The following is a 57,671-nucleotide window of genomic DNA, read 5'->3' as shown; positions in this document are numbered from 1 at the left end:
TATACGTGAAGTACGAGAACGATCCTTCAATCAAGAAAGAAACGGTTAAAGCGATTGAAATGTTCACTCTGCTAATGCAAGAGCGTGCATCAACGGGTCGTATCTACATCCAGAACGTGGACCACTGTAATACTCACAGCCCATTTGATTCTGAAGTTGCTCCAGTTCGTCAGTCGAACCTATGTTTAGAAATCGCACTACCAACGAAACCATTAACTAACGTTGAAGATGACTCAGGCGAGATCGCACTGTGTACGCTTTCTGCATTCAACTTAGGTGCTATCAAGTCTCTAGATGATTTCGAAGAGCTATCCGATCTTGTTGTTCGTGCGTTAGATGCACTGCTTGATTACCAAGATTACCCTCTACCAGCGGCATACAAATCGACTATGAACCGTCGTACGCTAGGTGTTGGTGTGATTAACTTTGCTTACTACTTAGCGAAGAATGGCGTGAAATACTCTGACGGTAGCGCGAACGGCCTAACTCACCGTACGTTCGAAGCAATGCAGTACTACCTATTGAAAGCATCTGTAGCACTGGCGAAAGAACAAGGTAAGTGCCCTTCATTCGACGAGACGAACTACGCGAAAGGCTTACTGCCGATTGATACGTATAAGAAAGATATCGACCTAATTTGTGACGAAGCGCTGCACTACGACTGGGACAGCCTACGTAAAGAAATTATGGAGCACGGCCTACGTAACTCAACACTGACTGCGCTAATGCCTTCTGAGACTTCTTCTCAGATTTCAAACGCAACTAACGGTATTGAGCCACCACGTGGTTACGTTTCAGTAAAAGCTTCGAAAGACGGTATCCTGAAGCAAGTTGTACCAGAGTTCACAGAACTTAAAGACAGCTATGAACTGCTTTGGAATATCGGTTCGAACGACGGTTATCTACACCTTGTGGGTATTATGCAGAAGTTTGTTGACCAAGCTATCTCTGCTAATACTAACTACGACCCGTCACGTTACGAGACTGGCAAGGTTCCAATGAAGAAACTACTTCAAGACCTGCTAACAGCGTATAAGTTTGGTGTGAAAACGCTTTACTACCACAACACTCGTGATGGCGCGAAAGATGAACAGAAAGACGCTGTTCAACCACAAGATGACGATTGTGCTGGCGGCGGTTGTAAGATTTAATCTTCCCGTACCTAGCGAACCCGTAAAGACAGACTATCGATAACCTCCCCCTTACGGGGAGGTTTAAAAGGAATTGAGGCATTATGGCTTACAGTACTTTTAACCAAAAAAAGAATGACCAATTGAAGGAACCAATGTTCCTAGGTCAATCAGTAAACGTTGCACGTTACGACCAACAAAAGTTTGAGATTTTCGAAAAACTTATCGAGAAACAACTTTCTTTCTTCTGGCGTCCAGAAGAAGTAGACGTATCTAGCGACCGTATCGATTACAACAAACTGCCAGATCACGAGAAGCACATCTTCATCTCTAACTTGAAGTACCAAACGCTTCTTGACTCTATCCAAGGCCGCAGCCCTAACGTGGCACTGCTGCCGCTTGTGTCTCTACCAGAACTAGAGACTTGGATTGAGACTTGGTCTTTCTCTGAAACGATTCACTCTCGTTCTTACACACACATTATTCGTAACATCGTGAACGATCCTGCTGTAGTGTTTGATGATATCGTTGAGAACGAGCACATTCTGAAGCGTGCAAAAGACATCGCGCACTACTACGACGATTTGATTCAAGCGACGAATGATTACCATCGCTACGGTGAAGGTGAGCATGTCCTTAACGGTGAAACGGTTAAGGTTAGTCTGTACGATCTTAAGAAGAAGCTGTACATCTGTTTGATGTCTGTTAACGCACTAGAAGCTATTCGTTTTTACGTCAGTTTCGCATGTTCTTTCGCTTTCGCAGAACGCGAACTAATGGAAGGTAACGCGAAAATCATCAAGCTGATCGCTCGTGACGAAGCACTTCACTTAAACGGCACGCAGCACATGATCAACCTGCTACGTAACGGTCAAGATGACTTCACTTTCATGCAAATCGCAGAAGAGGCAAAACAGGACTGTTTTGACCTATTCAAAGAAGCGGCTGAGCAAGAAAAAGAGTGGGCAGAGTATCTATTCAAAGATGGCTCTATGATCGGTCTAAACAAAGACATCCTAAGCCAATACGTTGAATACATCACAAATATTCGTATGCAAGCGGTAGGTCTACCAGCAGCGTATCCAAAAGCAACAACCAACCCAATTCCATGGATTAACGCTTGGTTGTCTTCAGATAACGTTCAAGTTGCGCCTCAAGAAGCAGAAATCTCTTCTTACCTTGTGGGTCAAATTGACAATGAAGTTCGCGCAGATGACTTCGAAGGATTCGAGCTGTAATGGCAACACTCAAAATCAACAAACTGATCAGCATTGAATCCAACCCTTCCAATACGATTTTGGAAACAATGGAGCAAGCTGGCCTATTACCAGAATACAACTGCCGTGATGGGCACTGCGGCGCCTGTCGCTGCAAATTGGAGTCTGGTGAAGTGGAGTATGTTGGTTTTGCCATGGCTTACACACAAAGTGATGAAATATTACCTTGTATCTGTAAAGCAAAATCAGATTTGTCACTTAGCGGCGTTAACTACGCGATGAAAGAAAAGCAGCGCGCATAACGTTGACTCGACGGTATAAAATGCAAAAGCCAAGGTAATCACCTTGGCTTTTTTGTCTCTGTTTTTTGTCTCTCAGACTACTGTAGAGAGCTTTGGTTATAAAGCACTGCTCGGGAGGTGCATCTCTTTAACTTTCTCTAAAAATGCATAATGCGCAAACATCGGTTTACGTTCTAGGTAGCGACGCAACAAGTCTAGTGCTGCCGTGCTGATCACTTTAACTTGATCACTGCGCTGATACTTTTTCGAGAGTTTATATAACGCTCCCCACTCGCCTGACGGTGTCGATAAAGCGACGGAAAAAACGCCCTCTTCAATATGGCCAGTGACGAGTGATAAATCCGTCCCACACTTCTCTCGCGTAGCACCAGCCAGAGCAAACGTTTCTGCTAATGGATCTCCGCTGTTGCCCATCGCCTGAGTCAGGCTCGGTAGTACCCAACCATGCCCTAGTTGCTTTTCAGCGTTTTCATCACTGTTTAGCCAGTACGTTAAGTATCCCCTGCTACTTTTTTCGGAGGTCGACACTGTTAGTCCTTTATCGACCAACAACTGGCCGACATTTTCAACCATAGGTAAGTCAATACTAACGGTATTACTCTCAAGGTGTTTATTAATTATCTGTACTAGTTTCAAACGCTGTTCAAGCTGATCTGAAGGACCAAAAAGTTTCACTTCAATAAAAGGCAAGTAAGAGCGATACCCTAGCTCATAGCCTTGAGGAAGTTTTAGCTGATCTAGCTTATCTGAAATACCGGATTCAGACAGACCAAACGTGTAGATTCGGCTACAACATGAACCTTGCACATCGGGAAACACTCTTCTCAGATCGGGAAGAATTTGCGTCTCTGCCATGAGCTTAAATTCACTTGGTACACCCGGTGTGAAATAAAAAATGGCATCATTAATCAGCATTTTGAAACCGCAAGCAGTGCCTATCGGGTTGTCCAATATCTCTGCCGTTTCTGGCAGCATTGCTTGCTTTAAATTACTGTCCGGCATAGGGATGCCACGTCGAGCATACAAACTTTCTAGATGCTGCAACCACTCTTTGAATAGCACCAGTTTACAATCGGCGGCTCTCGCGGCGGCGGCGGCACTCATGTCATCCGTTGTAGGGCCTAAACCACCATTAACAATAACCACATCGTTGTTAAAGCTGAGCATTAAAAACTCTTCAACCAAACTCGATAGGCTATCACCAACCGTTGAGCGCTTTGTTAAGCCAAATCCATGTTGATAAAACAGGCTAGACAACCATGCCGCATTAGTATCAACAATATCACCGTGGAGGACTTCCTCACCAGTACTAAGCATTGCTATTTTCACAACTGACTCCTGAACGTAAGCACAATCCTATTTTCGTTATAGCGCTTATTTTTCTTTTTATTTGGACAAATCTCGCCGAGGTTTGTTGGGACTAAATAAGGGTCAAGTGTTTAAATGATTGATGTTTTGAGGGATAATTACGAGCCCGAACATACACCATTAACTCGGAGACCTTTGTGTCAAAATCATCCATGTTCAAGACGACTCTAACAGGCCTTTGCTTGGCTTCGTCAGCGCTTGCGCAAGCAAGTCACTATGACCTAAGCCGTCATACAGAGTTTTCTTACACACCTGATTGCTTGTCAGGTTACTGCGAAACGACGACTCTGTACACCTTCGAGGCTCAAAATCGCGGTGTTATGTATGAACAGAATAATGATGATTCGCTAAACCTTGACGCAGGGCTTCAGCCTAAACATCTCATCATCCCTCAAGATAAAGACTGGGATTATCTGATGGGTCAAACCTACACCATTCTAGGTCTCAGTATCGCGACCGTAGGCATGATGACTTTTCTTCCAGAAAGTATCACCAAATGGGACGAAGAAGACCGAGACATGAGTAAGTTGGGGCAAAAGTGGAAAGATAATGTCTCTGACGGCCCCGTTTGGGATCGCGATGAACATGTCCTCAACTACATCATGCACCCATATTTTGGCGGCGTTTACTACACGGCAGCACGTCACGCTGGCTATAATGAATTTCAGTCGTTTTTGTACTCCGCAACGATGTCGACGTTCTTTTGGGAGTATGGCGTGGAGGCGTTCGCAGAAGTACCATCTTGGCAGGATATTTTTATCACACCATTCTTTGGTGCTGTTGTTGGTGAAATGATGTTAACGGCTGAGCAAGACATTATTGCAAACGGCGGCGAAGTTATGGGCTCTGAAACCGCAGGTGATGTTTCGCTCTTCTTCTTAAACCCTGTTGGACATATTCATTATTGGGTAACTGATGCATGGGGCGGTAGTGCAGAACTACAATTCAATTCATCACCTTGGTTTGGAAACCAAGATGTTGCAAAATTCGCCATGGACGCAGGCGCAAACTATGACAGTCAATTTTATGGTGTCGAGTTAAAAGTAACCTTCTAATCCTAAGTTGATACTCGGTAAAAAGCAGCCTTACGATGGCTGCTTTTTTGTGCTCTGAACATTGTTTTAATTATTTGCATCACGAATTAGTGTTAAAAATTGACTTTCATCAAACATTACCCGCCCTTAGCACCTACACTAAATAAAAGGATTTATTCCAATAACTTAAGTAGCACGTTTATTCGTACTGCGTCCAAACCTTGATTCCAGGAGGGGACATTATGAACACCGTATTTATTGTTAATTTTGTCGGACAAGCGTCACCCGCCACGATTAAAGAGCTCGCTGCAATCACACACGAAAACGGCGGGAAATGGCTGATCAGCAAAGTAAACTTTATCGAAGACCAAGTTGCAGGTGTCATCAAAGTAGAGCTTCCAAGAGAAAATGCCGACATCGTTAAACAGGCGTTCTCTTCTTGTCAGACTCTTGTTGTTAGGTTCGTCGACTCTGAACCTCATTCATATCGTGAAGACACTATCTTCCAACTTCGTTTAGATGCCAACGATAGAGCGGGTATTGTGAATGAAATTACTCACGTTCTCGATAATCAAGGTATCTCAATTTTAGATATGGATTGTCAGCGTGTATTCATTGCTGGAGGCGGAGGGGTAAGCTCTAGCTTATTCAGCGCTAAAATGGCGATAAAACTACCTAGCGAGCTAGAAATTGAAGACATAGCCAATGAGTTAGAATCTCTGAGTGAAGACACTCGTGTAATTGTAGAAAGCTAACTGCATACCTTTAACGCTTCCCCAATAAAAAGAGCAGCAATTCAGCTGCTCTTTGTCGTTCTAATACTCAATACGTTTTATTTCACTGACCACTGAGACAGTGAACGTTTGAAATCAGAGTAGTCAAATTCATTCAGTTTTTGAATGTCACCATTCGAGCGTTCACAGTAGACCGACGGCATACGTAGACCGTTAAACCAGTTTAGTTTCACCATGGTGTAACCGGCACTATCTAGAATATGCAGACGCTGTCCTATCTCTAGAGGCTGTTCGAAGTTCGCCACGCAGAACTGGTCACCAGCCAAACAAGAGCACGAGCCGATCACATACTCATGTTCACCATTTTCAGATGCTTCAAGGATTGACGCTGGCTCATTGTAGATCAACGTATCTAAGCGGTGAGCTTCTGTGGCCGAATCGACAATCGCCGTCTTCTTTACGTTCTCTACAATATCAACCACTGTTACAACGAGATCAGTGGTCTTAGTAATTATCGCTTCACCCGGCTCTAAATACATTTGTACGCCGTGTTTCTCTGAGAACGCTTTAAGTGCTAACCCCAACTTCTCGATATCGTACCCCGGCCATGTGAAGAACACGCCGCCACCCATGCTTACCCAGTCCAGCTTATCTAGGTACTCGCCAAACTGAGCTGAAATAGCATCGAGTAAGCCGATAAACGCATCCACGTCTTTGTTCTCACAGTTCATGTGGAACATTACGCCATCAATACCATCAAAAATTTCCGGTTTGATGTGATCAGCCTGAACCCCAAGACGAGAGAATTGACGCGCTGGGTTTGCTAAGTCTTGCCCTGCATAGCTCACACCTGGGTTTAGGCGCAAGCCAATCGATGCTTTACCTTCGACAATATGACGATAAGCCGCTAGCTGTGACTGAGAGTTAAAGATCATCTTGTCACAGATGTCCGCCACATCGCGAACGTCATCTTCGCTGTAACCCACACTGTATGCGTGTGTCTCACCACCGAACGTTTCGTAGCCAAGCTTCACTTCAAACGGGCCAGAACTTGTTGTTCCGTCTAGGTAAGGCTTGATGATGTCGAATACACCCCATGTTGAGAAGCACTTCAGTGCTAATACAAGCTTCACACCAGAGATGTCTTTTAGCTGTTTTGCTTTCTCTAGATTCTCAATCAGCTTGTCTTCATTGATCATGAAGTATGGCGTTTTTAGTTCGTTTTGTTGCATTTTGATACCTTACGTCCCTTCGCCTTAGCAAAGACACTATAAAATCGAACAAAGCCGACGCAAGTGCATCGGCTTAAACGTACAAATAAGAGTCGCTAAATTCTTACTTCAATTTATGGATAACAGGTTGTCCTGGCTCCAGTTCTTGAACATGCCAATCTAGACCAATAGATGGCATGGTTTCTAGGAATGGGTCAGGATCTAGCTGCTCCATGTTGAACACGCCTTTGTCTGCCCATTTGCCACGGAAGAACTGCAAAGCAGCAGTGATCGCAGGTACGCCAGTGGTGTATGAGATAGCTTGGTGTTCAACATCTTCGTATGCGACTTCGTGATCAGCGTTGTTGTAAATAAATACACTGCGCTCTTTACCATCTTTCTTACCTTGAACCCAAGTACCGATACACGTTAGGCCAGTGTAGCCTGGCGCGAGTGATGTTGGATCTGGTAGTAGTGCTTTTAGCACGTGCAAAGGTTGAACAACCGTACCGTCGTGAAGCGTTAGTGGATCTGGGCTGAGTAGACCGATGTCGCGCATCACATTGAAGTAGTTTAGGTAACGGTCACCAAAGCCCATCCAGAATTCGATGCGTTTCGCCGGGATGAACTCTTGCATAGATCGAACTTCGTCGTGCGCCATTGAGTACACTTTGTGTGAACCACAATTCGGGAATTCAAACTCAAGCATACGTGAGTGACAAGGTACTTGTTTCCACTCGCCGTTTTCCCAGTAGAACGAATCGCCTTGAATCTCAAGCATGTTCGTTTCTGGATCAAAGTTAGTTGCGAACTTCTTACCGTGGTCGCCTGCGTTTACATCCATTACGTCGATAGTATCGATTTCATCGAACAGATGCTTCACTGCGTATGCGGCAAACACCGATACTACGCCCGGATCGAAACCAGCACCAAGAATACCTGTAATGCCCGCTTCTTCAAACTTCTCACGGTAACCCCACTGCCAATCGTAAGCTTGAGGTACTTGTTGGCCTTCAGAGCACAAATCAACCGCAACAGATGTATCAAGGTATGACACTTTAGCTTGGTAACATGCTTCCATAATAGACATGTTCACCCAAGGAGGACCTGCGTTGATCACTAAGTCAGGTTGTACTTCTTTAATTAAAGCAACTAAAGAATCTACGTCGTCCGCGTTTACCGCTCGCGCTTCTAATTTCTTAGTTGAATCTTTCAGATTGTTTTTCTTCTGAATCGATTCGATGATTTTCTCACACTTACCTACGGTACGTGATGCGATTGTGATATCACCCAGAACGTCGTTGTTTTGTGCTGCTTTATGTGCAACTACCCAGCCAACGCCGCCTGCACCAATCTGTAGAATTGCCATAGTTTTCCGTTACCTTTGTTAAACTAGCTCTGCCGCTAGCGTATTGATTTTTGAGAGCAAAGATTCAAAGTCCGCCGTCGTCAGACACGGGTTCAAAATCGTAAATTTCAATGCAGTTTTATCGTCGACAATGGTTTCACCCAATACCGCGATACCGCGTGTTAACGCTTCTAAGCGCAACGTTTTGTTCAGTTCATCAAGATCCGCTGATTCATGTGTCGCTCGGAACAGAACCGTAGATAGTGATGGTTCAGCCAACAACTCAAAGTGTTTGTTATCTCGAATCATGTCCGCCACTTCAAGCGTCTGTTCAAGCAAATGATCATACATATCGCCTAGTGCTTTTGGCCCTACGCTTTGCATCGTCATAAACACTTTGAGCGCATCAAAACGCTTAGTTGTCGCAATAGACTTATCCACCAAGTTCGGTAGTTCGTCGTGTTCGCGGTTCAAGTAGTCTGCATGGTGAAGCAGGAATTTAAAGTTAGACTTGTCGTTTACCAATAGCGCACCACAACTGATGGTTTGGTAAAACAGCTTATGGAAGTCTACGCTGATGGAATGTGCACGCTCACAACCTTTCAGACGTGTTTTTTGGCTACTTAGAATCAGAGCTCCACCGTATGCACCGTCGACGTGCATCCACATGTCATGTTTCGCTGCCATATCGGCGATAAAGTCTAAGTCATCAATAGCACCGTGATCCGTTGTACCCGCTGTGCCAACAATGGCAAATGGGATTAAACCTTCTGCTTTGGCCTGATTGAGAACTTCGTCTAACTTAGTGACATCCATCGTTCCATCGGCATTAGCATCGACGGTCATGACCGCTTTTTCACCCAATCCCATCCAAGACGCTGATTTTTGAACCGTGAAGTGGGATTTTTTCGAACATACAATACGTAGCTTGTCTGCGTATTCAGGAAGGCCAAGCTTTTGAATTGAGTGTGCACTGAGTTTGTCAGCAATCCAATCTCGCGCAAGCATCAAACCCATTTGGTTACTTTGCGTGCCGCCGCTCGTGAAGATACCGTCCGCTTTTTCACCTAACTCATATTTATCGCATAGCCAGTTCACAACTTTCTGTTCAACATAAGTCGCTGATGAAGCTTGATCCCATGAGTCCATCGACTGGTTCAAAGCCGCAATCATTGCCTCTGCCGCAATCGCTGGCATCAACGGTGGAGTATGCAGGTGAGCAATACAATCTGGATGTTGAGTAAAAATTGCGTTTTTCGCGACCAGATCAGCAGCATCGTCGATAACGGATTTAAGAGGCGCATTTCCATTATCAAGATCAACGTCGTGAATCGCTGCTTCCAATGCTTTTGGATCCACACCTGAATACGGTGCAGTCACTTGTTCAAACACTGACTTCATTGCCGTAGTAGTGTGATTCATCACCGAAGCAAATTCATTGCTGCCCATCTCTCCAGTGTGGATGAAATGCTTCTTCCATTCATCTTGTGGCTGAGTTTCGATGTGACTACCGCCAGCGGCTAAAATCGCGTCTTCAAATACACGTAAAGCAAAGTCGATTTGCTCAAACGAGATGATAAGAGGAGGAAGGAAACGAATTACTGCGCCTTCGCGTCCACCTTTCTCAACGATCAAGCCACGCTCGAGTGCTGCGCGTTGAATAGAAAGTGTGAGTTCACTATCCGCTTGAGGTTCACCAAATTTATTGAGCTCACCGTTTGGAGTTTTAATCTCCACGCCTAGCATCAAACCTTTGCCACGAACCTCTGCGATACAGTTCACACGCTTTTGAATACTTTCAAGGCCGTAGCGCAAGTACTGACCCGCAATATTGGCATGCTCAACAAGATTATCACGCTGGATAATTTCTAATGCTTTCGCACCAGAGACCATGGCTAGCTGGTTACCACGAAATGTACCTGTGTGCTCGCCCGGCTTCCATGTATCATGTTGCTTGTTGATAACCAATAGCGACATTGGTAATCCACCGCCAATTGCTTTTGATAAACACAGAATATCTGGAACAATGCCCGACTCTTCGAACGCGAAATTGTAGCCAGTTTTACCAACACCACACTGGATCTCATCGAAGATCAGTAAGATACCGTGTTCATCACAAATACGACGTAACTCTCGTAGCCAGAATGCTGGCGCAGGAACAACACCACCCTCACCTTGCACTGGCTCCACGATAATCGCGGCAGGCTTCATAATGCCTGACTCATCATCGTTTAAAAGACGATCGATATAGCGAATACTTGCTTTTGCACCTTCATCACCGCCAAGCCCAAAAGGACAACGCAGGTTGTATGGGAAAGGCATAAAGTGCACATCCGACATCAAACCAGTTCGACGAGCTTTGGTGCCTAAGTTACCCATCATCCCCATCGTACCATTAGTCATACCATGGTATGCGCCACGGAAGGCAAACATAGTGTTGCGACCGGTAGTCTGTTTCGCGAGCTTGATAGCAGCTTCAACCGCATCAGCTCCAGACGGGCCGCAAAATTGGATAACGCTGTTCTCGCTTAACTCTTGAGGAAGAAAAGACTTAACAGATTGAATAAACGTCGTTTTTGCTGATGTTGCAATATCTAGCGTCTGATATGGCAGTCCTGAATCTAATTGCTCTTTCAGAGCTTGGTTTATTTCAGGATGGTTATACCCCAAAGCTAGAGTGCCAGCCCCCGCAAGGCAGTCTAGAAAGATCTGTCCACGCGTATCTTCAACCAAGCACCCAAAGGCTTGTTTAATTGCGATCGGCAAACGACGTGGATAAGAACGTACTTCAGATTCATGCTCAGCCTGATCAATCAATACTTGATCTGGCGTTAAGTCATACGTTCCCTCAACGATAGGAACCTGAGACGAAAAAATGTTTGCGATATTGCTATCGACTTCAAAGGCAGTGCTCATACTACATAATCCCTTGAATTATAATAATTCTGTATCCTGTATTAATAATCATTAGAATGAAATTACAGGAGGTGTGAATACCCCTCCGCATTTGTCAGTGCATAAATGACAAATACAGATCATCCGCCACGATACTCGCGACTTTATATGTAAAAGGGATTAATCAAGGTTCTGTAATGCACCCGTTTTGTAAAACAGGACATTTCGGCAGTATGAAGCTGATTAGTGTGTGTTTATTCAAAGGTTTCAATGTTGGGTTTCCCATTAATATGCCGCGTTTACAGCATTAGTATCCCGTCTATCGACAAAAGGCTTTGCCGATACCTACCCTACGCAGTGTCACAATCAGCTTGAATGGTCACTACGCGTATCCCCCAGAGATCAAACGTTGTTAATTACGCTCCGAGATTGCGCGCGAATTTATCACAAAATAAAATCTTCTGGCAACGATTTTTCATATTAGTAACAGTGATGTAAATCACAACAAAACATACCCCATCGCAACTGTCGTGCTCATAGTCGTGAGCTATGCTTTTCTGCTTCTCTCAAACAGCTGTTATTTAAACAAATATTCTTGAGATATCATCACCTCATCCAACAGAGGTTTAAGGTTGTGCTGCTTAATCGTAAAACATTCCTTTCTATATCCGGAACATTTAAAAAGATAGCATTCTCGTCACAGCTTTGCCTGGATCAAGAGTGGTTATTCTCCACAAGTGATGGTTTAAACATAGACTAGTAGGAATGGCTAAGATGCTTTGCAATGGCAGAATGAACAATCACTTGAGTCAATGAGACAAAGGGTTCGTTACTTAACGAAGTCTGTGACAGAAAAGAAGTTTGAGATTTTCAAAAAAATACGAAAAAGGCCTAACATTTTCATGTTAGGCCTTAAATCTGGAGCGACACACGAGGTTCGAACTCGTGACCTCAACCTTGGCAAGGTTGCGCTCTACCAACTGAGCTAGTGTCGCATTTAATATGAGATGGTGCCCCGGGCCGGACTTGAACCGGCACAACGCGAACGTCGAGGGATTTTAAATCCCTTGTGTCTACCAATTCCACCACCAGGGCACACAAATATTCTTTGTGATGCCTTTACAGAAAAGTAAAACACCATCTGATATCGCCAATGCCATATCAATAAAATTTGGAGCGACACACGAGGTTCGAACTCGTGACCTCAACCTTGGCAAGGTTGCGCTCTACCAACTGAGCTAGTGTCGCATTTTTCTCGAAAGCCATTCGCTCTCAAAAGAATAATGGAGGCGCCTCCCGGAGTCGAACCGAGGTCCACGGATTTGCAATCCGCTGCATAGCCACTCTGCCAAGGCGCCTCATTTGTGAATAAAGCTAAGCTTTTTCACCACCCTTTCGAGCCGTGCTCTCTTGGGTACGGGATGCATTCTACGGATTCGAGCGATCGAGTCAACACTATTTTTATTTTTTTAAATCGTTTGACTAGAATTTGTGCGAAAGACGATGGATTGCTTAGTTTTAATACTAAAAATCGCTTAAATACACTTGTTTATCATAAAACTTTGGCTACGCCTTACACTGCTGGCCGTGCGTTGCGTGCATTGAAGTATTAATAATCAGAAGACTCGCCTCTCTAAGACTCTCCAAGGACAAAAACAAGACTTAGATCACAAATAGAACTCTATCGAAGCAAAAGCTCCAGATACAAATTGCAAACATGGCCGTTAGCAAGCATTGAAAAGCGAGAGAAGCCAAAAAATGCTGTAGATTGTCTTAGATACAAAAAAGCAGGCTATTAAGCCTGCTTTCTAACATCAGAATTTAATGGTGCTCTTCATTCAACAGATCGTCTTTCGCAGCAGCCAAATATTGAATCATTGACCAATATGTCAAGAAAGTTGCCACATATAAGGCCGCAAAGCCTAGCCAAACCATCCATTCATCGTAACGCCATATCAACACCCATAAGGCGAACATTTGCGAAACAGTTTTTACTTTGCCAACCCAAGATACCGCAACACTCGCTCGCTTACCGATTTCAGCCATCCATTCTCGCAATGCTGAGATAATGATTTCTCGCGCAATCATCGTTACCGCAGGAATGGTCACCCAAATTGAATGATAATGTTCCGTGATTAGAATCAATGCCGTTGCCACTAGCACTTTATCAGCGACAGGATCAATAAACGCGCCAAAACGAGAAGTTTGGCCAAGTTTACGGGCCAACATGCCGTCAAGCCAGTCAGTAAAACCCGCTACCCAAAACACCATTGCTGCTGCAAACGGTGCCCATGAATAAGGTAGATAAAAGACAACCACAAAAACAGGGATTAGGAACAGTCTAAGAAGAGACAGAATGTTCGGGATATTCAAACGCATTTTATTATTCTCTTACACATTGCGGCTTAATGTTGCGCGATTTTCCTTATTGTTTCAATGCTTGGAAAATAATTTCTGCTAAAGAGTGACTTATTCCCGGTACTTTGGCGATTTCTTCGACACTTGCACGTTTAAGTTCTTGTAACCCACCCATGTACTTGAGTAACGCCTGACGTCGTTTAGGGCCGATTCCCTCAATCCCTTCGAGTGCACTCGTACGTCTGGTTTTACCTCGCTTAGCACGGTGCCCCGCTATAGCATGGTTATGGCTTTCATCACGAATATGTTGGATAAGATGCAGCGCAGGAGCATCGCTTGGTAAATGAAACTCTTCCCCATCGACTGTAATCAGCGTTTCTAAACCTGGTTTGCGAGTAACGCCTTTTGCAATACCAATCATGATAGGACGCTTTGGCCAATCCCCCCAGTACTGCGAAATGATGTCATGCGCACGATTTAACTGACCTTTACCGCCATCGATAAAGATGATGTCGGGAATTTTCTCTACGTCCAATTGCTTCGAATAACGGCGCTCCAACGCTTGTCCCATTGCTGCGTAATCATCACCACCGGTAATCCCAGTAATGTTGTAGCGACGATACTCTTGCTTAACGGGGCCTTCATTGTTGAACACCACACATGACGCAATCGTGCTTTCCCCCATCGTATGGGAGATATCAAAACATTCCATTCGAGCTATAGACTCCAAATTCAATGTTTCGCGAAGCGCATGAAAACGCTGATTAATCGTCATTTTGTGATTGATTTTGGTGGTAATCGCCGTTAGTGCATTCGTGTTCGAAAGCTTGAGATACCTTGCTCGAGAGCCAGTTGGCGACGTATGAAAATGAACCTTACGGCCTGCCACTTCACTTAACGCTTTCTGTATTGGCGCAATATCTTCTGCCAACTCTTGATTCAAAATAATACGAGAAGGAATTGTACGTGCTTCGTTATGGCTCAAATAGTATTGAGTCAGAAAACTATCGAACACTTCCTGCTGGCTTGTATTTTGTGGGATTTTCGGAAAATGGCTACGGCTACCAAGCACTTTGCCTTGGCGTATCATCAGGATATGGATACACGCGATACCATTCTCCTGAGCAAACCCGAGTACATCCATATCATCCATGCTGTCTTCTGAGACGTACTGCTGCTCTTGAACACGCCTAATCGCTTGGATTTGATCGCGAAATTTAGCGGCATCTTCAAAGCGCAATTGCTGACTGGCAACTTCCATTTTCTCGATCAGTTGTTTGAGTACTTGCTGATCTTTGCCTTGCAAAAACATTCGCACAAAGCCAACCAACTCTGCATATTCTTCATCAGAAATGATGGTATTAACGCATGGTCCTGCACAGCGACCAATTTGGTACATCAAACATGGGCGCGTTCGGTTAGAATAGACAGTGTCTTCACACTGGCGCACAGGAAATATCTTTTGCAGCAAATGCAATGTTTCTCTTACTGCACCAGAATCTGGGTAGGGGCCAAAATATTCACCTTTGCGCTTCTTGGCGCCACGGTGGATAGAAAGCCGTGGGTGCTTATGACCGCTAATAAAGATATAAGGGTAAGACTTATCATCTCGCAGCAACACATTGTATTTCGGCAAATACTGCTTGATGTAGTTATGCTCTAAGATCAGCGCTTCTGTCTCAGTGTGAGTCACCGTGACGTCTATTTTGGCGATATTACTGACAAGCGCGCGAGTTTTCTCACTGTCTACTTTTTTTCGAAAGTAGCTTGAAAGGCGCTTTTTAAGGTCTTTGGCTTTACCTACGTAGATTACAACAGCTTCGGCGTTGTACATTCTGTAAACGCCGGGCTGATGAGTTACTGTCTTGAGAAAGGAAGCCGAATCGAAAGGAGGATTCACGCTAAAGGGTCTCGGTGTCCAGCATTCCGTGGCGAATCGCTAAGTGAGTTAACTCAACGTCACCATTAATGTCCAATTTACTAAAGAGTCGGTACCGATAGCTGTTGACTGTCTTTGGACTTAAATTAAGTTGCTCAGAAATATCCGTTACCTTTTGGCCTTTGGTGATCATAAGCATGATCTGCAATTCACGCTCGGATAAGTCTTTAAAAGGGTTCTCAGAGGCTGGAGAAAATTGACTCAATGCCATCTGCTGCGCAATCTCTGGTGAGATGTAACGCTGACCACTATTAACTACACGAATCGCATTCACCATTTCGTCAGGGCCAGCACCTTTGGTTAAATAACCAGACGCACCTGCCTGCATCACCTTGGTTGGAAACGGGTTTTCTGTATGAACGGTAAGTACGATGATTTTCACATCAGGATTCACGCGAAGAATTTTTTTAGTGGCTTCCAAGCCACCAATTCCTGGCATGTTCATGTCCATTAAAACGACGTCAGCATGATTACTGCGACACCATTTTACTGCATCTTCACCGCTGTCAGCTTCTCCTGCTACGTTCATTCCACGGACGTCTTCAATAATACGTCGTATCCCTGTGCGAACCAGCTCGTGATCATCTACAAGGAAAACATTTATCAAACTTGTATCTCCACACTTTGTATTGGTTCTGCACCCACATAACCATTATTTGTTAAATGTGGATATCAGTATGACTGCCTATATACTAACGTAATCGACAAAAAATTGCTTTCTATGAATATGTGCTGAAACGCAAACTTTAGCAAGAACTTATTCATAAACCACTCTATTATTTTAGAGCGTGATGAGCAGAACCGAAATCTAAGAAAAGACAATTAACAACATTAAGTACAATAAATCAAGTAACTAGGTTTCATATTGCCCAGAGAAACACGCTATAACTTAAAATGACACTGTCCCTCTTGCACCAAAGACTAACTTATAATCACTAATTCCAGCAAAAATTTGAGACGCTTTCTTTACTGGTTATTTTTACAGTTCTTAGTGTTAAACTAACGTTCTTCAAGTTTTCTAAGGTTTCTCACATTTGAATATTCAACAAGGCTTCCTGCTAACTCGACAGGCACGAGACATCAAAGGTCAAACTCAAATCGAGCTGTGGCTTTCGACAGAAGCAGGTCCTACTCAGTTACTTATTAATGGTGAGAAGCCAGTATTTTTCATCGCTCAGAAACACTCAGAGCAAGCAAAGACACTCGCACGAGAAAAAAACATATTCGTCGACATCCGCCTTTTGGATCTCAAAACGTTTGAACATACGCCTCTTGCTGCCTGCTATACCAATGTAACCAGAGACGCTCTCGCACTCAAAGACACATTCGCTCAAAAAGATATCACTACGTATGAAAGTGATATTCGCCTCGCCGATCGCTACCTAATGGAACGTTTTATCAAAGGCAGTATCGAGTTTACAGGCAATGTGACTCGCACCAATGGCTACCAACGCGTCCAGAGCGCAAAATGCCGTGCGGGGCAATATGAGCCGAAGTTAAACGTTGTCTCGTTAGATCTAGAATGCTCTGAGAAAGGCATTCTTTACTCAATCGGATTAGACAGCATCATGGATTCCCGCGTTATCATGATCGGAGAACCAGAACCTTCGGAGACACCGATACAATGGGTTAAGGATGAAAAAGCGCTTCTAGAAGCACTCATCGTTTGGTTTAAACAATTCGACCCCGATGTCATTGTCGGTTGGAACGTCATTGATTTTGACTTTCGTCTGCTACACAAACGAGCAGAATGGCACAACATGAAGCTAATGCTTGGTAGAGCAGACCAAGCCAGCTTTTTCAGAAGTTCATCTCAAAGCCAACAAGGGTTTATTTCCATTCCAGGGCGAGTTGTAATGGACGGTATCGATACGTTAAAAACGGCGACTTATCACTTTCGGTCTTGGTCATTAGAGTCTGTATCTCAAGAACTCTTAGGGGAAGGGAAAGAAATCCACAACGTTCATGACCGCATGGATGAGATCAATCGTATGTACCGCTCCGACAAACCATCGCTGGCTAAATATAATTTACAAGACTGCGTGTTAGTGAATAAGATTTTCAATCACACTCACCTGCTCGACTTTGCAATAGAGCGCTCTCGTCTCACTGGTGTCGAACTGGATCGTGTCGGCGGTTCGGTTGCAGCATTCACAAACCTATACATGCCTCAGATACACCGAGCAGGCTACGTTGCTCCGAACCTACACCCTGAAAATTGGATTGCCAGCCCCGGCGGTTACGTGATGGACTCCATCCCTAACCTATATGATTCTGTTTTAGTATTGGATTTTAAGAGTCTATATCCATCGATTATTCGCTCTTTCTTGATTGATCCTATGGGTTTAGTTGAGGGGTTATTGCTCGATATTGGAAAAGAAGAAAATCAGGCTGTACCTGGCTTTCGCGGTGGGCAGTTCCATCGTACGAAACACTTTTTACCAGAAATGATTGAAAAGCTTTGGGCAGCACGTGATGTGGCAAAGAAGAACAATGAAAAAGCTTTTTCTCAGGCAATCAAAATCATCATGAACTCCTTTTATGGCGTACTGGGCTCATCGGGATGTCGTTTCTTTGATACTCGGTTAGCTTCTAGTATTACCATGCGCGGACATGAAATCATGAAGCAAACTAAGGTGCTGATTGAGGAGCAAGGATATCAAGTGATTTACGGCGATACGGATTCCACATTCGTGTCGTTGAATCGACCATACAGTCAAGTAGAAGCTGACGCTGTTGGAAATCAATTAGTTGATTACATCAACTCTTGGTGGCAAGAACACCTGCGTTCTGAGTACAACCTAACATCTATGTTGGAAATCGAGTATGAAACCCATTATCGCAGATTCCTTATGCCAACGATTCGTGGCGCAGAAACTGGCTCGAAAAAGCGCTATGCGGGTTTAATCGGTGAAGGAGAGCAAGAACGGATTGTATTTAAAGGGTTAGAAAGTGCCCGTACTGACTGGACCTCGTTAGCACAGAAATTTCAAAATACACTCTATAGCATGATTTTCCATGGTGAAGATCCAAGCGACTATGTCCGAGAGATGGTTGAGAAAACTAACAACGGTGAATTTGATGAACAGTTGGTGTATCAAAAGCGACTGCGAAGAAAACTGCATGAGTATCAGAAGAACGTCCCGCCACAAGTGCGTGCAGCTCGTTTAGCCGATGAGATAAATGCCAAGCTTGGCCGCCCATTACAGTATCAAAACAAAGGGCGAATTGAATACATTATTACCGTGAACGGCCCTGAACCTTATGAGTACCTCAATAGCCCGATTGATTATCAACATTACATTGATAAACAACTCAAACCCGTTGCGGATGCGATTCTCCCTTTCATTGGGACGGACTTTGACAGGCTTTCAGCGCCACAAATGGGGTTGTTTTAGCCGATACGAAACTCTGTTTTCTGGTACTGTTTGACTAACCAATCACCAAACGCATCAATTAGCCCGATAACAGAACGCTTGGGAATACCCCGGCCAGAAAGTAAAATTTCTAGCCGCTCGATCTCAAGCTGCTTTTCAGGATGATAAGTTAAGAATACCTTGCCACATTGTATAGGGTCATCAAACCAACGTTTATCTCGATACATCACCAAAGAGTATGACGCTCTTAGTAACTTTTTTGCAATCACGCGCTGGGCGGCCACCTGCTCTTCTATCGTCTTCGCTTGTACGATTTTTTTGCGATACACCGTAATCCAATCTTCCACATCCATATTCCAGTGCTTAGCAATTTCCCAACTTGGGACGTAATCACCAAAACAGTCTGCTAGATCATCACCATAAACACAGACACAGCAATGCTTAAGCATAAAACCCCAAGTGAAAATACTGTCTAAATTAGCTACTTCGCTCACTAAGGCTGTACGGACCGATACACCATTCACGTGAGGGTAACTCTGCTGCGCACGCCACTTAATTGTGTTGAGCAAAGTCGCGCGATTGTGCTCAAAGGATGATTGAGTAACGACAACCAGGTCTAAGTTCGACCTCCCAACGATCGCTGTTTTACGAGCAACACTACCGTATACATAAACGCTGTGTAAGTTTTGCCCCAGTCCACCTTTGAGACAAGCGATGACTTCCCTAATTAAAGGCGCAAACTCTGGTTGAAATGGTTGTTTAGGATCGATAACAGGCAGAGACATGACTTAAAACGTGTTCTCAGATGGTTCAAGAAGTTGGACTATATGTTCTCTTAGCCGACTCACTGAATCAAGTCCATTCAGGTGTTTAGTCATGGGAGTAACAACAAATTTCTGCAATGAATTTTAATGCTAGGCGGCTAACTTAGCGCTATAATCACCTAGTTTTGCTTAATAAGTATGAATAGGAATATACAATGCCAAAGGCAAGTGAAATCAAAAAAGGCTTCGCAATCGAGTCTAATGGTAAAACTCTTCTAGTTAAAGACATCGAAGTAACGACTCCAGGCGGTCGTGGCGGCGCTAAAATCTACAAAATGCGTTGTACAGATCTAAACACGGGCGCACGTGTAGATGAGCGTTACAAGTCTGATGACGTTGTTGAAACGGTAGAAATGAACAAACGTGCAGTTGTGTACTCATACGCTGACGGCGATGAGCACATCTTCATGGATAACGAAGACTACTCACAATACACATTCAAGCACAATGAAGTTGAAGACGACATGCTGTTCATCAACGAAGATACACAAGGTATCCACATTATCCTTGTTAACGGTGCTGCAGTGGGTATTGAACTACCATCTTCTGTTGAGCTAGTGATTGAAGAAACTGACCCTTCAATCAAAGGTGCTTCTGCATCTGCTCGCACTAAGCCAGCACGCTTCGCTTCAGGTCTTGTCATCCAGGTTCCTGAGTACATTGCAACTGGTGACCGTGTTATCATTAACACAGCTGAACGTAAATACATGAGCCGAGCATAAGCATGTCTGATTTGATTTCTTACGACGACGTCATCGACGCAGCGTACGACATTTTCCTTGAGATGGCTCCAGATAACCTAGAGCCTGCTGACGTGATTCTGTTTACTGCGCAATTTGAAGATCGTGGTGCCGCAGAACTTGTTGAAACCGGTGATGACTGGGTTGAACATGTTGGCTTCGAGATCGACAAAGAAGTATATGCAGAGGTTCGTATCGGCCTAGTAAATGAGGAAAATGACGTTCTTGATGACGTATTTGCTCGTATGCTAATCAGCCGAGACCCTGAACATAAGTTCTGCCATATGCTTTGGAAACGCGATTAACGTTTCTTCATCATGAACAAAGATACCAGCCTAGTGCTGGTATTTTTTTATCTGTTGTTTTCGTCTAGCTGAGATATATGTTTATACAAAGCACCCTGCTCTATATAGGCTTTAGATCCTTTTGTTATGTAACAGATAAGAAAAAGGCTTGCCGAATTGGCAAGCCTTTCTGATGTTTTGCTATCGATTAACGATGCTTGTTGCGTGCGCCTTGGTCACCAGCAGTCTTCTTCGGCTTACGACGAGAAGGGTTGTTGCTGCGACCTTTTGGCGTGTTAACACGCTCTTCATGGCGCTTAACTGCGCGACGAATTTTTTGGCTGCGTGCACGCTCACGTTTGCGTGACGTGTTGTCTTTGTTCAGATCAAGCATGGTTTCTTTCTCTGGACGAAGCTCTACAAGCTCACGCAAGTAGTTTACTTCTTTCAGGTCAAGCTCCATCCAACCGCCACGAGGCAGTTTCTTGTCTAAGAAGATGTCGCCGTAACGAACACGTTTCAGACGGCTAACGGTACACTCTTGCGATTCCCATAGTCGACGAACTTCGCGGTTACGACCTTCGTTGATAACAACGTAAAACGTGTGGTTCATGCCTTCACCACCCGCGTAAACAACATCTTCAAAGCGAGCTAAACCGTCTTCCAGTTCAACACCTTTTACTAGATTACGAACTTTCTGTTCAGTTACTTCACCGAACACACGTACTAGGTATTCACGTTCAACTTGGCGGCTTGGGTGCATTAAGCGGTTCGCCAGTTCACCATCCGTTGTGAAAAGTAGAAGACCAGAAGTGTTCGCATCCAGACGACCAACTGAAATCCAACGAGAGCCACGAATTTTTGGCAGACGATCAAAAACAGTACGACGACCTTCTGGATCGTGACGAGTACACAGTTCACCCTCAGGTTTGTAGTACGCAAGTACACGACAAATCACTTCTTCTTGAATCTTTGCAGAGACAATGTGACCATCGATACGAACTACGCTGCTCTCGTCTTCAAGTCTTTCACCAAGCTTAGCGACTACACCGTTCACGCTAACGCGACCAGATTTAATTAACGATTCAATCTCACGACGAGAACCGTGACCAGCACGTGCTAATACTTTTTGTAACTTTTCGCTCATTTATCTACCTATGTGTCGTCTTCACAGACGTCTAGACCAGGATTGGTCTGTATTTTGCTATTTACCCATTTCAGTGGGATTTTTCGGTCGGACATTATACGTAACTTTCTTAGTTAATGTAAGCTAAATCGGCGCCATTCTCCACACCAAAATTCACTTCAAAAATGACCGAAATATTTGTCCTATTCTGCAACTTTTTTACTACTTAAAGCAGGCATTGCTCAACGAGAATCCCACTAATATCGGTCTTCCTGAACCACTTTAACCACGCGGTACCTGATAAAATTGTCAGGGTTACAACAATAACCACTTGGGGTGTGTTTACTGTTCGTATTGCTAGAAAGCAACGAAGAATAAGCCGTCCCTGTTTGCTGCTAAGTAATACCAATCACCGCAGACAATGAGCGCTCATAGCAAAGCAAGGTCGTGGGTAACAAGACAAAAATTGTCTTTAAGTCATTAGTTCACATCAAAAATAACACTAATGCTATCGTGTACTCTGACTCTCTAGGTTCGCTCTGCACTCTCGGCGATTGGCATAAATCAGACAAAAAGGAATAGAACAATGTCTATGCTAAATCTCGACCTAAATTGGATTTTTGGGACATCTCAAGATGACGATATGACAGGCACAAAAGGCTCTGAAACAACCGATATTTTCTTCGGCTTCTGTGGTGATGATAAGTTTGTAGGATACGGAGGTAATGATATTGTCTTCGGTGGCTGGGGAGATGATACCTTGCTTGGTGGCCGAGGTAACGACTTTGTTTCTGGCGGCTTTGGAAACGATTTCCTATCCGGAGGATTAGGAAACGACAAACTCTTTGGTGGCTGTGGCGACGACACAATTTTTGATTATTCAGGCAACAACTACTTGAGTGGTGGCTGGGGTAACGACACCCTCGTTGTTGGTGATGGTGAATCAGTACTGAGCGGTGGCTGTGGAGACGACACCTTCGTGCTTACAAACCGCCTGGCTATTGGTGTACCTGATCAGCCAGTATCTTCCAACGATATTGATGTCAAAGCCGACATTGTCGATTTTAATATTTTCCATGACAAACTTGTCTTTGATATGGGCCGAGACACTGATAACGATGGCATTCGAGATACGTTCTTGGATTCAGCGGATGATCTGACTTTATCTTACAATGAGTGTGGCTGGGCAGTATTCTCAAGTGATGAATACAATGTTGAAGTGACACTAAACGGTGTGAGCTCTGCATACATCAACTATGCAGAACAAAATGGTATCGACATTTTCGATTTCGCTTAACCTCAATCAGTTAAGTTCAATGAGATATTCGATATGACAACTAAAATAGGAGGCGCGATGCCTCCTATTTTGTTTGACGGTGGTGTGCGTCTACTATTCGAATGGTGCAGGATCACCTGATCCTAAACGCACTACAACAGGTTCACCTTCGCTAAAGTCAATTACAGTCGTAGGTTGTTCACCTAGGTAACCGCCATTAAGAATCACATCAACCGCATGTTCTAGTTTATCGCGAATATCCTCTGGATCAGATTCTGTTACGTCACTGCCAGGTAGAATCAACGACGTAGACATCATCGGCTCACCTAATGCTTCCAACAAGTCCAAGGCAATTTGATTGTCTGGAACACGGATACCGATGGTCTTACGTTTTGCATTCATCAAACGACGCGGCACTTCTTTTGTGCCTTTGAAGATGAAGGTGTAAGGACCTGGTGTGTTATTTTTCAGCAGTCGGAATGCAGAGTTATCCACTCGCGCATAGAGAGAAAGCTCCGACAAATCACGACACAGTAAAGTAAAGTTATGCTTATCATCCAGACGACGAATCTGACAGATTCGTTCCAGTGCCTGTTTGTTCTCCAACTGACAGCCAAGTGCGTACCCTGAATCAGTAGGGTAAACCACAACGCCGCCGTTACGAATGATTGCTACTGCTTGATTAATCAAGCGAGCCTGTGGGTTTTCTGGGTGAACGTAAAAAAACTGGCTCATTGTAATTCCTCATTATCGAGCCTCTCGGCTCTATATTTTTATGGGTTCTCGACTTCGTATTACTGAGTATTATTCAACGAAGGATCTATTCCCCAATCTTTCCAAACTGGTTCGACGCCAGCAGGCAACCATAGGTTCCTTCCTAGCTCCATCCACGGTGATGGGTAGTGAAAATCACTGCCTTGAGAGGCTAATAGTTTGTATTGTATAGCATAATCAGCCAAGTTGCGCCTTTCTTGTTGCGCTTGCTGTGGCTGTGCAACTTCCATCGCATCACCACCTGCTTCGACAAACGCTGCTAGAAGACGCTTAATCCACTTCGCTGTCAACTTATATCTGCCAGGATGCGCTAATACCGCCATTCCACCAGCCGCATGGATAGCATCAACCGCATCCTTCATCGAACACCAATTCGGTGGTACATAACCTGGGTTATTACGCGTTAGGTATTTTTTAAACACCATTTGCATGGTTTTTGCGTAACCATTATCTACCAACCATTTCGCGAAATGCGCTCTTGTCACTGGAGCATCACCGGCGATTTGCCTTACCTCTTCAAGCACACCTACTCGAGTTGCTTTTTGTAGTCGCTCTGCAATTAACTCAGATCGTGTTATGCGATGCTGCTTCTGCTGTTCTATGAGGGCAGATAATTGTTCATTTTCCGGATCGATATTCAGGCCGACAATATGAATGTCTTTGTTTTGCCAGACGGTCGATATCTCAATGCCATTGATGATTTTTATCGGCAAATTATTATCTTGAACGTATTGCTTAGCTAACGCCAAACCGTCAACCGTATCGTGATCAGTGATCGCCAAAACCTCGATATCAAAACTCAGCGCCCTTTCCACTAAATCTTTAGGCTCTAACCGACCGTCCGATGCAGTGGTGTGACTATGTAAATCAATTCTCATATTTTTATCGTTTTAATGCCGTTTTGGGGTTGACTTTTTACTCTCGCACTAGTTAACTAGTACACAAATACAAAGTACGTAATTTAAGGTTCACCATGTTACAAGAATTTAACCAAAACCAAAAAGCGAAAGTTGCGGTTTGTCTTAATAAGGCAAACTCATCAGATCTTGCTTGGTGGCGCACTTGGACTAGTTCTTGGTGGGCAAACGTATACTTCTAGTTTATAGAACCAAACGTTGTAAAGCCCGCTACTTAAGCGGGCTTTTTTGTTTTGTTGCTCATTTCACATTCAACTGCCTAAACATTAATCGAATATAGCCAACTCTAGATTGGGAGAACGTTTGCTTTATGCGACTATGTACGGCAGGAAGATTTAAACAGCTACAAGGAGGTCTTGTGAACAAGGCCATTGAAATTAAGAAACTTGGACAGCTTGAAGTGCTAACGGCTTCCGTCCCTTATACTCAAGACCCGACTCGCTTGTTCCACACACTATGTGAGAACAAAACTGACAGCCTATTGCTGGAATCTGCTGAGATCGATTCAAAGCAAAATTTAAAATCCCTGCTGATCGTAGATTCAGCGGTTCGCATTGTTTGCTTCGGCCATACCGTTAGCATGCACGCCTTGACCAATAACGGTAAAAACCTACTGTCTCACCTAAACCAGAACATCCGTGGTGACGTTGAGAGCAAGTTCGATGGCGAAACGCTAACTTTGCAGTTTAACCAGCCATGCGACACGTTAGATGAAGACTCTCGCCTACGTGAAGCCTCTTCTTTCGATGCGCTGCGTTTGGTTCAGCATAGTTTTGATATTTCACAGCAAGACAAACACGCAATTTTCCTTGGTGGTCTGTTTGCCTACGACTTAGTCGCAAACTTTGAGCCGCTTGGTAATGCCGAAGCAACAAATCAGTGTCCAGATTACGTTTTCTACGTCGCGGAAACACTACTTGTTGTCGACCATCAAACGGAATCTTGCCAGCTTCAAGCGACGTTGTTTGTTGATGGTTCAGAGAAAACAGCGTTAGAGACTCGTATTGCAGAAATTAGCGCCCAATGTGCAGCGCCAAAACTGTTGCCGAGTGCAGAGCAAATAACAGATGTAACGGTAGAACCTAGCGTGTCTGATGCAGACTTCTGCCAAACCGTTCGCGACTTAAAAGAGTTCGTAGTGAAAGGCGATGTATTCCAAGTTGTACCGTCTCGTAGATTCACTCTACCTTGTCCTTCTCCACTGGCGGCTTATAAAGAACTGAAACAAAGTAACCCAAGCCCTTACATGTTCTACATGCAAGATGAGCTGTTCACTCTGTTTGGCGCATCACCAGAAAGCGCGCTTAAGTATGAAACCGATACCAACCAAATTGAAATCTACCCAATCGCAGGCACACGTCGCCGTGGTAAACGCCCGAATGGAGAGATTGATTTCGACCTAGATAGCCGCATCGAACTTGAACTGCGCACAGACATGAAAGAAAACGCAGAACACATGATGTTGGTTGACTTGGCACGTAACGACGTCGCTCGTATTGCTCAAGCTGGTACTCGCCACGTAGCAGACCTTCTAAAAGTCGACCGCTACAGCCACGTAATGCACTTGGTGTCTCGTGTGGTTGGTCAACTGCGTGAAGACCTAGACGCCCTGCACGCATACCAAGCATGTATGAACATGGGTACGCTCACCGGCGCACCTAAGATTCGTGCCATGCAGTTGATTCGCGATGTAGAAGGCGCACGACGCGGTAGCTACGGCGGCGCTGTTGGCTACCTCACTGGTGAAGGCACACTCGACACCTGTATCGTGATCCGCTCAGCGTACGTTGAGAACGGCATTGCTCAAGTTCAAGCTGGTGCTGGCGTGGTGTTCGATTCTGATCCACAAGCAGAAGCAGACGAAACGCGCGGCAAAGCACAAGCGGTAATCTCTGCTATCCAAGCAGCGCATAAATCACAATAAGGAATAGGGTTCAGAGATGGCTAATATCATTTTTATCGACAACTTTGACTCGTTCACCTACAACCTTGTGGATCAATTCCGCTCGCTAGGTCACTCAGTCAAGATTTACCGAAACAACATCCCAGCAGAAACCATTGAACAAGCGGTAAACGAGCTTGAAAACCCAGTGGTTCTGCTATCGCCAGGCCCAGGCGCACCGTCAGAGGCAGGCTCAATGCCAGAGCTTATCCAACGCATGAAAGGCAAAGTGCCGATGATCGGGATTTGTCTTGGTCACCAAGCGATTGTTGAAGCATACGGCGGCACCGTTGCTGGCGCAGGCGAAATCATTCACGGTAAGGTCTCTATGATGGAGCACCAAAACCATGCGATTTACCAAAACCTACCATCACCACTTGCGATTGCACGTTACCACTCGCTGGTTGCGACCAAGGTTCCTGAGAGCCTAACCATCACAGCAGAAGTGGATGACTTGGTAATGTCTGTTGTACATGAAGAAGATAAAGTTTGCGGGTTCCAGTTCCACCCGGAATCTATTATGACGACCTACGGAGCAACACTGTTGGCCAATGCCATTGAATGGGCACTTGAAGAACAAACTTCAGCTAACCCACTCACTGCTTAAAAAGCACTGGCACATAAGAAATTTAGGAGAGGAAATATGGAAGCAATCATCAACCCTATTATTACCAAACTGTACGAGCAAGAATCGCTTACTCAAGAAGAGAGCCAACAGCTATTCGACATCATTATCCGTGGTGAGCTAGACCCAATTTTGATGGCATCAGCGCTGACTGCACTAAAAATCAAAGGCGAAACACCAGATGAAATAGCAGGCGCGGCAAAAGCGCTGCTGGCAAATGCAAACCCATTCCCTCGTCCAGATTATGATTTCGCAGATATCGTAGGTACTGGCGGCGACGGTCACAACACCATCAACATTTCAACCACTGCGGCGTTTGTTGCTGCAGCATGTGGTCTAAAAGTAGCGAAACACGGCAACCGCAGCGTTTCAAGCAAATCGGGTTCTTCTGACCTTCTTGATTCATTTGGTATCAACCTAGCTATGAGCGCAGAAGATACGCGCAAAGCGGTAGACGATATTGGTGTTGCTTTCCTATTTGCACCTCAATACCACGGTGGTGTGCGCCATGCGATGCCAGTGCGTCAAACCATGAAAACGCGCACCATCTTTAACATTCTTGGCCCACTGATTAACCCTGCTCGTCCTAACATCGAATTGATGGGCGTTTACAGTGAAGAACTGGTTCGTCCTATCGCAGAAACCATGCTACAAATGGGTATGAAGCGCGCCGCTGTAGTACACGGTAGTGGTTTGGATGAAGTGGCGATTCACGGCGAAACAACCATTGCTGAAATCAAAGACGGTAAGATCACAGAATATAAACTAACGCCTGCAGACTTCGGTCTAAAAGCGCACCCACTAGAAGCGATCAAAGGTGGCGATCCTGAAGAAAACAAGGCGATCATTACCAATATTCTGACGGGTAAAGGTACAGACGCACAATTGGGTGCAGTGGCGGTGAACGTTGCTCTGCTAATGCGTCTATTCGGCCACGAAGATTTAAAAGCCAACACGCAACAAGCGATTGAGGCAATGAATTCAGGCAAGGCGTACCAATTGGTACAACAACTTGCCGCACACGCTTAAGGAATTGAAGAAGATGACTGACTTCAACACTCAGCAAGCTGACAACCTGTCTGAGCACGTTTCTAAAAAAGAAGCAGAAATGGCAGAAGTACTGGCGAAAATTGTCCGCGATAAATATCAATGGGTAGCAGACCGTAAGGTGTCTCAACCGCTAAGCACATTTCAGTCTGATTTGCTGCCATCGGACCGCAGCTTCTACGACGCTCTGAGTGGTGAAAAGACGGCGTTCATCACCGAATGTAAGAAGGCATCTCCTTCTAAAGGTTTGATTCGTGATCACTTCGACTTGGATTACATTGCATCGGTTTATAACAACCATGCTGATGCAATTTCAGTATTAACAGACGAAAAATACTTCCAAGGTAACTTTGACTTTCTTCCTCAAGTGCGCGGTCAAGTCAAACAACCCGTTCTGTGCAAAGACTTCATGGTAGACACCTACCAAGTTTACCTAGCGCGTCATTACAGTGCTGATGCCGTGCTACTGATGCTTTCTGTCCTGAATGACGAAGAGTACAAAGCGCTAGAGGAAGCAGCGCACAGCCTGAACATGGGTATCTTGACCGAAGTCAGCAACGAAGAAGAGCTTCATCGTGCCGTTAAGCTTGGCGCACGCGTTATCGGCATTAATAACCGTAACCTTCGCGACCTAAGTACTGATTTGAATCGTACTAAAGAACTGGCACCGACCATTCGCGAACTGGCTCCTAACGCAACAGTAATCTCAGAATCTGGCATTTATACGCATCAACAAGTTCGTGATTTAGCGGAATACGCAGACGGCTTCTTGATTGGTAGTTCACTGATGGCGGAAGACAACCTAGAACTTGCTGTACGTAAAGTGACGTTAGGCGAAAATAAAGTGTGTGGCTTAACGCATCCAGATGACGCAGCAAAAGCATATCAAGCAGGCGCAGTATTTGGTGGCCTGATTTTTGTCGAGAAGTCGAAGCGTGCGGTCGACCTTGAAGGTGCGCGCTTAACCATGAGCGGTGCTCCACTGAACTATGTAGGCGTGTTCCAAAATCACGATATCGATTTTGTTGCTTCTGTCGTGACCTCTTTGGGTTTAAAAGTGGTGCAACTGCACGGTCAAGAAGACCAAGCTTACGTAAACCAACTCAAAGCCGAACTGCCAGCAGCGGTAGAAATTTGGAAAGCTTACGGCGTGACTGATGCCAAGCCAGAATTGCTAGCAGACAACATTGATCGCCATTTATTAGATGCGCAAGTTGGCACTCAAACTGGCGGAACTGGTCAAGTGTTCGACTGGTCACTGATCGGCGACCCAAGTCAAATTATGCTAGCGGGCGGACTGTCGCCAGAAAATGCTCAACAAGCAGCGACACTAGGTTGCTTGGGATTAGATTTAAACTCTGGTGTAGAAAGCGCACCAGGCAAAAAAGATTCACAGAAGTTGCTCGCGGCCTTCACCGCCATTCGCAGCTACTAAAGCTGGATATCAGCTAAAAAATTTAAAGCTATTCGTAGCGAAAAATACGAGAAGGAATATAACGATGGCAAAACTGAATGCCTACTTTGGCGAATACGGCGGTCAGTACGTTCCGCAAATTCTAGTTCCAGCACTGGAGCAACTAGAGCAAGCGTTTATAGACGCGCAAGAAGATCCAGAATTCCGCAGTGAGTTCATGACGCTTCTTCAAGAGTATGCGGGCCGTCCAACGGCTTTGACTCTAACTCGTAACCTAACCAAAGGTACGAAAACCAAACTGTACCTAAAACGTGAAGACCTACTTCACGGTGGCGCGCACAAGACCAACCAAGTGTTAGGTCAAGCTCTGCTTGCGAAACGCATGGGTAAAAACGAAATCATCGCAGAAACAGGCGCAGGCCAACACGGTGTTGCAACCGCACTAGCGTGTGCACTACTTGGCCTTAAGTGTCGCGTTTACATGGGTGCAAAAGACGTTGAGCGTCAAAGCCCGAACGTATTCCGTATGAAGCTAATGGGCGCAGAAGTTATTCCTGTCCACTCGGGTTCAGCGACACTTAAAGATGCATGTAACGAAGCGCTGCGCGACTGGTCTGCAACTTACGAAGACGCGCACTACCTACTAGGTACAGCGGCAGGTCCTCACCCATTCCCAACGATCGTGCGTGACTTCCAACGCATGATCGGTGAAGAAACGAAGAATCAGATTTTGGCACGTGAAGGCTGTCTTCCTGATGCGGTTATCGCATGTGTGGGCGGTGGTTCAAACGCGATTGGTATGTTTGCTGACTTCATTGAAGAAGAAAGCGTTCGCCTAATTGGTGTAGAGCCAGCAGGTAAAGGTATCGATACTGACCAGCACGGTGCACCACTTAAACACGGTAAAACGGGCATCTTCTTCGGCATGAAAGCACCGTTGATGCAAGATCCAAACGGCCAAGTTGAAGAGTCTTACTCAGTATCTGCTGGCCTTGATTTCCCTTCAGTTGGTCCACAACACGCACACCTAAACGCAATTGGCCGTGCTGAATATGACAACGTGACGGATGATGAAGCACTAGATGCATTCCAGGAAATTGCGCGTAACGAAGGTATCATCCCTGCTCTAGAATCTTCTCACGCACTGGCTCATGCACTGCGTATGGCTCGTGAGAATCCAGAAAAAGAACAATTGTTAGTTGTGAACCTATCAGGTCGTGGTGATAAAGATATCTTCACTGTACATGCCATCCTAGAAGAAAAAGGAGCGATCTAATGAGCCGTTATGCAAAGATGTTTGAGCGCCTAAACGAGAAAAACCAAGGCGCGTTTGTACCGTTCGTAACGGTTTGCGATCCAAACGCAGAACAGTCTTACAAGATCATGGAAACATTGGTTGAGTCGGGCGCAGATGCCCTAGAACTCGGTATTCCATTCTCAGATCCTCTTGCGGATGGCCCAACTATCCAAGGTGCGAACATTCGTGCTCTAGATTCAGGTGCAACACCAGATATCTGCTTCGAGCAAATTGGTAAGATCCGAGCTAAGTACCCAGAGTTGCCTATTGGCCTTCTGATGTACGCGAACCTTGTTTACTCTCGTGGTATCGAGAACTTCTATGAGCGTTGTGCAAAAGCAGGTATCGATTCTGTTTTGATTGCAGACGTACCAACTAATGAAAGTGCTGAATTTGTTGCTGCTGCAGAAAAGTTTGGTATTCACCCAATCTTCATCGCACCACCAACGGCAAGTGATGAAACACTGAAGCAAGTATCAGAGTTGGGTGGCGGCTACACTTACCTACTCTCTCGTGCAGGTGTTACTGGCGCAGAAACCAAAGCAAACATGCCTGTAGGTCATATGCTCGATAGACTGAACCAATTTGATGCGCCACCAGCGCTACTTGGTTTTGGCATCTCAGAGCCAGCACAGGTGAAACAAGCACTAGAATCTGGTGCGGCTGGTGCAATTTCTGGTTCAGCCGTGGTAAAAATCATTGAAGCGAACGTTGAGCAACCACAAATTATGCTCGACAAGCTAGGTGAATTCGTTTCTGCAATGAAAGCTGCCACTCAAAAATAATTTCAGTTTGATATGACACAACAACGTCCGCTTAACATTATGTTTAGTGGGCGTTTTCTTACTATCGTGTTTATACCACGTCATTTTTTGTTCAACGCCCGCACTTTCCAAATCTATCTCAAGCAGAGCACTCAAAGAGTGTTAAGCTTGGGTAACTTAACTAACTCAATAAAGCAATGTGCAGTAAGGTTGCTACATGGAAGAAGTCAAAACACTGCTAGCCAAATGTCCTGTACTATCAGGGCTGCCAGATAAAGGGCTTAGTGAAGCAGCGCAAATGACTAAGGTTCGCTGCTTCGACGAAAAAGCACTGATTTGCAATAAAGGTGCGCTTCAATCTTCTCTTATGGTCATAGCTCAAGGTGCAGTGAGAGTGAACTCAATTAGTTCAAAAGGCAAAGAAGTCACACTGATGATTTTCGAAGCTGGTGGCTGGTTTGGAGACAATGTTTTTTCTCCCGGTATGCCTCGTATTTTTGGTGCGACCGCGCATTCTGACGTGACTGTAATGGAGCTTCCTGGAGATAAATTTCGCCAATTACTCGCCAAATACCCTCAAAGTTACCCCACTATACTCGACTTACTTAGCCGCCGCTTGTGGTCTGCTATTTCTGTTATCGAAGATGACGCGATTAGAGGAATTGAAGAACGAGTCGCCAAAAGGTTACTGCTGCTTGCAGAATACCAACTTAATCAAGCGATCGATACTCGACCATGCGTTGTCAGGGTAACAAGAGAACATATCGCTAACATGATGGGGCTAACTCGTCAGAGCGTACACAAGATACTAAAACGATTAGAAAGTATCGGGATGCTAGAGCTAAACTATGGCTCAGTAACCATTACCAATCCGAAACGCTTAGAAGAATACTTTAAAGAACTCGAGCAATAGATCCATTCAACAAACGGTAAGTATTGTCTAACGACAGCTAAAAAGCTTATGCATCTAATTGGTTAAGAGCACAACACCATTTGCGCTTAGGCAAGTGGCGCTGTGACACAAAAACCATTGAATTGACTAAGCTATATTCAATTCAGATTTCAACTCACGTTTCAAAATCTTTCCTGTCGCACTCATCGGGAGGTGTTCACGAATTTCGACATAACGAGGATATTTAAACGAGGCTAATTGCTCTTTACCCCACTTTTGTAATGAATCGGCGTCAATATATTCTTTTGGTTTAAGTACAACGTAGGCTTTTATCTCTTCGCCATACTCTTCATTTGGAATCCCTATCACCGCTACCATTGAAACTGCAGGATGAGTCATGAAAACTTCTTCAATTTCTCTGGGATAAACATTAAATCCACCTCGAATGATCAGATCTTTCATTCTATCGACAATAAATAAATTACCTGAACTGTCAAAGCGGCCCACATCACCAGTATGGAACCAACCATTTTGTAGCGCAGATTCAGTAACTTCTGGACGGTCAAGATATCCCTTCATAACATTATGACCACGCACAACAATCTCACCTTCTTCGCCTATCGGTAGTGCATTGCCTTCAATGTCGATAACTCTTACTTCGACGCCTTGAACCGGTTGACCTACCGAGCCTGGTATACGCTCCTGATCCAAATGATTAAAACATGCAATAGGACTTGTCTCCGACAAGCCGTACCCTTCTAAGATCGGCACATTAAATGTTTCTTCAAAGGTTCGAAAGATTTCGGTTGGCAATGACGCACCACCGCTTACTGCAACACGCAATGACGAGGTATCAAATTGATGCTGCACATGAAGCAGACCGATGTACATCGTTGGCACACCAGCAAATATCGTCACCCTATGTTTTTCCACCAGTTCAAGAACATGTTTAGGCTCAAACCTAGGCACTAACACCAATGTTGCCCCGCCCAAAACACTAGCATTTAAGTGGACGGTTTGACCAAATGTATGAAATAAAGGCAAAGTTACTAAGTGAATATCATCGGCCTGGCTGCCCATAATATTTTGTGCCACCAGAGCGTTCATTATGATGTTCTGCTGAGTCAGCTCAGCGCCTTTTGGTAAGCCTGTCGTCCCTGATGTATACAAAATCACACATGTATCATCCGCATTACGCGGTATATAATCCGGCAACGGTTGGACATCGGCTATAAACGCATTGAGAGTTATTACACCATTCCAATAGCTTTCATCTTGAGATTGAGTCAATACGACTATGCCTTCGCATGTATCGACTTGTTCAAAGGCTTTGACACCATCTTTTGCCATTGGCAGTTCTTTCGTCCCTTCAAAGCAGAAATAAAACTTCGCTTTTGAATCTTCTAAGTGATACTTAATTTCTCGCGCTTTCAAAAGCACATTTAATGGGACTGCAACCGCGCCAGCTTTTTGTATTGCATAATAAACAAACGCGAAAAAAGGAATGTTTGGGCATGAAATCGCAACGCGGTCACCTGGCTTTACGCCTTTATTGATTAAAGACGCTGCGATCTTGCCGGCGATCGCATCAAACTGCGCATAATTTATCTTTTCAGTGCCACATATCAACGCCGTTTTATCTGGTTTACTCGCAGCATTTCTTTGTAACGCAGCAGCAAGATTCATCATAGTCTCTTCACCTCTTACTTGTCTTTCTCGTCTAATCAGCTCAGGAGCATTAACTAAGCAAGTTATCTCTAACACTGGATCGTCAGCATTTGAGTCTCACCAGTCATTACAATTTAACATTATGTTTACAACGCAATTAGAGCCAAGAATGTAAAGCAATTAACATTTCAGAAGGCAAATTAATAAAAGTGTGAGCTTGAAAGAGATGAATTGTTACCCAAGTCACTAAAAACTCTGACTGCAATAGCAAATACAAAAGCGGTTAAAATTAACAAAAAGAAAACAAATAAAGAAAAATAAACTTGAACAATCCTAAACGCGACCCTTATAAGAAAAATCAATGGCAAACGTTTGCTATTGAACAAAACTTTATCGTTCGTCAATAAAATATCGATTAATCCATCAATAATACCTTGCTGCATATTGCCAATTGTAAACGATAAGTGTAAAAAGCAAGGCGAGATAATTATCCGTAAATCCATTTATGGTTAGTGGGTAATTTTAGGATTTTACATTTTATTAGCACAGAGGTTATGGAAGTGTTAAAAGAAAAGAGTTTGCTAAACAACATTGGCGTACAAGTCGTAATCGCCATGATCGTGGGCACAGCCGTTGGTGCCATGATGGGTCATGATGCGACAGTGTTCGCTCCTTTAGGTGCTATCTTTATCAACTTAATCAAAATGTTGGTTATTCCTTTGGTCGCTGTAGCCTTGATTTCTGGCGCCGCTGGTCTTGGGAACAGCCAGTCAGCAGGTAAAGTTGGTATCGTCACTCTAGGTTATTTTGGTTTAACATCCGCCCTAGCCGTTGCGCTTGCACTATTTATGGGTGAAGTATTCCAACCAGGCATGGGTATCGACGTCTCTGGCGTTGAAGGCATGTTCTCAGCAGAATACGCTTCAAAAGGTGAACTACCTACTTTCTGGGCAACCATCACTGGTATGATCCCAACCAACGTTTTCCAATCACTAAATGAAGCAAACATCCTACAGATACTCGTTTTCTGTATGTTCTTTGGTATTGCGATTTCTAAGCAAGCAAAAGAACGTCGTGAACCAATCATCAATGGTGTTAACTGCATCGTTGACGCAATGGTTTGGATGATCAACAAAGTAATGATCATTGCACCTATCGGTGTATTTGGTCTGATGGCAGAAGCCGTCGGTACGTTCGGTTTTGGTGCGCTAATGGTGGTGTTTAAACTGTTCGTTGTTTACGTTGCCGCCATCCTAATCTTCGGTTTCGTTGTTTACCCAGCAATGGTGCATGTTTTCACGAAGACATCTGCGAAGAAATTCCTGTCTTCAATGAAGAAACCGCAAGCAGTTGCGCTTTCAACAGCGTCTTCTATGGCAACACTGCCTGTCACAATGGACACCTGTGAAAAAGAGCTGGGCGTAAAAAATTCAACTGCATCATTTGTTCTGCCTCTAGGCGCAACGATCAACATGTCAGGTAATGCGATTTACTATGGCTTGGTTGCTATCTTCTTTGCTCAACTGTTCAATATCGATCTAGGCATGGGCGCTTACATTGCAATTATCGTAACGTCTACATTGGGTGCGGTTGGTCAAGCGGGTGTTCCTGGCCCTTCTTTCCTAGTGGTTGCCGTGCTTCTTGCCGCTGGCATTCCAATTGAAGGTCTACCGCTGCTATTCGCTCTTGACCGTATTTTCGATATGATTCGTACAGCACTGAACATCACAGGTGATGCTGCATGTGCAGTTATCGTTGATGCGCTAATTGAAGAAGAAACGGCAGAAGTTGAGCTAAAAAAGCAAGAAGCCTAACCCTTTCTTGAATAGACCAAAAACCGCTCATAATGAGCGGTTTTTTTGTCTTTTCTTGCATTACGTAACTATACAAATAGAAACCGATGGCATAAATTTTTCAAAATGATATAAACCATTACAAAATATAACAAAACGTTAGAACTAGGTTATATCATGAGTCTTGAGCAATCTTTGGAATATCTCACCAAAACAAATTTGCCGATCGAATCAAAGCAGCAGGCACTGATTGACTTAGTTATTCTTACCCTAACGAAACAAAAACGAGATGCTCTTTTTCAACAGGTTGCTCTGTATCGAATAAAACTGCTTAAATCTCTCTTTCCTAAACACGCATCAAAAAGTCTTTCTGCACTATTTGAGTTAATGGATTATCGAGATTTAGTGCAACAGTATCCGACAGGTTTCTCCAAAGAGATTCGTTTACTTGAACAACTTGCCGCAGATTGTTACCCGCATTGGATGGTTTTCTGGTGTCAATGCGAGCTCGAAGCAATCAAGCAAAAATATCCTTCAAACGAAGCTGCGATTCCTACTCCGCTTCCGTTTGACGACCACAGCTATACTAGCGTGTTAATTGAAGATATCGCAGATTGCGATCTTGAGGTAATGCTGCCAAATCATGCAGCGTTAATGCCGATTTCCGAAGCGATCACACTGAGTAATCTTGAGCTTTTCGTCCAAACTGAACAATGGTTTGAAATCTTGCCTCTTTTATCACTCTCGCAAAAAGGGCAGCACTTTGCCCTCTTGCTCAAATCGTCATCTTCACCAATCATGGTCTCCTCCGCTTTAGTGCAAAGCTGGCATCAACGAAATAACTGGCTCAGTTACTCACCACAGTTTAGTAACGAACAATGGCAGTTTTGCTTTCCTAATCATGGGTACAGTGTTCTCAATCAACTGGGTATTTTGGAGTGTCGTGCTCTAACTCATGAGCACACTCTTATTGAGTTTGATGCTCAGTTTCAATCTCATGTAAAGAACACTGAAGCGGTTTGCGAAGTACTGCGTCTTACGGTGGGAGGCAACATTCAACAAAAGCTGTATTTTTTGTATCTGGCGCAAAAAACTATGATGAGCGAGCTCTATAAAGCAGGCTATAAGCTCGGCTTTACCATTATTGAGCAAGTATTTATGTTAAATTTCTATCAATCTATTGATTTAAGTGCCTACTTTCACTCAGGATACCGCGACATTAATGGTGACGGTACCAAGACATACCGCGGTTTCTGGAATTTAGGTATGATGGTTGAAGCATTTCAAGACATACAATTTCGCGACTACAAACATTGCGTACGAACAAAAAGAATGGATAAAAAGGTGAATGAGCATGCTTGATGTTCATTTGCACGGTCTCTTTTACCCAAAAGCAATGGCATTGTACGCGACTGTACTAATAGTATTCGCTTGGCTACTGTATTACTGCTATCGCCTAAAACAGAAGAGTGAATCAATCTTAGGCTCGCATCACGCGCCTTACATCGCTTATTCCAGCTGTATCATTGTTTGGATAAGCAGCAACGCCTATTTCCATACCGATTTATTGCCAGAATTAGGCTCTGTTGGTGGCATTTTTATGGCTAAGTTAGCGAACTTAGCGTCTTTTTTCGCCTTTGCGTTTGCATTCTATTTTTCTTGCCAGTTAACCGCAGATGTTAAAAAAACAGCGGTCAAAGTCTGGCAAAAAGTCGTCTTTGTCGCACTAGCAACGTATTCACTGTACATCAACTTAGTGCCGAATCTTACTGTCGAAAATGTCACCATTAGTGGTCCAAGCCAGTTCGTCATTGAATTTGGCCCACATACCTCATATTTTTTCATTAGTTTGCTAGCTTTCGTGGTACTAACGCTGCTTAACTTGATTGCCATGCGCGCTAACAGCAGCAAGCTCACGCTAGCAAAAAGCAACTATATGATCGCTGGCATTTTGGTATTCATGTTATCTACGGCAGTGATACACCTTGGAATGACGTATTTCCTTGGCGACTTCTCCCTAACTTGGTTACCACCAGCACTTTCAATCAGCGAAATGTTGTTTGTCGGCTATGCCCTACTTACCTCTCGCTTCTACAGCGCTAAATATCTCACGTACTTAACGGTAAGCGCGCTCTTAGTCTGCGCCATTTTTGTTCTGCCGCTAGGGGCGATATTTATTCCTATCTCTGAAGATAACCAATGGCTTGTTGCGGTACCTTTATGCGCGCTTATCGGTATCACTTGGCACTTGCTTTTTAAGCGAGTCAGTCGTTTCGCTTCGTATTTTATTTATGGGAAACGACACACTCCCGTTCAGCAAATCCTTGGGTTAGAGGAAGAGTTTAAACGCTCAATAGATGATGCTATGCATCAGTTGGCATCGTTACTTAACATTCCAAACAACAAGCTACAGCTAGTCACTAGCAATTACACAGAAACGTTTTACGAAGAGTACCTGCCGTCAAGCAAGTCAGTTCTCGTGCTTGATGAGTTGTCTGAAGAAATTGATTATGCCTCCTCTTCTAAAGGGTCTATGAGAAAGCTCTACGAGCGTATGCGCTCAAGCAATACTGCGCTCGTTATGCCTCTCTTCGGTCGTGGAAAGTCTGTTACTCACTTACTAATTTCTTCACATAAAATAGATAATAAGCTGTTTTCTAATGAAGAAATCTCAGCTCTGCAAACGTTATTAGTTCGCATCCAGAGCACCATTGAAGCCGATAGAAAGGTACGCCAAAGCCGTGCGCTGGCTAACTCCATTGCACATGAAATGCGTAACCCTCTCGCTCAAGTACAATTACAATTTGAAGCTTTAAAACAGCATATAGAGTCAAACGCCTCACTGGATATGCTAAAAAGAGAAATTGATAAAGGTGAAGCCGCTATACAACGCGGTCGACAACTTATCGATATTATTTTACGAGAAGTTAGCGACAGCTCACCAGAGCATGAGCCTTTAGCTCTCACTTCCATACATAAAGCCATCGACCAAGCAGTAAGCCGTTATGGTTTTGAAAACGATCAAATAATAGAGAGAATTAACCTGCCACAGGCACACGATTTTGTCGCGAAGTTAAATGAGACCCTGTTTAACTTTGTCATTTTCAATTTGATTCGTAACGCTATCTACTATTTTGATTCTTATCCCGACAGTCAAATTGAGATTCGTACCCAGACGGGGGCTTACGAAAACATTCTGATCTTCCGAGATAGTGGGCCAGGTATAGATAGCAGTATCTTACACAAGATATTTGATGACTTTTTCTCGTATCAAAAAAGCGGAGGCAGTGGCCTAGGTTTGGGCTATTGCCAACGTGTTATGCGCTCCTTCGGAGGACGAATAGAGTGCCAGTCTGAATTGAACGAGTTCACAGAATTCTACTTGTATTTCCCAGTCGTACCAAACGCACCAAAACCAGAGACATTAAGAGCACCGGACTTTGATAGCTGGAAAGCAACTGCATCACATTCTGAAAATCATTCAGCTCAACACGTACAAGTATCTAAAGATGCACCAACAGTGCTCATTGTTGATGACAAAGAGGTGCAACGCACCTTGGTACAGATGTATTTAAAAAGATTGGGAGTCAACAGCTTACAAGCAAATAATGGAGCCTCTGCGGTAGAACTATTCCACTCTCACAAGATTGATCTCGTTCTTATGGATGTCCAAATGCCGGTAATGAATGGATTTGACGCAAGCCAACGGATTAAGCAAATCACATCTTCCGTTCCAATCATTGCCTTATCTGGTGAGTCTGGAGCTAGAGAGTTGGAGCTAATTTCGAAACTCATGGATGACAGACTCGAAAAGCCCACCACGTTAAATGCTCTTCAAGTCGTCATCCAAAGATGGTTACAGAACGAGAATTTTGCACCTTCCAACACTTTTTAATTTGCAAATATAGAATTGGCACTAGATGTGCATTATTGGAGTAAATCGAATTATCCAGAAGGTCAAGCAGGCTGCAAATGAGTAGCGTATGAGCTTGATAAGGAGATCGCCATGTTACTTCATCGACATACATACTACGGCTTGATTCATCATGGAATCAAAACACTGTTACTTGATCGCTTAGGCCACTATACAGCAGAAGAGTATCATCAATATCTGACCCTGATGACTGGTAAATCCACTTGCTTCACGATGTCTCTCGAAGAGCTAGAAGCAACGGTCGATAACTTACTGCGGGAAGGCTATTTAGAAGATGTAAAAACGCTTATTTCCCAATATCAACGTGTGGCTTAAGGTTTAAAACTCTCAACTCTATTGCCGCTTCACGCGGCAATTTTTATTCCTTCCATTTGCTGTTTCGACGTGGAAGACGCTTGCGGGCTGTACGATATACTAAGCGTTACTATTCTTACCCTAACTTCCTCAGTATTCACATCTTGTCAGATTCAGTTAGACTGTCTTCAATTCAATAATTAGGTAGATTTTGCCATCATGAAGCAGATCCTAGACTTTATACCACTCATCATTTTCTTCGCTTTATACAAGCTGTACGACATCTACGTGGCGACAGGTGCACTAATCGTAGCAACAGCCATTCAGCTTGTCGTCACCTACGCGCTGTATAAGAAAGTCGAAAAGATGCAACTAATAACATTTGTTATCGTCACTATCTTCGGCGGCATGACCCTTTTCTTCCACGACGACAATTTTATAAAGTGGAAAGTCACCATCATTTACGCGATTCTGGCGATTGGCTTAGCAGTGAGCCACGCATTGGGAAAATCAGCCATCAAAGGTATGCTAGGCAAGGAAATTACGTTACCTGACGCTGTTTGGGCAAAGATTAACTGGGCTTGGGTTGGCTTCTTCTCATTCTTCGCTGGCCTAAATATTTATATTGCTTACGAATTGCCGTTGGATGTTTGGGTTAACTTCAAAGTATTTGGAATGTTGATCGCGACATTTGCCTACATGATTGCGACTGGCTTTTACATTTATAAACACATGCCAAAAGAACAAAAAAATAACTCATCCGATGTGTCCACTGATGATTAAAAACTCAGTTTTGCTATAATCCGCGACTTCACAGCGACCTTAGGGTCGCTGTTTTGCTCCATGTATCAGTAAACCGCTCAAACAACGTACCGTTTTCAGACCATTCTTGCTGCTGTAAACCAACTTTCTCTGGTCCGGTATCTGCGGTTTTTTAAGGACCTTTGGTTCTAGGTATTTACTATGTTGGCGCTTAGTTTGAGCGCCTTTAAGATTTAGGATGTCACAATGAGTCAAGAAATTAGCTCTCCGAAAGGTCAAATGCTGCTTCGTACCCTTGCAATGCCTGCAGATACAAACGCCAATGGCGATATTTTTGGCGGTTGGATAATGTCTCAGCTCGACTTAGCGGGCGCGATTCTGGCAAAAGAGATCTCTTGTGGTCGCGTTGTCACCGTTTCGGTATCAAGCATTACGTTCAAAAAACCTGTTGGTGTGGGCGATGTCGTATGCTGCTACGGCGAATGCACTAAGATCGGCCGCACATCCATGAGTGTCGATTTGGAAGTATGGGTCAAACCCGTCAAAGCTCACGGTGTTGGCGAACGCTTCATGGTTTGTGATGCGACCTTCAACTACGTAGCCATTGACAGTGAAGGTAAACCACGTCCGGTTCAGAATTAGTCAACCTACAACGCTAACAGTTAGAAAGGATCTCACATTTTCTGTTGTTCACTTGTGAGAGACACAAAAAAGGCGTTAAATTAACACTTTACCCTACCAATTAAGGAACTATGCTATGTGGTATGTCATCTTTTCACAGGACGTTGAGAACTCGTTGGAAAAACGCATGAGCGTTCGCCCACAACACTTGGATCGCTTACAAAAGCTACAAGACGAAGGTCGCCTTCTTACAGCTGGTCCGATGCCTGCGATAGATTCTGACAATCCTGGTGAAGCTGGATTTACGGGCTCAACTGTCATCGCTGAATTCGCCTCGCTAGAGGATGCTAAAGCGTGGGCAGAAGCCGATCCTTATGTAGCGGCTGGTGTTTACGATCATGTAATCGTGAAACCGTTCAAAAAAGTGTTTTAATTTATGAAAAAATTACTGTGTCTTTTCTTGGTATTTGGTGCTCTGGCTGGCTGTTCATCAACCGATGATAATCAGCGCCAACTTGAGCTTATGGCATCAAACCGAGCAGGAGTCTTGTCAGCGGGCCTCCCTTTAGAGTACGGCCCACTGCAAATAATGCGTGTCTCATCCAACAAAAATGTTGTAGAGATGATGATGATTTATAACGATGGCGCACTCGGTGCAAAGCCGTTAAATCAAGTACTGAATACCAGTATCTATACCTACTGCAGCAACCCAGAAGTTCGCAAGCAAATTGATATGGGCTTGATGTATCGTATTAAGGTACGTAATTCTCGCGGTCAGTTGATGGCAGATGAGTTGGTTTCCGCACAGACTTGTACTCAGGTGAAGTAGCTACAGTAATTTTTGTTGCTTTCGGCATGAGACGATGCTTCGCTATTATTGGATAATCTGAAAACGAAAGTGAACAATTAAGAATAGAAAAACGGAGACCACAGTCTCCGTTTTTATTTGCTGTAACGATGTGTTACGCCAGCTCAGCACGGAGCTTCTTCGCCGCTGAAACCAGATTTGCCAATGCGGCTTCTGTCTCCTTCCAGTTTCGTGTTTTCAGACCACAATCTGGGTTTACCCACAAACGCTGAGCCGGAATTTTGTCTGCCGCTTTCTTGATTAAACCTTCAATCCATTCTTCCGTAGGAATGTTTGGTGAGTGAATGTCATAAACACCAGGGCCAATTTCGTTCGGGTAATTGAACTCTTCAAATGCTTTCAGCAGCTCCATATTTGAGCGAGATGTTTCAATGGTAATGACGTCCGCATCGAGTGCCGCAACCGAATCAATGATTTCATTGAACTCGCTGTAACACATATGAGTGTGAATCTGAGTTTCTGGTTTTGCACTTGCCGCAGAGACCTTAAACGCATTTACGGCCCATTCTAAGTACGCTTTGTGATCGCGTTTTTTGAGTGGTAAACCTTCTCGAATGGCTGGCTCGTCAATTTGAATGATATTGATGCCTGCATCTTGCAGGTCAGACACCTCATCACGTAGTGCCAAAGCAAGTTGCTGCGCAATTTCTTGACGTGTGATGTCTTCACGTGGGAACGTCCAACATAAAATCGTTACTGGTCCAGTCAACATGCCTTTCATCTGTTTGCTGGTTAGCGATTGTGCGTACGTCGACCATTCAACTGTGATCGGTTTTTCACGTTCAATGTCAGCAACTACAATGGCAGGTTTCACACAGCGAGAACCATAACTCTGTACCCAACCAAATTTGGTCGTTTGAAAACCCGCCAAGTTCTCAGCGAAGTATTCCACCATGTCGTTACGCTCTGCTTCACCATGAACAAGCACATCTAGGTCGAGCGCCTCTTGACGTTTTACTGCGTCAGCAATATGTCCTTTAAGTGCTTGGATATATTCAGACTCAGATAATTGACCTGTACGATAAGCGCTGCGCTGCACCCGGATTTCACCCGTTTGAGGAAAAGAGCCGATTGTCGTTGTTGGCAACAAAGGCAAGCCCAATACTTCAGCTTGATGCGCAGCACGCTCTGCATAAGGTACGCTGCGCTCGGCAAGTGACTCGGTAATGTTGTTTAAACGCGCTTGTACTTGAGGTTTATTCACATGTGTTGCTGTCTTGCGCGCTTTGATTGGCTGGCTATAGGTATCACAAGCGAGAATCGCATTTTGGTCACCATCGAGCGCTCGGCCAAGCAAGGCGACTTCTGCCACTTTTTGTTTTGCAAAGGCAAACCAACTTTTTACTTCTTCGCTCAGTTCTGTTTCCAGTGCTAAATCAACAGGGCTATGTAGCAGAGAACATGAACTGGCAACCCAAAGTTTGTCGCCCAGTTTCTCTTTGACTGGCTGTAGACGCTCGAGTTGGGCACTTAAATCTGAACGCCACACATTACGACCATTCACAACACCAGCAGAAAGCACCCAATCCTCCGGTAACTTGGTAACTACATCGTCAAGCTGCTGAGGGGCGGCAGATAAATCGATATGCAAACCATCTACCGGAAGCTCTACAATTTTGCCTAGCGTATCGCTTACGGAGTCAAAGTACGTCGTTAGCAGCACTTTTACATCGCTTCGAATCACTTGGTAGGCTAGCTTAAACGAATCAGCCCATTTGCTTTCTAGCTCCAGTGACAAAATTGGCTCATCAATCTGAACCCACTCAACACCTTGACTTGCTAGCTTTGCCAAAATAGCTTGGTAAGCAGTAAGTAAGCGTGGTAGCAGGGTTAAGCGGTCAAACCCTTCTTCGACCTCTTTGCCCAAGTAAAGGTAACTGACTGGACCAAGCAAAACAGGCTTCACTTGGTGGCCAGCTTGAAGCGCTTCGTTGACTTCTTCAAACAGTTGCGGCCAGCTCACTTCAAACGTATCGTCCTTGCTGAATTCAGGGACAATGTAATGGTAGTTTGTGTTGAACCATTTGGTCATATCCGATGCCGCAGCGCCCGCACAGCTGCAACCCGCCTGAGATTGACCGCGACCCACTTTGAACAACGTATCCAGGTTAGGGAAACCATCAGCGTGACGCTTTGGCACATGACCCAATAGCAACGTGGTCGTCAGTACATGATCGTACCAAGCGAAGTCGCCAGCGGTGGCAAAACTCAAGCCAGCATCTGTTTGCGTTTGCCAGTTTTTAGCGCGCAGATCTGCTCCAACCTTTTTAAGCTCTGCTTGATCAATTTCTCCGCGCCAGTATTTTTCCTGAGCGAATTTTAATTCTCGTTTTTCACCGATGCGTGGATAACCTAATATGTGAGTCGTTGTCGCCATGTCCCTATTCCTTTCTCAATTTTGTTCAATTTGTTTGGATCAGAGCATCTTTCGGTAAAGAATAAGATGTCTGGATGGCTAAACTATCGCTCTCATCTGATATTAGAACAACGTCCATTTATTCAACTTGTTTATTAAAAAAATTCATCATGAAGCGACATGATTCGCAAATAAAAACAACAAATAGACGTCTAGACGTTTACATATCCATTTTTTGTCGTTAAGTTATTTACACGATTGCTATTCTGTTCATAGCGAGCAACAAAGGATGAAAGGAATTCATGATAGAGCTAAAACATTTGCGGACACTCACTTCGCTTCGAGACACTGGCTCTCTAACGGCGACAGCGACCGCTTTGCATCTCACTCAGTCGGCACTGTCTCATCAGATCAAAGATTTGGAGGCGCGAATTGGAGGGCAACTGTTCCTGAGAAAGACTCGTCCGGTGAAGTTCACTTCAGAGGGAGAAATCCTATTGCGTCTTGCAGAAGATATCCTTCCGAAACTCGCAAGAGCAGAAAATGATTTAGCGAGCTTGAAAGAGGACGTCAATGGCCGATTACATATGGCCATTGAATGTCACTCTTGCTTCCAATGGCTAATGCCTGCACTTAGGGAGTACCAACTTGCTTGGCCTAGCGTAACATTGGACTTTTCCTCTGGTTTTGGCTTTGAACCACTCCCAGCTCTATTGGCAGGCGAACTCGATCTCGTTATTACTTCCGATATCCAACCTCGATCTGAAGTCCACTACGAGCCTCTATTCGACTTTGAAATGCGTTTAATTACCGCAACCAACCACCCATTGGCGGAAAAAGACATTATTGATCCGCAAGATCTCGCAGATCAAACCATGCTCTCTTATCCGGTTCAAAAACAAAGGCTAGACGTCGTAAAACACTTTCTTCAGCCAGCAGGAATAGAACCTGCGAAATGGAAGCAAGCCGACAACACTCTCATGTTAGTTCAGATGGTCTCTGCTGGATTAGGGGTGGCGGCACTACCCAATTGGGCGATTTCTGAATTTTCTCGCCAAGGTCTTATTACCAGTAAACCTTTCGGCCAAGGCTTATGGCGTCGCTTGTTTGCTGCAACGCGTCACTCAGAGAAAGAAAAGCGTTACTTACAAGCTTTTTTCGCAACCGCGAGGCTACAATGTAAAAGCCACCTTGACGGAATCAAGGTGGCTTAAAAGATTTGGGTTATGAAAGGCTTAGCGTTGATATGCTTTAAATTGGTTAGTCAATGGATCGTACTGATAACCGAGCATATCAAGCTTGCCGACTACAGACTCTACATCCATCTCATACACTGATACTAACTCGTCAAAACTGTCGCACTCTAAACGTAGCTTTTCGTTGACGATACCTAGCAAAATAGTGCTGTCCAGATTACCTACATTGCTTAAATCCATCGCGACTCTCCTCTTCGACAAGGTATATAAACAAGCGTAGTAGTAATCACGCGAATTTAAAGTGAGTGAGATCTAAAACGTGATCACCTTATACCCAAGCATCAAGAAAGCACTTGGATATAAGCCGTCTAACTTTGTCTTTAGAGTAGAGGTCAAGCCGCGAGAGAGAATAAACCTTGCAGGCTCGTCATCGACGCGAGTGCTAGTAACAAAGCTACGCTCAGTTGCACCTTTTCTGGTTTCTTATGCGTAAAAATATGCCAACACCACACGATAATTGAAGAAATTAGCATAGCTAAAGACAGCAAGATTGGCTGTGTTGCAGCGTTCAGTGCAGCTTCATTTAACTGGTAAGAAGCAAACAACGTTGCGATGACTAATAGCATTCCAGACACAATGCCAGTAACTGGTAAAATGCGGTGAAATGCCTGTAATCTGCTGCGAGCTATCGTAAGTAGCAATTGAGAAAATGACGCCCCAAGGAAAAATATCATTAGCGCCATCGCTATCGATGCTGGCCAGCTTGATTGCTCAAATACCTGAATACTTACATACGCAAAGGCCAAACCATTCGCTAAATGCATCGCCCATAGTGGCCCTTTTTCACGCGTTTTCTTGGTTTGAACCTGAGAATAGAAGTAGAAAATAGCAAACACGATCATAAATGCTTCAATGCGAAGTGACGCAACAGCGAGCCACAATACAGCTACTGCTGGCAACATTTTATGAAGACGTCCTCGCTGACCAGGACAAATATCGCCCTTGATTAGAAGCAAAGTCAGTAGCGCTTGTGCGCCAAATAGCATCGGAGGGAAAGTAACCAGCAATTGTTGAATCATGTTGAATGCACGCTCAAAAGTCATTTTGGGGGGCGATAATATCAAATCAACTATCGCCAAACCACCGAAAGTCGGCCCCCAAATGAGCTAAAACGGTAAGACAATTTTATTCACAGAGAAGCAAGATACTTCAACGCGTCTTCCTGCGTTAAAACTCCACGGTACTCTTCTTTGGTATTACACAGTACCCAAGGGAAACGAATCCCGGTTTTAACCAACTCTCGAATAACAGAGACAGGTAAATCCTCATCAACCAACACAAATTCGGTGCTCATTATCTGATTAACAGGACGTTTCCAAATTCGGCTTTCTCGTTCAGTTTCTCGCTCTGTGCCCATCGAGGGCGTTAGGTGTAAATTCACCGTCTCTTTCGTAATTAACCCAACACAACGATTTTCATTGAGAACAACTAAAGGCAAGCTTGGATTCAAATTCATGTACTCCACTGCCAAGGAGAGCGGTTCTCCAGGGTCCATAGACCTGACTTGTTCATGGCTCACAGATTGCAACACATCACTTTGCTTAGACTCAATCGCGATGTCAGAGAACAGATGCTCATAACTGTTCGCTTTATCCATCAAATCGACAGGCACGGCAGCAGAAAATAGAAAGCCCTGCATGTAATCGACACCGATTTCTGCCAATACTTGAAGTTCTTGCTTAGATTCCACGCCTTCAGCAACCACTTTTACATTCATTTGCTGTGCAAGCTCGGTGACCATTTTCACAATGTTATAGCTGGTGCTCCCTTTATGAATGTTCTTGATGAATTTTCGGTCTATTTTCAGTAAATCAAACTGCCCTTTTTCTAGATAAGAAAAAGAAGAATACCCAGTACCGAAGTCATCAATCGCGATCTCAATGCCCTCTTTCCGCACTTCCTCTAGAGCTCGAGTATGCTCCTCATCTTGTTCAAAATACGCGGTTTCTGTTAGCTCGATAGTTACTCGCTTAGGGTCTACACCACTGGCTTTAATCAAATCATGCGACCGCTGAAGGATCTGAAGAGAATCCAATTTCGTATTGAGGGAGCGATTGATGGTCACGCCCACTTCCTCGCCATAAATTTCTTGTAAGCGCGGAAAGTGCTTCAACGCAGCTTGGCAGACCACATCATCAAGTGCCGCTATGAGTTCTAGATCTTCAATAATAGCGATCATCTTTTGCGTACAATACGCATCATTTTCATCATAGAAGCGTGCGAGAGCCTCGAACTTAACCACTCTTCCGGTTTGAACGTCGATAATCGGTTGAAAGTAAACGTCCACTAGCCCACTCTCTATTTGCGCCTCCAAAAACACCTCGAGATGTTGGCGCTTCACTAATTCAGAGTGAAGTTCACTGTCGTAAAAGTTGAAATAGCTGCCTTCACCGGAAATAGAGGACAACATCGCTTGCGCTGCATGTGCTAGCGCTTGTCTTGGTCGGTTCGTATCATAACCAAGGATTGACACACCAGTTTGGCCTTTAACGATAGTGGCATGCATTTTTGTGCCCATTTCATTTCTAAGCTCATTAAAGAATCCTTTCATGGCAATTTGGATCAAACGAACCGGGCTCAACCATTGACAATGAGGGGTCTGCAAGCATACGACAAACACGTCCCGAGATAACTGCCCCGCAATACTGGTGTAGCGACTTCGCATAATAAAATCTGCAAAACCTAATTGCTGTTCAAGCAAGTATCTCTCCGAAAACTTGGGTCTGAGTGTCATAACAATGTTGAGTTCTTTATTTCTGCTTTCATTCGCTAAGGTAGCTAATTGGAGTTCAAATTCTTTCCTCGTTGGTAAAAAGGCAGCCCAATCATGCTGTCGTTCACAACGATTTTTCATCCACAACAACGAAGCAGAAATATCCGTAGAAAATCCGAGATAAAGAATTCGTCCAGAATGAAACGTAAGTCGGTAAATACAAAGATGATGAGCTTGGTTGCTACCGTTTGCTGTTTTGCTCAGCAAGTTACCACACCAACATCCTTCATCATTAATTTGCTGCCACAGCTGATCATAAAACGCTTGGCTATGGTGAGAGGTACTGAAAATATGAGTTTTAAGCCCAACCAGATCTCGGTTTTGATAGCCCATTTGTAACTCAAAGGCACGGTTACAACCTAAGATGCGCGTATCTTCATCGGCAACTAAAACGCCTACATTTGGCAAATCAAAAATCGTTTCGAGGATTTTCGCTAACTCCTCGCAACCAGTGATTGTTAATTGTGGAATGATAGTGCCTTGGATAATGCGCTTATTGAGCCTTTCAAAACTAATAGTAACGTGCACTAAGTTAACGTTTTTTAGCATCATGCAACAAGAAAACCGCCCCCGTCCGCCAAAGAGTTCCACTTCTAGAATTCGTTGTTTTAGCGTTTCTTGTTGCCCCATCAGCATATGATCAAACAAGTTATTTAGGCTGGTTACTGGCGTACTTATCCCAAATGCCTTTGCCATTCCTTGCTGATCACATTCGAACTCGCGAGTATCAATATCGTAAGACCACTCTATAACAGGAGTTAGACTGGAAGTCGTTTGCATTTTTGGATGCACTGTTGTCGTAGATTCACTCATACCCTAGCCCCTTTTTTTGTAATTAGCCCAAGGCTCAAAATTCACAGTCAATTCGCGACATTCCAGTTGGGACCTGCCGATCCTCTTTATAGATAGATTGTGTCAACGATAAGCCTATCGACTTAGAACTATTTCCAGAGCAGCTCAGCCTTTTGCATTTAATATGCACTAATTTGATTATAGGCTTTACCCCACATAAGCACACCATTGCTTATGTTTTGTATTAAGATTGCGACATTTTTCATGAACCGATCTATAACCATGAGGCTTTCAAGGTGAAATTAGACAGAAAATCGCCGATAGAGCATTGATATTTTTACAAACCAAATAAAACTCGATGAACTAAGCTGGAATAGATGAGTTTGTTATAGATACCTGATAATCAAATCGCTATAATTCGCGCTCCCTGGAACAGAGAGCAAAATATGACCAATAACATCACTCCTATTCATGAGTACAAAAAATACTGGGCAGAGTGTTTTGGTACGGCACCTTTCTTGCCGACCAGTCGCAAAGAAATGGATGCCCTAGGATGGGATAGCTGTGACATTATCATTGTAACCGGTGACGCTTATGTGGATCACCCGAGCTTTGGTATGGCTATCATTGGCCGTCTGCTAGAAGCGCAGGGTTTCCGTGTCGGTATCATTGCTCAACCAGAATGGCAAAATAAAGATGCGTTCATGCAACTTGGTAAGCCAAATCTGTTCTTCGGGATCACTGCGGGTAACATGGACTCCATGATCAACCGTTACACCGCGGATAAAAAGCTTCGTCACGATGACGCGTACACACCGAATAACGAAGGTGGTAAACGCCCAGACCGAGCGACTTTGGTTTACTCTCAGCGTTGTCGTGAAGCTTACAAAGAAGTACCTATTGTTTTAGGTGGTATCGAAGCTAGCCTACGCCGTGTGGCACACTACGATTACTGGTCAGATAAAGTTCGCCGTTCTGTACTGTTTGATGCAAAAGCAGACATCCTACTTTTTGGTAACGCAGAGCGCGCACTTGTCGAAGTAGCACATCGCATCGCAAACGGCGAAGACATCAGCACCATGACCAATATTCGTGGTACTGCCGTGAACTTGCCAGCGGCGCCAGAAGGCTACACGGTTATTGATTCTTCTCGCATTGAAAAACCTCGTAAAGAAGCGTTCGTACCAAAGAACCCATACGAAGTAGAAACTCAGTGTGAAACTAAAAAAGACGAGCCAGTTGCACAACCAATCACAATTCGCCCATCACGCCACGATGCTGCGACGACTGCGGTCCGTTTACCTTCGTTTGAAAAGCTAAGAAACGATCGCATTCTTTATGCGCATGCAAGCCGTGTACTGCATTTAGAAACGAACCCGTACTCTGGTCGAGCGTTACTTCAAAGCCATGGTGATCGTGAACTTTGGGTAAACCAAGCGCCAATTCCATTGACGACCGAAGAGATGGACTTTGTGTTTGGCCTGCCTTACGCGCGTGTCCCTCACCCTATGTACGGGAAAGCAAAAATTCCTGCGTACGACATGATCAAGACGTCTGTAAACATCATGCGTGGTTGCTTTGGTGGCTGTTCTTTCTGTTCGATTACCGAGCATGAAGGTCGAATCATTCAAAACCGTTCGAAAGAGTCTATCATCAACGAGATTGAAGAAATTCGGGACAAAGTTCCAGGCTTTACCGGCACAATTTCCGATCTTGGTGGCCCGACTGCAAACATGTACCGCCTGGGCTGTAAAGATCCAAAAGCGGAAGCGAACTGTCGTCGTCCTTCTTGTGTATTCCCGGGCATCTGTAACAAGCTAAACACAGACCACAAACACACGATCGATTTATACCGCGAAGCGCGTAAAGTTGAAGGCGTGAAGAAAGTGATGGTTGCATCTGGCGTACGTTACGACCTTGCGATTGAATCACCAGAATACGTGAAAGAGCTCGTGACTCACCACGTAGGCGGTTACTTGAAGATTGCACCGGAACATACAGAGAAAGGTCCTCTTGATCTAATGATGAAGCCAGGCATGGGTACGTACGATCGCTTTAAAGAGATGTTCGAGAAATACAGTGCAGAAGCAGGCAAGAAGCAGTACTTAATCCCTTATTTTATCTCTGCGCACCCAGGCACAGAAGACGAAGACATGCTGAACCTTGCTCTGTGGCTGAAAAAGAACAACTTCGAATGTGACCAAGTACAAAACTTCTACCCTTCGCCAATGTGTAACGCAACGTCGATGTACTACTCAGAGACAAACCCTCTGAAACGCGTGAAGTACAAAAAACGTGAAGATGTACCTGTAGCAAAAGGTGAACGTCAACGTCGCCTACATAAAGCGCTGTTGCGTTACCACGATCCAGCAAACTGGCCAATGATCCGTGAAGCCCTAGTCAGTATGGGTAAAAAACATTTGATTGGTGACAAACAAGGCTGTCTCGTTCCTGCAGAAGACATTGAAGCACAAACACCTGCGCAACGTCGTAAATCTGGTCGTCACGGGGCAAACCGCTTTGCAACCAAACATACCAAAAACCAACCAGGCTTCGGTGGTCATTTGAACAAACGTTCTGAAGGCGGTTCAAAAGATGGTAAACCATCTGGTAACCGTAACGGTTCGGGTAAAGCTACAGGTGGTCAACGCCCTGCAAGCAACGGCCAACGTCCTAGCGGCAACGGTGCAAACCGCCCGGCAGGTAGCAAGCCGCAAGGCCAAGGTCGCCCACAAGGACAAAGCAAACCAGCTGGTCAACGTAAACCAAAGCGTCGCTAACTCTTTAGCACTTAAATACTAGAAAGGGCTCCAGAGGTAACTCTGGAGCCCTTTTGTTTTGTCGGCTCATTGAGGCATCACTCACAACTAAAACTTTGATTCAATCAATACAAAAAATGGTAAACACCAACCAACTTATTGGAAAAACAAACAATTATTTGATTGACGCAAAACCATAAAAATCTAACTCATTGATTTTTAATTGCTTTATTTTGGTGCGATATTTGCGTAATAGAATAAAACTCTTAAACATGGGCTAACGATGAATAATCCACTTCCCCCAAAAACTTCTATGTTCTGGTATGACAACAGCTATACCTATGAGGAGGCCGTTCAGGCATTTGAAAGCGATGGTACACTGAAATCGCTGAATATCGTTCCAACCACGGAATCCGATGATCTTGCTGGCTCACCCCCAGAGCGCAGTATGTTTTGGGAGGGAGAAACAAAAAAAATCGATCCGCCACCGCCGTCTGAACCAGAGCCTCTCAATTTAAAAACTGAGAAAGAAGCAACGGAAGCATCACCTGCGCACTTTATCCCAGTCCGCTATGCCATCGATCAGCTAGAAACAGAAGAGACACAACCTTTTGGTTTGCCTGAAGAATGGAAAGGGCAAGGCCCAGCCAAACTCAATACCGTTGGTTACACCCTGCGTCAACTGCGCGACGGTTGGCTGTATGTCTATGATGCAATCAACAAAAGCTTAGACGAATACGAAATCAAAGGAACGCAATTCACGCTCTATAAGTTGGGAGAATCAGAAAGCCCAAAATCAGAGCAGCGTGGGACACCACAAGATGCAAAGCCCTTCCTTACTTACGTCAACGGAAGCGTACTATCGATTTGCTTCTCTGAGCACCGGTGGACATGGCACACGTTCATGCGCGTACTTAACAATCCGAGTAATCATATCGATCGCATGCAAACCATTGTTCTGTCCTCAAACGAGAATCAGCACAACATTGCACCAATAGATAAGTTAACCCAAGTCGCTGATATTGAATCTTCTGCCGTCGATGATGGTCGCTTTGCGGATTCTGGCATCGCCACCAAAGCAGATGAAGATGGTTCTGTCTTTAAACCTGTCGCAGTCGAAAGCGATTTAACCTCTGCGATTCCAGAAGAAGAATCAGGCTACTTCGTCGCGATAAAAGATTACGCCGCAGACATTCAAGATATGTCACTGCATTTTGTTGGTGCCGCAAGCCCTTACCGCCTTTTCACTGACCAGTTTTCAAACCAGTGGAACTTGATGCAGACCGCCATGCAACTGTGTATGTTTGGTGCAAGTGACGAGATAGACATGCCAGCTAGCGTTAAGCGTAACGGCGAAGAGCTGTCGTTTTATACCGACATGGCTGACTATTATGACTCCTCTCACCAACTTGATTTGGCAGAGCAGAACAAAAGCTCAGTTCAGTCCGGCTATCCTGCTAAATTTTCCGCTGGAGCGATTGAATCACACCAACATACCCAAAGTGACATTGCTAAAGCGATACAGGACAAATATCGAATTTCTGCGAGCCGTTTTGGTAAATACGAACAATGGATAGCGACTGAACGCTGGCGTCAGCAGCTCAACTGGAAGCAAATGCTGAGCGAGATGCAAGAGCTGTCAGAACAAAAAGAAACCATGCTAGCCCAAGTGGTTTCGGTCAAACGCGACTTTATCGCAGTAATGGAGTCCTTAACGCCGCATCATCTCGAAAGAACCTTCGACCTATACAGCGAAGACACGCAGTACAGCTTGTATCAACTACACAAGCAAGCGGTTGAGTCATTTACTTTGGTGATACAAGAAGAAGACCGCCAATGGGCTGAAAGCCAATGGGAGAAACCAACCAGTTTACTTGCTCTCTATGCCTCTGGGTTTAGTCGTAGTTTATTTAAAGTGATGGAGAAGAATATTACAGAGGCGCTTGATGAACAGTCGATCGTCTCAGAAAATCCTGATCCTGATAATCAGTTGATGGACCAGATATCTGATACCAGCAACCGCGTGAATATGTACTCTAAGATCATGGACTTTGTTTCCAACCCAAACACTGCGGAAACAGCCTTTCTCAAAGATATCGCCAAAGGTTTCCAAGAGCTGGATATTATTTTTAAATCTGCAATAGGTGCGCTTGCAAAAGGCGTTGTAGAGTTTGGTGTTAGCATGACCTCACAAGTATCAATTTCGCTGATGCCTGTTTTCGCTAAACCTCTGAACCGTCATAGCTATTATTTATTTGCCGTTATTGCAGAACATATGGCACACAACATGCCCGTAACAATAAAAGAAGGTTACGCTCGCGATTTTAAAAAATGGAAAACACGCGTAAATGATTATCTGATTAAGCTCGAAAAAAACGATGCAATCATTGCTGACTTCCAGAAAAATAACCGCAAAGCTGACTCTAAATACACAACAGCTTTAAAAAATAAAAAGACTATTAAGAAGGCTCTCGCTGTAGCTACATTGGAGTACCCGCAGTACATTGAGTTACCTGATGATCTACCTCAAAGAACCATCGAGCTTAGAACGCGGATCGTGATGAATAAGCTCAATGATTTGAATAAACTGTTCGAGAATGCCGGTGGTCTAGGCTTTCTGGCATTAATATTTAACTGCATCGCGCTTGGTGATGCCATGAGCAGTATTCAAGACACGGGGTTAATGTCCTCAGATGAATTTTTGGATATCCAGCAAAAGTTATTTTACACAGTCAACGCTTGGACAGGTGTTCGTACAGGTAAGTTATGGGAGAAAGTGAAGGGTGAACCTAGGTTAAGGTCACATTCATATAATGTCTTAAAAAAGTTAGTGAATAGAAACGAAGATACCTTTAAAAACTTAAACCTTGATGACCTAAAGGTATTCAATAAATGGCTAGCAATCACAGGGGCTTTAGGTGCGTTAGCTTCGGGTATTGAGGCTTACCGTTCTTGGCAGAGTGCTGACAAAGTTTATGGTCAAGAAAAATATCTGCATGTAGCAAATTCCCTAGTATTAACAGCAATGTCAGCTGTCGGTATATTCCAAGTATACGGAGGGTTAACTGGACAATTTGCATTAAACTTATCCTTTGGCGGGCCTATAACGGCCGGCCTGGTTATTCTCACGATTGCATACCTGGCCATCAATTATAAGTTGAATAAACTGAAACAAGATGATTTCCAAAAATGGTTAGATAAACTGCCTTGGGGTTATCACCCGACTCGCACTCAGTGGAGCCAATCTTCGAGCTTACCCGAAAGAGAGAAGCATAATTCAGCATTGGTTCAGCAAGCGCTGTTTGACTTACAATCTATTATTCAACAGCCTACGGTATACCATCAACCTATTGAAAAAGTACAAGCTTACCCAGGTTACACACATCGTGAGTTAATCGGTTTGGAAGTGCATATTCAACTGCCAAGGCGTGCTGCAACGAATGGTATTACGTTGAGAACTAACAGCAAGGCAACAGAAGATGATTTGATGTCAGGCTCGTGGCATCAAAACGCAGATTTAGTCACGCTACAAACTCAAGATCAAGCGAGCAAAGAATCACTGGTGTACAAAGTAACCTTGCCAATTGAAGAAGCAGATCATTACCTTGCAATGCAAGTAGCTTACGATGTGGAAGATGATGCCCCTGCTAAGCGTGAGTATTGGTTCCAAAACGGCATAAAACAGAGTGCAACTTATGGCATTATTTCAGACAATATCAAACAAGACATAATTAAAAAAACACTCACCCCCGCTGTTGGCACACTAGGTTTTCAGGAGTAACCCTTGGCATATTCACCGTTTTATATCACCCCAGAAGAATTGGCGGTTTATCAAGAAGCACAAGAGCAAGAGATTCTCAAAGGGGACAATTTAACAACATGGCATAAGTATGATGTAGAAGAGCCATTTCGCTACCATTACAAGTTAACGGCTTTGCCATTTATGAGCTTCTTATTTGTAATTGTATTTTTGACACACTCAAGTGATACGCTTGTCGTGACCTTTTTTGGCCTTATCTTGTCAGTAATGATGGCCGGGATCTTTTATCTTACGATTGGCCTCGACTATCGCTATGACTATATCTTTTCTGACAAAGGCTTTGTGATGAAGAAGCGTCGCAACATGCCTAAGTGGGCGAATACCGCCACACAAGCCGTTGGCTGGATCGGTGCGGTAGTTTGCGTTTTGATGGTAGCGGTAGTTGGCCCGATGGCGTTAGCTGGAGCGGGCGCTCTTATTTTATTCTCATTTGGTATGTTAAAACGCAAGCCCGATGAACCAACAGAAGTGAGAATTGGAGAGCGTGAAGATTGGTTGTTTGCCGACTACAACAAAAAGCGCAAAGTGATCCAGTTCTACTTTAAGCAGGATAAGTGTGAATATATCGACACTGCTCACAGAACTATTTTCCGTTCACACAGTAGATCCGATTGCTACGTATTTTTCAAAACTGAAACGGACTTAGAGTCGATGGTAAATCAGTTAGCTACGGAATATAAGCTGGATTGTACAGAGGTAGATGACCACAAAAAGCTGTTTGAATCGAAGCCAGAATCAAGGCTCTTTAGTATTCCAGTTTGTAGTAGAGAATATCAAACCGAAGAGGTATTTGATTTAAGGGCGTCAAATGCCCCACTTCCTGAGCGTGAATACCTTTACAACGGCAAGTGGCAAACCGAGTCTGAAATCGAACAATCAAAGTCTAAACTAACTACAGCTCTGGAGTAACCCTTGGCATATTCACCATTTTACATCACCCCAGAAGAGTTGGCAGTTTATCAAGAGGCACAAGAGCAAGAAATACTCGCAGGCGATAATGTCAGAACATGGCACAAGTATGATGTAGAGGAACCATTTCGCTATTACTTTAAACTTTTTGCGCTTCCATTTGTGATCGCTCCATTCCTATTAACTTTGTTTATACACACGAGTGACACGGTTGACGTAACTATTTTTTCT

The 57,671-nt window shown here is 44.2% G+C and carries 45 protein-coding genes, 4 tRNA genes, 1 pseudogene and 1 other annotated feature (1 of these 51 running past the window's edge); of the genes and pseudogenes, 30 read left to right on the top strand and 20 right to left on the bottom strand.

From position 1 onward, the window contains the following. From nrdA to yfaE, 3 genes are all read left to right on the top strand, one after another. Positions 1-1,151: the 3' portion of a class 1a ribonucleoside-diphosphate reductase subunit alpha gene (nrdA, locus tag R7H07_RS16870; RefSeq protein WP_005376819.1), read on the top strand. Its footprint begins 1,132 nt before the window's first position; the window shows 1,151 of its 2,283 coding nt (coding positions 1,133-2,283); its start codon lies off the left edge, out of view; the stop codon is at positions 1,149-1,151. Positions 1,152-1,234: 83 nt separating this feature from the next. Further along, positions 1,235-2,368 carry a class Ia ribonucleoside-diphosphate reductase subunit beta gene (gene nrdB, locus R7H07_RS16865; protein ID WP_064368593.1) on the top strand — a complete coding sequence of 378 codons (1,134 nt, stop codon included), beginning with the start codon at positions 1,235-1,237 and terminating at the stop codon, positions 2,366-2,368. Beyond that, a complete protein-coding gene (yfaE, locus tag R7H07_RS16860; protein ID WP_005376817.1) occupies positions 2,368-2,649 on the top strand; it encodes a class I ribonucleotide reductase maintenance protein YfaE in 282 nt (93 codons plus the stop codon). Before nrdB ends, yfaE begins: the two co-directional genes overlap by 1 nt. Positions 2,650-2,745: 96 nt before the next feature. On the opposite strand, the gene R7H07_RS16855 is transcribed toward yfaE, so the two are convergent. Next, positions 2,746-3,978, bottom strand: a complete 1,233-nt coding sequence (locus R7H07_RS16855; protein WP_042522801.1) for a CinA family nicotinamide mononucleotide deamidase-related protein — start codon at positions 3,976-3,978, stop codon at positions 2,746-2,748. A gap of 191 nt (positions 3,979-4,169) precedes the next feature. Here R7H07_RS16855 and R7H07_RS16850 point away from each other — a divergent pair, with 191 nt between their 5' ends. Both R7H07_RS16850 and R7H07_RS16845 read left to right on the top strand, forming a co-directional pair. Continuing rightward, a complete protein-coding gene (locus tag R7H07_RS16850; protein ID WP_033905662.1) occupies positions 4,170-5,072 on the top strand; it encodes a DUF3943 domain-containing protein in 903 nt (300 codons plus the stop codon). A gap of 221 nt (positions 5,073-5,293) precedes the next feature. Next, entirely contained in the window at positions 5,294-5,806 is a 513-nt protein-coding gene (locus R7H07_RS16845) for a glycine cleavage system protein R (protein WP_005376814.1), read from the top strand. Between the two features lie 77 nt (positions 5,807-5,883). Here the strand turns inward: R7H07_RS16845 and nspC are convergent, their stop codons facing one another. The 10 genes from nspC to uvrY form a co-directional block, all read right to left on the bottom strand. Continuing rightward, positions 5,884-7,017, bottom strand: coding sequence for a carboxynorspermidine decarboxylase (gene nspC / locus R7H07_RS16840; RefSeq protein ID WP_005386789.1), 1,134 nt, complete (start codon positions 7,015-7,017; stop codon positions 5,884-5,886). Between the two features lie 103 nt (positions 7,018-7,120). Then, positions 7,121-8,365: a carboxynorspermidine synthase gene (locus R7H07_RS16835; protein WP_012841628.1), complete on the bottom strand. Its 1,245-nt coding sequence runs from the start codon at positions 8,363-8,365 to the stop codon at positions 7,121-7,123. Positions 8,366-8,383: 18 nt separating this feature from the next. Further along, the gene (locus R7H07_RS16830) at positions 8,384-11,260 is read right to left on the bottom strand and encodes a pyridoxal phosphate-dependent class III aminotransferase (protein WP_065274670.1); all 2,877 of its coding nucleotides are present in this window, start codon (positions 11,258-11,260) and stop codon (positions 8,384-8,386) included. Positions 11,261-12,158: 898 nt separating this feature from the next. Then, positions 12,159-12,234 (bottom strand) — tRNA-Gly (locus R7H07_RS16825). A 13-nt stretch (positions 12,235-12,247) separates the two neighbouring features. Beyond that, a tRNA-Leu gene (locus R7H07_RS16820) sits at positions 12,248-12,334 on the bottom strand. Positions 12,335-12,411: 77 nt separating this feature from the next. Then, positions 12,412-12,487, bottom strand: a tRNA-Gly gene (locus tag R7H07_RS16815). Between the two features lie 36 nt (positions 12,488-12,523). Beyond that, positions 12,524-12,597 (bottom strand) — tRNA-Cys (locus R7H07_RS16810). 463 nt (positions 12,598-13,060) lie between these two features. Then, on the bottom strand, positions 13,061-13,618 hold the full coding sequence (gene pgsA, locus R7H07_RS16805; RefSeq protein WP_005394805.1) for a CDP-diacylglycerol--glycerol-3-phosphate 3-phosphatidyltransferase: 558 nt from the start codon (positions 13,616-13,618) through the stop codon (positions 13,061-13,063). A gap of 46 nt (positions 13,619-13,664) precedes the next feature. Continuing rightward, positions 13,665-15,497: an excinuclease ABC subunit UvrC gene (gene uvrC, locus R7H07_RS16800; RefSeq protein ID WP_082240156.1), complete on the bottom strand. Its 1,833-nt coding sequence runs from the start codon at positions 15,495-15,497 to the stop codon at positions 13,665-13,667. Between the two features lies 1 nt (position 15,498). Continuing rightward, a complete protein-coding gene (uvrY, locus tag R7H07_RS16795) occupies positions 15,499-16,143 on the bottom strand; it encodes a UvrY/SirA/GacA family response regulator transcription factor (RefSeq protein WP_005386783.1) in 645 nt (214 codons plus the stop codon). Between the two features lie 427 nt (positions 16,144-16,570). Between uvrY and R7H07_RS16790 the strand changes: the two genes are divergently transcribed. Next, positions 16,571-18,934, top strand: a complete 2,364-nt coding sequence (locus tag R7H07_RS16790; protein WP_017820476.1) for a DNA polymerase II — start codon at positions 16,571-16,573, stop codon at positions 18,932-18,934. Here R7H07_RS16790 and R7H07_RS16785 read toward each other — a convergent pair. Beyond that, positions 18,931-19,698, bottom strand: coding sequence for a nucleotidyltransferase (locus R7H07_RS16785; RefSeq protein ID WP_053306582.1), 768 nt, complete (start codon positions 19,696-19,698; stop codon positions 18,931-18,933). The genes R7H07_RS16790 and R7H07_RS16785 overlap by 4 nt on opposite strands. A 194-nt stretch (positions 19,699-19,892) precedes the next feature. Between R7H07_RS16785 and yeiP the strand changes: the two genes are divergently transcribed. Both yeiP and R7H07_RS16775 read left to right on the top strand, forming a co-directional pair. Beyond that, the gene (gene yeiP, locus R7H07_RS16780; protein WP_005376801.1) at positions 19,893-20,459 is read left to right on the top strand and encodes an elongation factor P-like protein YeiP; all 567 of its coding nucleotides are present in this window, start codon (positions 19,893-19,895) and stop codon (positions 20,457-20,459) included. A gap of 2 nt (positions 20,460-20,461) precedes the next feature. After that, positions 20,462-20,782: an HI1450 family dsDNA-mimic protein gene (locus R7H07_RS16775; RefSeq protein WP_005376800.1), complete on the top strand. Its 321-nt coding sequence runs from the start codon at positions 20,462-20,464 to the stop codon at positions 20,780-20,782. A 187-nt stretch (positions 20,783-20,969) separates the two neighbouring features. On the opposite strand, the gene rluB is transcribed toward R7H07_RS16775, so the two are convergent. After that, positions 20,970-21,908 (bottom strand): 23S rRNA pseudouridine(2605) synthase RluB, encoded by a 939-nt coding sequence (gene rluB / locus R7H07_RS16770; RefSeq protein WP_005376798.1) that lies wholly within the window; start codon positions 21,906-21,908, stop codon positions 20,970-20,972. 565 nt (positions 21,909-22,473) lie between these two features. Between rluB and R7H07_RS16765 the strand changes: the two genes are divergently transcribed. Continuing rightward, the gene (locus R7H07_RS16765) at positions 22,474-23,184 is read left to right on the top strand and encodes a calcium-binding protein (RefSeq protein WP_005376796.1); all 711 of its coding nucleotides are present in this window, start codon (positions 22,474-22,476) and stop codon (positions 23,182-23,184) included. A 93-nt stretch (positions 23,185-23,277) separates the two neighbouring features. On the opposite strand, the gene R7H07_RS16760 is transcribed toward R7H07_RS16765, so the two are convergent. Both R7H07_RS16760 and rnm read right to left on the bottom strand, forming a co-directional pair. Next, positions 23,278-23,898, bottom strand: a complete 621-nt coding sequence (locus tag R7H07_RS16760; RefSeq protein ID WP_005376791.1) for an L-threonylcarbamoyladenylate synthase — start codon at positions 23,896-23,898, stop codon at positions 23,278-23,280. Between the two features lie 59 nt (positions 23,899-23,957). Beyond that, positions 23,958-24,815: an RNase RNM gene (gene rnm, locus R7H07_RS16755; RefSeq protein ID WP_005386777.1), complete on the bottom strand. Its 858-nt coding sequence runs from the start codon at positions 24,813-24,815 to the stop codon at positions 23,958-23,960. A gap of 95 nt (positions 24,816-24,910) precedes the next feature. Between rnm and R7H07_RS16750 the strand changes: the two genes are divergently transcribed. The 8 genes from R7H07_RS16750 (at position 24,911) to R7H07_RS16715 (ending at position 32,856) form a co-directional block, all read left to right on the top strand. Then, positions 24,911-25,036, top strand: coding sequence for a trp operon leader peptide (locus R7H07_RS16750; protein ID WP_005376787.1), 126 nt, complete (start codon positions 24,911-24,913; stop codon positions 25,034-25,036). Further along, positions 24,983-25,086: a sequence feature (Trp leader region), on the top strand. (Overlaps the previous gene by 54 nt.) A 126-nt stretch (positions 25,087-25,212) precedes the next feature. Then, positions 25,213-26,778 (top strand): anthranilate synthase component 1, encoded by a 1,566-nt coding sequence (locus tag R7H07_RS16745; RefSeq protein ID WP_033905669.1) that lies wholly within the window; start codon positions 25,213-25,215, stop codon positions 26,776-26,778. Between the two features lie 16 nt (positions 26,779-26,794). Beyond that, the gene (locus R7H07_RS16740) at positions 26,795-27,403 is read left to right on the top strand and encodes an aminodeoxychorismate/anthranilate synthase component II (RefSeq protein WP_005434961.1); all 609 of its coding nucleotides are present in this window, start codon (positions 26,795-26,797) and stop codon (positions 27,401-27,403) included. A 36-nt stretch (positions 27,404-27,439) separates the two neighbouring features. Continuing rightward, complete coding sequence (gene trpD / locus R7H07_RS16735) at positions 27,440-28,450, top strand: anthranilate phosphoribosyltransferase (protein ID WP_206959891.1); 1,011 nt, start codon at positions 27,440-27,442, stop codon at positions 28,448-28,450. Positions 28,451-28,463: 13 nt separating this feature from the next. Continuing rightward, positions 28,464-29,903, top strand: a complete 1,440-nt coding sequence (trpCF, locus tag R7H07_RS16730; protein ID WP_065274673.1) for a bifunctional indole-3-glycerol-phosphate synthase TrpC/phosphoribosylanthranilate isomerase TrpF — start codon at positions 28,464-28,466, stop codon at positions 29,901-29,903. A 64-nt stretch (positions 29,904-29,967) separates the two neighbouring features. Beyond that, positions 29,968-31,158, top strand: coding sequence for a tryptophan synthase subunit beta (trpB, locus tag R7H07_RS16725; protein ID WP_065274674.1), 1,191 nt, complete (start codon positions 29,968-29,970; stop codon positions 31,156-31,158). Continuing rightward, entirely contained in the window at positions 31,158-31,964 is an 807-nt protein-coding gene (gene trpA, locus R7H07_RS16720; protein WP_042522821.1) for a tryptophan synthase subunit alpha, read from the top strand. Before trpB ends, trpA begins: the two co-directional genes overlap by 1 nt. 196 nt (positions 31,965-32,160) lie before the next feature. After that, positions 32,161-32,856 (top strand): Crp/Fnr family transcriptional regulator, encoded by a 696-nt coding sequence (locus tag R7H07_RS16715; RefSeq protein WP_005376777.1) that lies wholly within the window; start codon positions 32,161-32,163, stop codon positions 32,854-32,856. 126 nt (positions 32,857-32,982) lie between these two features. On the opposite strand, the gene R7H07_RS16710 is transcribed toward R7H07_RS16715, so the two are convergent. After that, positions 32,983-34,524, bottom strand: coding sequence for a long-chain-fatty-acid--CoA ligase (locus R7H07_RS16710; protein WP_206959893.1), 1,542 nt, complete (start codon positions 34,522-34,524; stop codon positions 32,983-32,985). A gap of 533 nt (positions 34,525-35,057) precedes the next feature. On the opposite strand from R7H07_RS16710, the gene R7H07_RS16705 reads away from it, so the two are divergent. The 8 genes from R7H07_RS16705 (at position 35,058) to R7H07_RS16670 (ending at position 42,736) form a co-directional block, all read left to right on the top strand. Beyond that, the gene (locus R7H07_RS16705) at positions 35,058-36,317 is read left to right on the top strand and encodes a dicarboxylate/amino acid:cation symporter (protein WP_206959896.1); all 1,260 of its coding nucleotides are present in this window, start codon (positions 35,058-35,060) and stop codon (positions 36,315-36,317) included. Between the two features lie 156 nt (positions 36,318-36,473). Next, positions 36,474-37,658 carry an acyl-homoserine-lactone synthase gene (locus tag R7H07_RS16700; protein ID WP_206959898.1) on the top strand — a complete coding sequence of 395 codons (1,185 nt, stop codon included), beginning with the start codon at positions 36,474-36,476 and terminating at the stop codon, positions 37,656-37,658. Continuing rightward, entirely contained in the window at positions 37,651-40,191 is a 2,541-nt protein-coding gene (locus tag R7H07_RS16695) for a hybrid sensor histidine kinase/response regulator (RefSeq protein ID WP_065274678.1), read from the top strand. Before R7H07_RS16700 ends, R7H07_RS16695 begins: the two co-directional genes overlap by 8 nt. A 111-nt stretch (positions 40,192-40,302) precedes the next feature. After that, complete coding sequence (locus tag R7H07_RS16690; RefSeq protein WP_065274679.1) at positions 40,303-40,545, top strand: hypothetical protein; 243 nt, start codon at positions 40,303-40,305, stop codon at positions 40,543-40,545. A 198-nt stretch (positions 40,546-40,743) separates the two neighbouring features. Further along, the gene (locus tag R7H07_RS16685) at positions 40,744-41,307 is read left to right on the top strand and encodes a septation protein A (protein WP_033905687.1); all 564 of its coding nucleotides are present in this window, start codon (positions 40,744-40,746) and stop codon (positions 41,305-41,307) included. A gap of 225 nt (positions 41,308-41,532) precedes the next feature. Then, complete coding sequence (gene yciA, locus R7H07_RS16680) at positions 41,533-41,928, top strand: acyl-CoA thioester hydrolase YciA (RefSeq protein ID WP_005376768.1); 396 nt, start codon at positions 41,533-41,535, stop codon at positions 41,926-41,928. Between the two features lie 115 nt (positions 41,929-42,043). Then, positions 42,044-42,340 (top strand): YciI family protein, encoded by a 297-nt coding sequence (locus tag R7H07_RS16675; RefSeq protein ID WP_005386727.1) that lies wholly within the window; start codon positions 42,044-42,046, stop codon positions 42,338-42,340. 3 nt (positions 42,341-42,343) lie between these two features. Further along, positions 42,344-42,736: a GspS/AspS pilotin family protein gene (locus tag R7H07_RS16670; RefSeq protein WP_005386726.1), complete on the top strand. Its 393-nt coding sequence runs from the start codon at positions 42,344-42,346 to the stop codon at positions 42,734-42,736. A 133-nt stretch (positions 42,737-42,869) separates the two neighbouring features. Here R7H07_RS16670 and metE read toward each other — a convergent pair whose 3' ends face one another. Then, positions 42,870-45,152 carry a 5-methyltetrahydropteroyltriglutamate--homocysteine S-methyltransferase gene (metE, locus tag R7H07_RS16665; protein WP_206959903.1) on the bottom strand — a complete coding sequence of 761 codons (2,283 nt, stop codon included), beginning with the start codon at positions 45,150-45,152 and terminating at the stop codon, positions 42,870-42,872. A gap of 281 nt (positions 45,153-45,433) precedes the next feature. Here metE and metR point away from each other — a divergent pair, with 281 nt between their 5' ends. Next, complete coding sequence (gene metR, locus R7H07_RS16660) at positions 45,434-46,345, top strand: HTH-type transcriptional regulator MetR (RefSeq protein WP_065274681.1); 912 nt, start codon at positions 45,434-45,436, stop codon at positions 46,343-46,345. A gap of 21 nt (positions 46,346-46,366) precedes the next feature. Here the strand turns inward: metR and R7H07_RS16655 are convergent, their stop codons facing one another. From R7H07_RS16655 to R7H07_RS16645, 3 genes are all read right to left on the bottom strand, one after another. Further along, the gene (locus R7H07_RS16655; RefSeq protein ID WP_005376762.1) at positions 46,367-46,567 is read right to left on the bottom strand and encodes a DUF4250 domain-containing protein; all 201 of its coding nucleotides are present in this window, start codon (positions 46,565-46,567) and stop codon (positions 46,367-46,369) included. 152 nt (positions 46,568-46,719) lie between these two features. Continuing rightward, the gene (locus tag R7H07_RS16650) at positions 46,720-47,430 is read right to left on the bottom strand and encodes a hypothetical protein (RefSeq protein ID WP_064354144.1); all 711 of its coding nucleotides are present in this window, start codon (positions 47,428-47,430) and stop codon (positions 46,720-46,722) included. An 86-nt stretch (positions 47,431-47,516) separates the two neighbouring features. Beyond that, the gene (locus R7H07_RS16645; RefSeq protein WP_206959908.1) at positions 47,517-49,973 is read right to left on the bottom strand and encodes an EAL domain-containing protein; all 2,457 of its coding nucleotides are present in this window, start codon (positions 49,971-49,973) and stop codon (positions 47,517-47,519) included. Between the two features lie 425 nt (positions 49,974-50,398). Here R7H07_RS16645 and R7H07_RS16640 point away from each other — a divergent pair, with 425 nt between their 5' ends. From R7H07_RS16640 to R7H07_RS16625, 4 genes and pseudogenes are all read left to right on the top strand, one after another. After that, entirely contained in the window at positions 50,399-52,732 is a 2,334-nt protein-coding gene (locus R7H07_RS16640; RefSeq protein WP_064354146.1) for a YgiQ family radical SAM protein, read from the top strand. A gap of 262 nt (positions 52,733-52,994) precedes the next feature. Next, positions 52,995-56,492, top strand: coding sequence for a T6SS effector BTH_I2691 family protein (locus R7H07_RS16635; RefSeq protein ID WP_206959909.1), 3,498 nt, complete (start codon positions 52,995-52,997; stop codon positions 56,490-56,492). A gap of 3 nt (positions 56,493-56,495) precedes the next feature. Continuing rightward, on the top strand, positions 56,496-57,440 hold the full coding sequence (locus R7H07_RS16630; RefSeq protein ID WP_206959910.1) for a hypothetical protein: 945 nt from the start codon (positions 56,496-56,498) through the stop codon (positions 57,438-57,440). 3 nt (positions 57,441-57,443) lie between these two features. Continuing rightward, positions 57,444-57,671, top strand: a pseudogene (locus tag R7H07_RS16625) (hypothetical protein); the annotation flags it as partial.

Source organism: Vibrio sp. Vb1127 (assembly GCF_033338735.1).
Lineage (GTDB): Bacteria > Pseudomonadota > Gammaproteobacteria > Enterobacterales > Vibrionaceae > Vibrio > Vibrio alginolyticus.
Note: the sequence above shows the minus strand (reverse complement) of the source record. Positions and strands in the feature narration are given on the sequence as shown.

Excerpts from the sequence above, each read along its gene's own strand:
- nrdB (WP_064368593.1), top strand. The coding sequence starts at position 1,235 with ATGGCTTACAGTACTTTTAACCAAAAAAAGAATGACCAATTGAAGGAA.
- yfaE (WP_005376817.1), top strand. The coding sequence starts at position 2,368 with ATGGCAACACTCAAAATCAACAAACTGATCAGCATTGAATCCAACCCT.
- R7H07_RS16850 (WP_033905662.1), top strand. The coding sequence starts at position 4,170 with ATGTTCAAGACGACTCTAACAGGCCTTTGCTTGGCTTCGTCAGCGCTT.
- R7H07_RS16845 (WP_005376814.1), top strand. The coding sequence starts at position 5,294 with ATGAACACCGTATTTATTGTTAATTTTGTCGGACAAGCGTCACCCGCC.
- nspC (WP_005386789.1), bottom strand. The coding sequence starts at position 7,017 with ATGCAACAAAACGAACTAAAAACGCCATACTTCATGATCAATGAAGAC.
- R7H07_RS16835 (WP_012841628.1), bottom strand. The coding sequence starts at position 8,365 with ATGGCAATTCTACAGATTGGTGCAGGCGGCGTTGGCTGGGTAGTTGCA.
- R7H07_RS16830 (WP_065274670.1), bottom strand. The coding sequence starts at position 11,260 with ATGAGCACTGCCTTTGAAGTCGATAGCAATATCGCAAACATTTTTTCG.
- pgsA (WP_005394805.1), bottom strand. The coding sequence starts at position 13,618 with ATGCGTTTGAATATCCCGAACATTCTGTCTCTTCTTAGACTGTTCCTA.
- R7H07_RS16785 (WP_053306582.1), bottom strand. The coding sequence starts at position 19,698 with ATGTCTCTGCCTGTTATCGATCCTAAACAACCATTTCAACCAGAGTTT.
- yeiP (WP_005376801.1), top strand. The coding sequence starts at position 19,893 with ATGCCAAAGGCAAGTGAAATCAAAAAAGGCTTCGCAATCGAGTCTAAT.
- R7H07_RS16775 (WP_005376800.1), top strand. The coding sequence starts at position 20,462 with ATGTCTGATTTGATTTCTTACGACGACGTCATCGACGCAGCGTACGAC.
- rluB (WP_005376798.1), bottom strand. The coding sequence starts at position 21,908 with ATGAGCGAAAAGTTACAAAAAGTATTAGCACGTGCTGGTCACGGTTCT.
- R7H07_RS16765 (WP_005376796.1), top strand. The coding sequence starts at position 22,474 with ATGTCTATGCTAAATCTCGACCTAAATTGGATTTTTGGGACATCTCAA.
- R7H07_RS16760 (WP_005376791.1), bottom strand. The coding sequence starts at position 23,898 with ATGAGCCAGTTTTTTTACGTTCACCCAGAAAACCCACAGGCTCGCTTG.
- rnm (WP_005386777.1), bottom strand. The coding sequence starts at position 24,815 with ATGAGAATTGATTTACATAGTCACACCACTGCATCGGACGGTCGGTTA.
- R7H07_RS16750 (WP_005376787.1), top strand. The coding sequence starts at position 24,911 with ATGTTACAAGAATTTAACCAAAACCAAAAAGCGAAAGTTGCGGTTTGT.
- R7H07_RS16740 (WP_005434961.1), top strand. The coding sequence starts at position 26,795 with ATGGCTAATATCATTTTTATCGACAACTTTGACTCGTTCACCTACAAC.
- trpD (WP_206959891.1), top strand. The coding sequence starts at position 27,440 with ATGGAAGCAATCATCAACCCTATTATTACCAAACTGTACGAGCAAGAA.
- trpCF (WP_065274673.1), top strand. The coding sequence starts at position 28,464 with ATGACTGACTTCAACACTCAGCAAGCTGACAACCTGTCTGAGCACGTT.
- trpB (WP_065274674.1), top strand. The coding sequence starts at position 29,968 with ATGGCAAAACTGAATGCCTACTTTGGCGAATACGGCGGTCAGTACGTT.
- trpA (WP_042522821.1), top strand. The coding sequence starts at position 31,158 with ATGAGCCGTTATGCAAAGATGTTTGAGCGCCTAAACGAGAAAAACCAA.
- R7H07_RS16715 (WP_005376777.1), top strand. The coding sequence starts at position 32,161 with ATGGAAGAAGTCAAAACACTGCTAGCCAAATGTCCTGTACTATCAGGG.
- R7H07_RS16710 (WP_206959893.1), bottom strand. The coding sequence starts at position 34,524 with ATGATGAATCTTGCTGCTGCGTTACAAAGAAATGCTGCGAGTAAACCA.
- R7H07_RS16705 (WP_206959896.1), top strand. The coding sequence starts at position 35,058 with ATGGAAGTGTTAAAAGAAAAGAGTTTGCTAAACAACATTGGCGTACAA.
- R7H07_RS16700 (WP_206959898.1), top strand. The coding sequence starts at position 36,474 with ATGAGTCTTGAGCAATCTTTGGAATATCTCACCAAAACAAATTTGCCG.
- R7H07_RS16695 (WP_065274678.1), top strand. The coding sequence starts at position 37,651 with ATGCTTGATGTTCATTTGCACGGTCTCTTTTACCCAAAAGCAATGGCA.
- R7H07_RS16690 (WP_065274679.1), top strand. The coding sequence starts at position 40,303 with ATGTTACTTCATCGACATACATACTACGGCTTGATTCATCATGGAATC.
- R7H07_RS16685 (WP_033905687.1), top strand. The coding sequence starts at position 40,744 with ATGAAGCAGATCCTAGACTTTATACCACTCATCATTTTCTTCGCTTTA.
- yciA (WP_005376768.1), top strand. The coding sequence starts at position 41,533 with ATGAGTCAAGAAATTAGCTCTCCGAAAGGTCAAATGCTGCTTCGTACC.
- R7H07_RS16675 (WP_005386727.1), top strand. The coding sequence starts at position 42,044 with ATGTGGTATGTCATCTTTTCACAGGACGTTGAGAACTCGTTGGAAAAA.
- R7H07_RS16670 (WP_005386726.1), top strand. The coding sequence starts at position 42,344 with ATGAAAAAATTACTGTGTCTTTTCTTGGTATTTGGTGCTCTGGCTGGC.
- metE (WP_206959903.1), bottom strand. The coding sequence starts at position 45,152 with ATGGCGACAACGACTCACATATTAGGTTATCCACGCATCGGTGAAAAA.
- metR (WP_065274681.1), top strand. The coding sequence starts at position 45,434 with ATGATAGAGCTAAAACATTTGCGGACACTCACTTCGCTTCGAGACACT.
- R7H07_RS16655 (WP_005376762.1), bottom strand. The coding sequence starts at position 46,567 with ATGGATTTAAGCAATGTAGGTAATCTGGACAGCACTATTTTGCTAGGT.
- R7H07_RS16650 (WP_064354144.1), bottom strand. The coding sequence starts at position 47,430 with ATGACTTTTGAGCGTGCATTCAACATGATTCAACAATTGCTGGTTACT.
- R7H07_RS16645 (WP_206959908.1), bottom strand. The coding sequence starts at position 49,973 with ATGAGTGAATCTACGACAACAGTGCATCCAAAAATGCAAACGACTTCC.
- R7H07_RS16640 (WP_064354146.1), top strand. The coding sequence starts at position 50,399 with ATGACCAATAACATCACTCCTATTCATGAGTACAAAAAATACTGGGCA.
- R7H07_RS16635 (WP_206959909.1), top strand. The coding sequence starts at position 52,995 with ATGAATAATCCACTTCCCCCAAAAACTTCTATGTTCTGGTATGACAAC.